Here is a 57,671-nt window from a genome sequence, read left to right as displayed (position 1 = left end):
CGGACAGTTCCATCCGGAACATCGACTCCGGCGGGGCGCCGAGCGCGATCCGTACCAGTGTCTTGATCGGCGTCACGTGGGTGACCACGAGCACGGTCCTGCCGGGATGCCGGGCGATCGTCTTGTCCCGGGCCACCTCGACCCGGCGGGCCACCTCGGTGAAGCTCTCGCCACCGGGCGGGGCCGCGTCCGCCGAGGTCAGCCACGCGTCGAGGGCGTCCGGGGTCTGCTCGCGCGCCTCGGCGAAGGTGAGTCCCTCCCACGCGCCGAAGTCGGTCTCCCGGAAGCCGGGTTCCTCGCGCACCTTCAGGCCCAGTCGTTGTGCGACCGCCTCCGCGGTCTGTCGGCAGCGACCCAGCGGCGAGGACACGATCGCCTCGATCGTGCCGCGCTCGGCGAACGCCTCGGCCGCCCGCGCGGCCTGCCAACGACCGCGCTCGGACAGGTCCGGATCGGCGCCGGTGCCGGAGAAGCGCTTCTGCGGGGTGAGCACCGTCTCGCCGTGTCGCAACAGCACCAGCGTGGTCGGGCGACCCAGGTCCGGGCCCCAACCGGGGGCGGTCGGGCGGACCTTGGTGGTGATCGGCTCCTCGACCTCCGGCTCCGGGGCCCGGGGCGTGGCGAACGCGGTGGACTCCTGCGGGGTCCAGGCCCGGCCCTTGGCCGCCGCGTCCATCGCCTCGTTGGCCAGCCGGTCGGCGTGCTTGTTCTGCTCCCGCGGGATCCACGTGTAGGTGACCTGCCCGGGCGGGTGGATGCCTCGGGCCTTGGTCGCCAGGTCGCGCATGTCGGCGTGCTTGATCTTCCAGCGGCCCGACATCTGCTCGACCACGAGCTTGGAGTCGGCCCGCACCTCGACGGTCGCCGTCGGGTCGATCGCGTGCGCCGCGCCCAGGCCGGCGATCAGACCGCGGTACTCGGCCACGTTGTTGGTCGCCACGCCGATCGCCTCGGCCACCTCGTGCAGTACCTCGCCGGTCTCGGCGTCGCGCACCAGCGCACCGTAGGCCGCCGGCCCCGGGTTGCCCCGGGAACCGCCGTCGGCCTCGACGACGAGCCTCACAGGCCCGACTCGGCCGTGCGGACGAGGATGCGCCGGCAGTTCTCGCAGCGCACGATCGCGTCCGGCGCGGCCGCCCGGATCGCGCCGAGGTCGGTGATCCCCAGTTCCAGCCGACACCCCTCGCAGCGGCGCTGGAACAGCGGGGCCACGGCCACGCCGTGCGACTGCTCGCGGATGCGCTCGTACAGCTTCATCAGGTCGGCCGGGATCGCCGCCGCGATCACCGCGCGCTGCTTGGTGGTGGCGCTCACCTCGGTGTCGATCTCCGCCTCGGCGGCGGCCCGCCGGGACTCGGCGGCGTCGCGCGCGGCCTGCGCCTCGTCCCGCTCGGCGACCAGCTTGGCCAGCCGGCCCTGGATGTCCTCGCGGCGTTCCATCACCTCCAGGACGACCTCTTCGAGGTCACCCTGGCGCTTGGCGAGCGAGGCCACCTCGCGCTGGAGGTTCTCCAGGTCCTTGGGCGAGGTGACGTGGCCCGAGTCCAGTCGCTGCTGGTCGCGTTCGGCGCGCTTGCGGACCTGGTCGACGTCCTGCTCGGCCTTGGTCTGGTCGCGGGCCGCGTCGCTCTCCTCGGTCTCGCCCGCGACCACGAGGTCGCGCAACCGGGCGAGCCGGGAGCCGAGGCGGTCGATCTCCTCGTTCTCCGGCAGCGTGCGCTTCTTGTGGGCGAGCAGGTCGATTCGCGAGTCGAGGGCCTGGAGGTCGAGCAGGCGGAGCTGGTCGGCGGGCGCGGCGTTCAGCGGGGGCTCCTTGGATGCGGCTCGGGTGGGCGGGAGGTTGCTTCCCACCCGCCCACCCGTTGCGTTTCGGTGGGTGGCTTCGGGTGTTGCGGACGACGGTCGGGCCGATCGGGCCACATGCGCGTCGTCACGGCGCTCAGCGGTGCGGTGTGTGGAACGTCCACGGGTCCGTGACTAGTTCCGACACGTGGGTTTCCACCGTAGTACCGGTCGCGGCGAGCGCACTGGTCAGTTCCTGGGCCGCGTACGCCAGCCACGGCCACTCGGTGGCCCAGTGTGGGGCGTCCAGCAGCGCGGGACCGCCGTGTTCCAGCGCCTCCGAGGCCGGGTGATGGCGCAGGTCGGCGGTGACGTAGACGTCGGCGCCGCTGCGGCGGACCGCGTCGAAGAGGCTGTCACCCGCGCCGCCGCACACCGCGACGGTGCGCACCAGGCGGTCCGGGTCGCCGGCCACGCGCAGGCCGGTCGCGGTGGCGGGCAGCGCCCGGGCGGCCCGGGCGGCGAAAGCGGCGAGCGTCTCGGCGGCGGCCAACTCGCCGATCCGGCCGATGCCCCGGCACTCGCTCGGGTCGGCCGGGGCCGGGTCGAGCGGGGCGGTGACGGTCAGTCCGAGCGCGGCGGCGAGCGCGTCCGAGACGCCGGGGGCCGCCGAGTCGGCGTTGGTGTGCGCGACGTGCAACGCGCAGCCGCCGGTGATCAGCGTATGCACGACGCGCCCCTTGAATCCGGTCGCGGCGACCGAGTGCACTCCGCGCAGGAACAGCGGGTGGTGGGTGACCAGGAGGTCGGCGCCGCGGGCGAGCGCCTCGTCGGCGACCGCCCGGGTCGGGTCCACGGCGAACATCACCGAGCGCACCTCGGCGTCCGGGTCGCCGCAGACCAGCCCCACCGCGTCCCAGGATTCGGCCCACTCGGGGTGGTAGATCCGTTCGAGGGCGCTGACGACGTCGGAGAGCTTGGGCACGAAGGGAGGTTACCGCTCCGAGGTCGCCGCCCCGGATTCGGGCATCCGGGGCGGACGGTGACGCAGTGCACCGGAGCGCCCCCGGATTGTGTGAAGTCGGCCCCATCCGAAGCGTTTGTGCGGTAGGCAGGCTCGCACTGTCGTACGACCGACGAGGGGGACGACGACGATGGTGCACTGTCTGCTGTGCGGTACGCCCTATCTGGAGACGGACGCGTACTGCCCGGGCGAACAATGCGGCACCGACCTGCACGGCCAGCGCATGGGCGATCCGGCCTGCGCGGTCCAGGCATGGTGCGAACCTCGTCGGATCACCGCGGCCGCCGGCGAGACGGTGATGGTGACGCTGACCCTGCGCAACGCGGGCAGCGCGCCGGACCGCTACGACCCCGAACTGCCCCGGGACGTCGGCCGGCGGATCGGCCTGGACCGCCCCGGCGCGCCCGATGTGTATCCGGGCGAGACCCGGATCTGGACGATCGTCTACACGGTGCCCCCGGACATCGAGGACCAGGTCGCGCCGAGCGGGATGTTCGGCCTGGGCGAGGTGGGCGCGGACAGCGGTGGCAGCGCCTTCGAACCGGTGTCCCGGGTGGTCGAGGAGAGCGAGATCCCGGTTCGGGTGGTGTCCGCCCGGGACATGCGGGTGTCCGCGTGCGCGCCGTTCTCGGTGCGGGTGGTGTCCACGGACCGCGACCCGGACGGTGGCCGGCGACCGGTCGGCGCACCGGTGGATCCGTACCACGACGATCGTGAGCGTCGGGGCGGCAAGCGGCGGACCAGAATCGCCGGCGCCGTGGCCGCGACGGTGGCCGCGATCGTCGCGGCGCTGCTGATCGGTATGGCGATGGCGGGCTCGGACGACAAGAAGCCGGCGGCCAAGGTCGTCCCGACGGGGTCGGCGGGCTCCTCGGCCGCGTCCTCCCCGGCCGCCGTGCCGACCACCGAGGCGCCGGTGACCAGCACACCCGAGGCGTCCGACTCGGCCTCGCCGAGCACCGGCGCGCCAGGGAAGCTGACCGTGCCGAACGTGGTCGGGATGACCGAGGCGCAGGGTGTCGCGCTGCTGCGGGAGAAGGGTTTTCGCGGCGTCGTCAAGGGCACCGGCGGCACGATCGCCTCCACCGACCCGGCGGCCGGGAAGAAGGTGGATCGGGACAAGGCGGAGATCGTGGTGACCATGTCCGGGGTTCGGACCACGCCGCCGGTCATCCGGCCGCCGATCACGATCAGGCCCACCGATCCCGCCCCGTCGTCGGCTCCGGTGACGACCACGGTCCCGCCGCTGTCCGGCCTGACCGTCGCCGACGCGACCGCGGCGCTGAAGAACGCCCGCCTGAACATCGCGCTGCCCTCCGGGGCCTCCCGGAGCGACGTGGTCACCGGCTCGACCCCGGGTTCGGGCGAGGCGGTGGCGATCGGTACGACCGTGACGGTGAGCGTGGCCCCGCGCGCGACCGCGACCGGCCCGGGCTGACGCACGGCGGCGATCGGGGCCGGGCGCACCGCGGGCGACCGGGACCGGCGCACCGCACGCGATCATGCAGGCCCGCCGCGCCCACCCGGAACTGACTCACCGTCAGATCCGCTGGCCGCCTCCCCTTTCCATGCAATAGCTTGCTTCAGTCAAGAACAGGCGAGGGGAGAACGCTCATGCTGGACCTCACAGGCGCGTCCGCGATCGTCACCGGCGGGGCCTCCGGGCTCGGCGAGGCGACCGCCCGCCGACTCGCGGCCGGCGGCACCTCGGTGGTGATCGTGGACAAGAACGAGGAGCGGGGCAAGGCGGTCGCCGCCGAAATCGGCGCCGGCGCCGTCTTCGTCGCGACCGACGTCACGCACGAGGAGCAGATGCAGGCCGCGGTGGACGCGGCGGTCGCCGTCGCGCCGCTGCGCGCGCTGGTCTCCTGCGCCGGCACCGGAATGGGCGCCCGCACGGTGGCCCGGGACGGCACGCCGCACCCGCTCGCCGCCTTCGAGTTCATCGTCCGGCTCAACCTGATCGGCACCTTCAACGCGGTCCGGCTCGCCGCCGCCGCGATGGCGAGCGCCTCGCCGCAGGCGGACGGCGAGCGCGGCGCGATCGTGTGCACCGCGTCGGTGGCCGCCTTCGACGGGCAGATCGGCCAGGCCGCGTACGGCGCGTCCAAGGCCGGCGTGGCCGGCATGACACTGCCCGTCGCGCGCGACCTGTCCGCGATCGGCGTACGGGTCAACACGATCGCACCCGGCACGATGGACACCGCGCTGTTCGCCGCCGCACCGCAGGCGGTCAAGGACACCCTCGGGCAGCAGGTGCTGTTCCCCAAGCGCATGGGCGTCCCGGACGAGTTCGCCTCGCTCGCGTACGAGTTGCTTACCAACAGTTACCTCAACGCCGAGGTGATCCGGCTCGACGGCGGCATTCGCTTTCAGCCGAAGTAGTGGGAATCGGCATCAATCAGGACGATCATCGCGCCGCTCGGCGCAGACGGTCGGCATGTCCGCCCCAATGATGTTGGGATGGGGGCGTGAGCGATCCGACCTCGGCGTGGCAGCGCCCCCTGCCCTTCCATCTCCCCGGCCTCGCGCCGCCCATCCGCCGCGACTGCGCGATCGGCGGCGTGGTCCTCGCGGGCGCCCTCGTCCTGCTCGTCACCAACTCCTACCTGATCTGGGGCGCGTGGGACCCGAACCGGTGGTTCCGACTGCTGCCGCTGCTGCCGTTGACCGTCGCCGAGTGCCATCGCAGCACGTCGCCGCGCTTCGCGGTGTTCCTGGGCTTGGCCTGCGAGAGCGTGGACATCGCGCTCGGGCCCTCCATCGGCGGCCTGATCATGTGGTCCGACGTGCTGTACGCGGCGTGCCTGTACGGCACGTCGCGACTGGCGTTCGGGCTGCTGTACGGCAACGTGGTGGCGCTGATCCTGGGCGCGGGCACGGTCTGGGCGGTGACCCGCGAGTTCCGGCTTTTCGTCCTGTCCATCTTCTACATCGGACTGGTCGGCATCTCCCCCGTGCTCACCGGCTTCTCGGTGCGCGAACACCGCGAGAAGGCCGAGGTGGAACGGTTGCGCGCGACCCAGACCGCGCGGCTGGCCGAACTCGACCACCAGGCCGCCGTGGTCGCCGAACGTGCCCGGATGGCGCGCGAATTGCACGACGTGATCGCCAACCACCTGAGCGCGGTGGCGGTCCAGTCCACCGCCGCGCTGTCGGTCAGGAGCATGGACGAGGCCCGGCTGCGCGAGACGCTGGAGGTGATCCGGGAGAGCAGCCTGCAAGGGCTCACCGAGATGCGCCGGATGATCGGCCTGCTGCGCTCGGAGAACACCCCCGAGGAACCGGTGTCCGTACCCCGTCTGGCGGAGACCGATCGGCTGGTCGAACACGTGCGCCGGGCCGGGCTGATCGTCGACATCGAGGTCACCGGCGTGGTGCGGGAGTTGCCCACGCCCGTCGACCTGGCCGCCTATCGGGTGGTCCAGGAGACCCTGACCAACGCGCTCAAGCACGCCACACCGCAGCGGTTGCGCATGGTGTTCGCCTATCGTGCCCAGGACGTGGTGATCATCGGGGACAACGGGATCGATCCCGAGCACGTGACCCGACTGCCCGGCGCCCGTGCGGGACTGGTGGGCATGTCCGAGCGCGTCTCGCTGCTCGGCGGCGTGTTCGAGGCGGGGCCGCGCGACGGCAGATGGTACGTACGGGCCGAACTCCCGTGCGGTGACGACGTGGTGCGCGGCGCCGGAGACAACGCCTCGCTGGGGCCGAAGGGTGGGACCGGGTGAGCGACATCGACACCTTGCGCGTGCTGGTCGCCGAGGATCAGGCGGCGGTCCGGGCCGGACTGGTGCTGATCCTGGACGCGGCAACGGGCATCGAGGTGGTGGGCCAGGCCGTCGACGGCGAGAACGCGGTGGAACTGGCCCGGTCGTTGCGCCCGGACGTGGTGCTGATGGACGTGCGGATGCCCCGCCTGGACGGGATCAGCGCCACCCGCGAGCTGACCGCGGAAGGGCTCGACGTCCTGGTACTGACCACGTTCGACCTGGACGAATACGTGTTCGGCGCGCTGCGCGCGGGCGCCGCGGGCTTCCTGCTCAAGACGGTGGACGCCGAACGCCTGGTCGAGGCGGTCCGGTTGGTCGCGCGCGGTGACGGCTTCGTGGCACCGGAGGTCACCCGCCGGTTGATCCACGCGTTCGCGAGCCCCTCCCGCCCGGGACCGGCGGACGGGCCCGAGGTGGGCGCCGAGGCGCTCGCGTCGCTCACGCCGCGCGAGGGCGACGTGCTCGCGTGCCTGGGCCGGGGCATGTCGAACCAGCGGATCGCCGAACACCTGGACATGGCCGAGGCCACGGCCAAGACGCACGTGAGCCGGATCCTCACCAAACTGGGCCTGCGCAGCCGGGTCCAGGCCGCGATCCTGGCCCAACAGCGCGGAATCGGCGAGTAACTCGATCAGCCCATTCCCAGCCGCATGGTTGCCCCCATGCCAGCCCGTTGACCTGCGCCGATGTCGACTGTTCGGAAATATGCAGATCAACTGACCAACCAACCCTCAATGCGGGTCACTTCACTCAAAGGGGTGAAGGCTGCCGCAACTCGTTGAGGTGGCCCGAACGCGCTGCGTACGGTCATGCCGTCCCGCCGGGGGGAGCGATCCGAGGCGGGGCGGCCATGTCGGCGACCGAGTCACAACGGTCGTCCGACAACCGTTTCCGGGCACCGGTCGACGAGCGCGACGCGCATCGCCGACCGGGGCGCGAGGGCACAGTCGAGGGGGAAGTCCAGGGATGGCGACGACGACTCGTGGGCACCGTGCGGAGCGCACCGGCGGCCACGGCGCGCCGGGTACGAACCTGGTCGACCGCGTCCGTGCGGCGCTCGACCGCTTTGCGGTCGGTGCCCGGGAACAGGATCACGACGGTCGGGCCGCCGGTCGGCCCGACCCCGCCGAGACCGGCGCCGGGTGGGACGTGCGCTCGGACGACTTCTGGTGCACCGTACGACCGCCGGGCCACGCGGCCCGCGCCCAGGGCTGGAAGATCCACGTCAGCGCGCGCACCGGCGACGCCCCGCACGTGCTCGGCCGAGTCTGCGACGTGCTCCTGCCGCGCCGGGTCGCGTTCAAGTTCGCCGGCGACACCGAGCGGCTGCGGATGCTCAACTCGCGGGAGGCGGACCGGGCTTCGGCGGGCAAGTTCATCACCGTCTATCCCGACGACGACGAGCAGTTCATGGAGTTGGTGGACGCGCTCGACGAGGTGACGCGCGAGCTGAGCGGGCCGGGCATCCTCTCCGATCGGCCGTGTCGACCGGGCAGCGTCGTGCACTACCGCTACGGCGGGTTCGGCCGACGTGCGGTGCTCGGCAACGACGGCGGCTACCGGGCGGTGCTCACCGACCCCGACGGGCTGGCCGTGGACGACGCCCGGGAGGCCTGGTTCACCCCGCCGCCGTGGGCGCCGGATCCGCTGCTGCGGCGGGCCCGTTCGGCGCCCGCCGCCGCGCCCGCGCCGGCCCGGCCCCCGGGGGTGCTGATCGCGGGCCGCTTCGCGGTCACCGCGGCGCTGCGGCACTCGGCCAAGGGCGGCGTCTTCGTCGGCCGGGACACCACCGACGACACCGACGTCGTGGTCAAGCAGGCCCGCGCGCACATCGAGGTGGACCGCTCCGGGCGGGACGCGTGCGCCGCGCTGCGGCACGAGGCGATGCTCATGCGGCGGCTCGCGCACACCGGCCTCACCCCTCGGCACGTCGCGCTCGTGGAGGAGGCCGAGACGATCTTCCTGGCCCAGGAGCGGGTTCCGGGCGAGCCGCTGCGCACCTGGGTCGGCCGACACGCGCAGGACCCGGACGTGCCCTGGGCGCGGGCCCGGGGCATCGTCGAGGAACTGATCCGACTGGTCCGGACGGTGCACGACGAGGGCCTGGTGATCCGCGACCTGTCGCCGACGAACGTCCTGGTCGGGCCGGACCACGCGGTGCGTCTGGTGGACCTGGAGTTGGCCGCCGAGATCGGCTCCTGGGCGGGTGCGGCGGGTACTCCCGGCTATCGGGCGCCGGAGCAGCGTCCCACCGCGGACGGTGGGCATCCCGTGCACCCCGCCGCCGATCTGTACAGCCTGGGCGGCCTGTTCTTCCTGTTGGCCACCGGCGCCGACCCGGCCCTGCCCGAGGATGTGGGGGCGAACCGCAGCACGGTGGAACGCCTGGGCGCGTGGCTGGAGTTGGCGGCACGGCAGGGCGACACGGCACGGCGGCTGGCGCCGGCGATCCGCGGTCTGTGGCACGAGGAGCCGACGGCGCGATGGACGGTGCAGCGGTTGGGCGCGTACGTCGCGGGGGTGGATGGCGGGGTCGGGGCGGGCTCCGGCTCGGGCCCGAGTTCGGGAGTGGGTGTCTCCGGTGACGACGGTGACGACGGTGCGGGCGAGGGTCGGGGCGGCGGGGAGCGCGTGGACGCCGGGGAGCGCGTCGCTGTCGGCCGGGACGGTGATGACGGCGCCGTGGCCGGGCTGGACGGCGGTGACGGCGCTGCCGCCGGGCCGAAAGGCGGGAGTGGCAGGGACGGCGGTCGGGGCTTCGCGGGCGCGAGTGCCGGTGCCGAGGTCGGTGTGGCCGGGCGCCAGGACGCGCCGGACGGACCTCGGCCGCATCCGGACACCGAGGGCGACAAGGTCCCGCCGCATCCGCAGCCGCCGGAGGACGATCCGCTGCTCCTGGACGGGCTCGCCCACCTGATCGCGACGATGACGCCGGGGCGGGTGGATCGGCTGTGGCCGATGACGGCCGGCGCTGCGGCGATGGATCCGTGCAGCGTGCAGTACGGCGCCGCCGGTGTGCTGGGTGTACTGGCCCGGGCCGCGCACACCACCACGCTCGAACCCCGACTGCGCTACGCGCTGCACCGCGCGGTCGAGGACGGCGCGGCGTGGCTGCGCGATCGGGCGGCGGCCGAACCGGTGGTCCTGCCCGGCCTGCACTTCGGGCGTTCCGGCACCGCGTGGGCCCTGCGGGACGCGGCGGCCCTGCTCGGCGACGAGAAGCTCGCCGCCGCGGCCGTCGACGAGGCCCTGCGGGTACCGATCACGTGGCCCAATCCGGATGTGTGCCACGGGGCCGCCGGGGCCGGTCTGCTCCAGGTCCGGATGTGGCGGGCGACCGGCGACGAGCGGTTCCGGCAGCGCGTCGTCGCGTGCGCCGACGCGCTGCTCGGCGCGGCCCGGCAGGCCGGCGACCTGACCCTGTGGCCGGTCCCGAAGGACTTCGACTCGCGCCTGGCCGGCGCGGCGCACCTCGGCTTCGCGCACGGCGTCGCCGGCGTCGGCACGTTTCTGCTGGAAGCCGCCCTGGCCACCGGCCGCGAGAGCTGCCTCGACGGCGCCCGGGCCGCGGCCCGCACCCTGACCCGGACCGTGCGCGCCGACGGCGACACCGCGTGGTGGCCGCAGGGCCCCGGCGATCCGGCGGGCGTACGCCTGGCGCACTGGTGCAGCGGTTCGGCCGGCGTCGGTACCTTCCTGGTCCGGCTGTGGCGCGCGGACGGCGATCCGCAGCACCGCGACCTGGCCGAGCGGGCGGGCGCGGCGGTCCATCGGGCCCGCTGGCACTCGGGCACCGCCGCGTGCCACGGCCTCGCGGGCAACGGCGAGTTCTTACTCGACTTGGCCGAACTGCTCGACGACGAGAGCCATCGCACGCGCGCCGCCGACCTGGCCGACCAGCTCCGGGCCCGGACCGCGCTGATCGAGGGCCTGCGGGTGCCCGCCGACGAGACGGCGATCGGCGTCTCCGCCTCGTACGGCACCGGCACCGCAGGCGTCCTCGGCTTCCTGCTGCGGCTCGGCCACGGCGGCGGTCGGCTCTGGTTGCACGGTGAGGACGCGTGAACACCATGGTGACGACGCGACCGCTGCGTCGGATCAGTTGGTCGTTCGCGGCCGACGGCGGGCACGCGGCGTGTCTGGCCACACCGGGCGACGGCACCTGGCGGGTCGAGTCCTGGTCGTTGCGGCCCGGCCGAGCCAGTGGCGCGCTGCCGGTGGGCACCGGGGCGCCCGAGCGGCTGCACAGCCAGTTGCTCGCGTTGCCGGACGGCCGGGTGCTGATCTGTCGACACCAGCCCGGCCGGCACGAGTTGGTCCTGCTGGAGGCCGACGAAGCGGGCAGCGAACGGCACTTGGGCACGGTTCGGCTGCCCGGTCTGCGGCTGCTGCCGTCGCCGGGTCCGGACGCGCTCGCGCTCGCGCTCGGGGCCGACACGACGCCGTCGACCACGGTGTGGCTGGTCCGCGAGGACGGCCGGTTGGACCCCGTGGCCGAGTTGTCCGGCCTGTACGGCGGTGGGGTCCGACTCGACCCGGACGGCCGGCGATTGGCTCTGGACCAGGTGCGGGACGGCCGGGTCAAGACCGTCGTCCTCGACTTCGAGACCGCCGCGGTGCGGCCCTTCCTGGAGCTGACCGAGGCCAGCAACGACCGGCTGTTGCTGGCCGATCCGGTCGGCGGCCTGCTGGTCATCGCCAGCGACGCGCCGGGGGGCGACCGGCTGGGCTGGATCCGGTTGCCGGCCGACCGCGCGCAGGCGCCGGGGCAGGTGCGCTTCCCGGAGCTGGTACACCTGCCCGACGCGGCGGTGCGGCCGATCGCGATCGCGCCGGACGGCCGCCGGGTGGCGCTCCAACTCGATCGGGGCGCGATCTCGCGGCTGGCGGTGTGGACCCCCGAGGACGGCACGCTGGTGGAGGTCGCCACGCCGGACGGTTGTCTGGGTGCGGTCGGCCGGTGGACCGAACAGGGGCTGCGGATCCCGTACTCCGCGCCGGATCGGCCCAGTTGCCTGGCCAGGCTGGACCCGGACCGACCCGACACGTGGCGCCAGGACGGCGAGCCGGGCCCGTTCATCGGGTTCGACGACGCGGCCCGGCCCGCCTGGCGACCGGCCCACCTGGAGTTGCTGGTCGGCGGCACGGGGCCGGTCGAGTCGATCGTGTACGGCGGTCCGGACTGGCGCGCGGCCGAACACGTGCTACTCGCCCTGCACGGCGGGCCGGCGGCGGCATGGCGGTTCGAGTTCGACCCGCTGTTGCAACGGCTCGCGGCGGCGGGCATCGCGGTGGTGGCGCCGAATCAGCGCGGCAGCACCGGGTACGGCGCGCGGTTCGCCGGCGAGTTGCACGGCGCGTGGGGCGGCCCGGACCTCGCCGACGTGACCGCGATCGGCCGCACGATCGGCGCCGAGCGGGCCGCCTTCGGACTCGCCCCGCCAGCCCTGTTCGGGGTCAGCTACGGGGCCTATCTCGCGCTGTTGGCCGCCTCGTTCGCGCCGAACGTGTGGTCGAGGTGCCTGGCGGTGGCACCGTTCCTGTCCGGACCGCGGTTGATCGCCGAGGCCTCGGTGCCGATCCGGGCGCTGATGACCCGACTCGGTGGCGACACCGAGTACGCCGACGAACAGGGTCCGCGCGACGTGGTCGCGGTGTGCGATCGCATCGCCGTACCGCTGCTGTTCGTGCACGGCGACCGGGACGACACCATCCCGGTCGGCCAGTCCCGGACCCTGCGCCACACCCTGCTCGGCCGCGGCCGGGTCGAGGGCACCGAATTTCGCTACCTGGAGCTTCCCGGTCTGGGCCACGACGTCCTGACCGGGGATGGGGCACCCGATCTCCACGCCCGCCTGACCGGTTTCCTGCAAACCGGCCGGGTGTGACGACAGGGGGGGAATCGCCCCGCACCACCCGTCGCGGGCGACCGCTCGCGACGGCGGCACCGTCCCGAAGGAGAATCACCATGGAGCACATCGAGACCGACCTCGCGGCCCTGCAGCAGCTCCCCGAGACCGAGTCGGTCGAGCTGGGCGGCCACGGCGGCAACGGGTGTCAGTTCACCTGCCTGCTCGTCACCTGCCTGATCTTCACGATCAGCTAATTCCGGGATCGCGTCGCCGGCCGGTTGGGCGGTGTGCGCGTCGACGGACCGGCATCCGTGCGGTGAACCGTGGTTCGCAGCGGTGAGCCGGGGTCGAACAGCCGGTGGTCGATCCGGTAAGTACGAACCCGGGACCGGGAGTTCCTGCCGGAATCAGGAGCTCCCGGTCTCGGGCCGATCCTCAGCATGGCAATCGCGGCCGGTTCCGGGCCTGCGGCACGCCGCTCGTGCCTCCTTCTTGGTCTTCGCTTCTTCGTCCTGGTCCTGCTTTTCGGCGTGGTCTTGCTTTTCGGCGTGGTCTTGCTGCTCCGTCCTGGTTGTGCTTCTCGTCTCCTCGTCTTCGACATCCTTCTTCGTCTCCCGGTCTTCGCCTCTCCGTCTTCGACTTCCTTCTCCGTTTTCGTCGTCCTTCTTCGTCGCGACGGTGCCGTTCGGGCGCCGCCCGTTCCACGGTCCGCGCACCCGAGGAGTCACGCTGTGGCCGATGTGCCGATAGCCACGCAGACCGCCCCGAAGCGGGTGGACCGCACCGGCACCGGGTTCCGTGCCGCGCTGCGCACCGCGCCCGGGGCGACCCTCACGCTCGCCTTCGCCGTCCCGGCCGGGTCGATCGCCGCGTTGTTGCTGCCCGCGGCCGTCGCCGGCTCCGTGGACGCGGTGGTGCGCGGCGACTCCGCGACGGGACCGACCGTGCGGCTGGTGGCCGTACTGGCGCTGGGGTTGCTCGCGGGAGTGCTGGCCGAGGTGGCCGGTCCCGGACTGGCCGCCGACCTGACCGCGCGGTTGCGCCGGCGACTGGCGGTACAGGTCACCGATCTGGGCACCGGCGCGCGGAATCCTTTTGCCGCCGGGGATGTCACCTCCCGGCTGGTCGGCGCGGCGCCCGACGCGGCCGGCCTGGTCCCCTCGCTGCTCGGCACGCTGGGCGCGCTGGTCACCTCGCTCGGCGGCATCGTCGCGCTGGCGCTGATCGATCCGTGGCTGGCGGTCGGCTTTCTCGGCGGGCTGCTGCCCGGGCTGCTCGTCGTACGGCTGTTCATGACCCGCGCGACCGGTCTGTTCACCGATTACCAGGTGGTGCAGAGCGGCCTGGCCGCCCGGCTGACCGACGCACTCGCGGGGGCCCGGACGATCCGGGCCTGCGGCACGCGGGATCGCGAGATCACCCGGATCCTCGCCCCGCTGCCCGAGTTGTCGGCGGCGGGCCACGGCTTGTGGCGGGCCCAACGCAACGCGGTCGCCCAGGTGTTGCTGCTCGCGCCGATGGTCGAGTTGACCGTGTTGTCGATCGCCGGGTGGCTGCTCGCGGAGGGGCGGATCCCGCCCAGCCAACTGGTCGCGGCGGCCGGGTACGCGGCGCTGGGACTGGGCTTCCTGGAGCAGGTCGAGGCACTCGTCGGGGTCGCCCACGCGCGGGCCGGGCGTACTCGGGCGGCGGAGTTGCTCGCGGTCGAACCCGCCGGCTACGGGACGGCACGCACACTGCCGCCGGGGCGGGGCGAGTTGACCTTCCGGCGGGTGAGCGTGCGGGTATCGGAACCGGGTCGGGACGCGGAGCGGGTGGTGCTGGACGGGATCGACTTGACGGTGCCGGCGGGCGCGTGTGTGGCCCTGGTCGGGGCGTCCGGTTCGGGAAAGTCCACGCTGGCCGCGCTGGCGGGGCGGTTGCGCGAGCCGGACGAGGGTGAGGTGCTCCTGGACGGAATGCCGGTAACCCGGTTGGCACGCGGCGAGTTGCGGCGCGCGATCGCGTACGCGTTTCCGCGGCCGGTCCTGGTGGGCGCGGATCTGGCGGGGGCGCTCGCGTACGGGCGGCCCGGGGCGGATGCGGAGACGGTGACGGAGGCGGCCCGGATGGCGTTCGCGGACGACTTCGTCCGTCGGTTGCCGGCCGGCTACGCGACCCGGACCCAGGGGCTCGCGCTGTCCGGCGGTGAGGTGCAGCGGCTGGGTCTGGCACGGGCATTGGTACAGGACGCGCGGGTGCTGGTGTTGGACGACGCGACCAGCGGCCTGGACACGGTCACCGAACACCACATCCACGAGGCGTTCCGCGCCGGGCTCGCGGGCCGCACCCGACTGGTCGTCGCCCACCGCGCGACCGCGGCGGCCGGCGCGGACTTCGTGGCCTGGCTGGCCGCGGGCCGCATCAAGGCGATCGGCACCCACGCCGAACTCTGGAGCGACCCCACCTACCGCGCGATCTTCACCACCCGCACCCCCGACCCGAACACGACCCGATGAGGCACGGGGTCACATGACCGACGACACCAACGAACCTCCGCCGAACCGCCACCACCCCACCCCACCCGAGCCCCGGAACGAGCAACACGGCCCCCCGCCGCAGGGAGCCGGCAACACGTGGGACCACCCGAACAAGCAAACGACGCACGAACCACCGGAGGCCGCCCACACACGGAACCGGCCGAACGAGCGGCCGGGACACGTGGAGGCCGAGGAGAGCCTCGGGCGGGGAGATCCCGACGGGCGGACGACGTGCGCGACGGCGGAGGGCGGCGGGGCGCCGATGGCGGGCGGCGGCGCTCTGCCGGACGGCCCGAGTGAACGGGCAGGGCACGCGGCGGTGGACGGCGACGGCCGGCAGGACGCCCCGGGTGAGCAAGCGCAGCGCGCGGCGATGGCGGGCCGGGCCGGCGAGTGGGCTTGGTGTTCGGCGGTGACCGTGCACGCGGCCCGCTCGGCGCTGCCGCGGAATGGGCAACGGGCGCCGATCACCGCCGAGGACAGCACGGAGCCCGGCGTTCCTGCCGGGGCCGAGGCCGAAGGGGGAAGCCGGATGACCGACGACGGGCCACACGACGACCGAACCACGGAGCCGAACCCCGCCCCGGCCCGACCCACCGGGCGACGCCGGCGCGTGGTGGTTCCGGTATGGGACCCGAGTCGACGTCGCGCCGAACCGCCGGCCCCGGAGGAGCCCGAGGAGGTATCCCGTGCTGCTCGCGGCTCGGTGGGGAAAGGCTCGCGTAGGAAACCGGGGTGGGACACGGACCCCTCCCGTGCCTCGGACACCACCGGCCCGGACCCCGGCGATGCCCCGGCGGCCGAGGCCCCCGGCCCACGTGTTCGGCGGTGGCGCTCCCGAACCGCACGGGGGCGGAGCGCTCGGCGACGGGCGTCGTGGGCAAGCGGATCCCCGGAATGGCAAGAACTCCCCGCACCTGCACCAGAGGAGCACCCGGACGCGGGCCGGCCCTCCGGCCGAAGTGAACGAGGGCGGCGGGTGTCCTGGGTAGGCGCCCACCCGGAAGGTCAAGAACTCCCCGCGCCCGCACCGGAAGAGCACGCGGACCCGGAAGCGCAAGAACTCCCGGCATCCACGACGCGGGACAACGCGAACGGGGCCCAGTCCTCCGGCCGAAGTGGACGGCGGCGGCGCATGTCCCGAGCAGGCGCCCACCTGGAATCGCAAGAACTCCCCGCGCCCGCACCGGAAGAGCACGCGGACGCGGCCGAGACCCCCGGCCGGAGTAGGCGACGACGTGTGCCCCGGGCAAGCGCGGACCCGGAATCGCACGAACTCCCGGCATTCACAATCCAGGACAACGGGGACGGGGTCGAAGTCCCCGGCCGGCGTGGGCAACGGCGCGTGCCCCGGGTAGGTGCGGACCCGGAGCCGGAGGGACTCCCCGCGCCGGCGCCGGAGGACGACGCGGACTCGGCTCAGGCCCCCGGCCGCAGTGGACGACAGCGGCGGGTGCCCCGGGCGGGCGTCCACCCGCAGTCGGAAGCACTTTCCACGCCGTCGCCGCAGGAGCGCGCAGACGTGGCCGGGGCCCTCGGCCGGAGTAGGCGACGACGGGTGCCGTGGGCTGGCACGGGCCCGGAATCGCAGGGGTTCTCCGCGACCGCGCCGGAGGGCGACTCGGACGCGGCTCAGGCCCTCAGCCGCAGTAGCCGACGACGTATCTCGTGGGCAGGTGCGGAAGCGGAAGGGCTCCCGGCCGGGCCAGCGGAGGACGCGGCCGAGACCGCCGGCCGGGGTGGGCAACGGCGGCGGCTGTTGTGGGCGGGCGGCGGCTCGGAGCCGGGAGGACTCTCCGCACCTGCACCGGAGGAGCACGCAGGCGCGGGCAAAACTCCTGGTCGGGGCGGGCGGCGGGTGTTGTGGGTGGGAGGCGGAGCGGAATTCGGGGATGACTCGGTGCGGGCGGACGCGGACGCGGCTGTGACGACCGAACCCGTCGCTCGCGGGCGCCGATGGCGGACTCGGAGGGCCGAACGGTCGAGTCACCGGGCCGCCGTGGACGCCCCGCCGACCGCCGGGCCCTCGGCCGAGATGTCTCGACGCGATGCGCCCTCGGCGGTAGGGAACCCAACGCAGGCTCCGCCCGGCGGCAACCCTGGCGCCGCCTTGGACACCCCGCCGACCGATGGGCCCGGGATCGAGTCGTCTCGATGCGATGTGCCTTCGGCCGTGCGGATCCCGGCGCGGGATCTGCCGAGTGACGAGCCGGGCGCTGCCCTACACACCCCGCCCGTGATCGAACCGTCCCGACGCGACATAGCCCCGGGCGCCGCGATCCCGACCCGTGTGGACACCCCACCCGGCGGCGGAGCCGCGATCGAGCGGACTCGATGCGATGTGCCTTCGGCCGCGGGGACCCCGGACCGTACTCCACCCAGCGACAGCCCAGGCGCTCCCGCGCACACCCCGCCCTCGATCGAGCCGCCCCGACACGACGTGCCCTCGCCGCCGGGTCCGGTTGACGGTCCGTCGGGCGACGGTCGTGTCGGCCGGGGTGGGCCCGCTCGGCATCGGCGGCGGGGCGATGGTGGGCGTCAGGGCGGAGCCGGCTCCGGCGTGCGTGCGGCCCGCTCGTGGTGGGGACGGGGACGAGCGGTGGGCGTCCGCGATGGTGATGGTGCTACGGACGACGCGGGAGGCTCCCCCGGCGACTCCTCGCCTGGGCTTGGCGACTCCCCTCGAGGATCCGACAGCTCTCCGCAACCGCCCGAGAACTCCGCACAGTCAAGCGACGTTTCCCTGCCCGGACTCGGCAGTTCCGGTCATGGACCCGGTAGTTCCACACCCGGATCGGATATCTCCCCGGACGGGCCGGACGACTGCGCGCCCGCATCCGGCACCTTCCCGGACGCGCCGGACACCTCCCCGCCCGAATCCGACACCTCCCCGCACCAGGCCCACAACTCCCGCCAGACCCCCCGCGCCCCCCGACCCCGTCGGCGGCACAGTGCCGGCCCCTACGGTGGTGGGTTGCGGGCTGGGCAGGCGTTGTTGGTGGGGTTGTTGCGGGCACGGCGGGCGGCTTTGGGGCGGGTGCTCGGGTGGTCGGTGGCGGAGGGGATTCCCGCGCTGTTGTCGGGGGCGTTGCTCGCCGCCGCGCTCGATCGCGGGTTCCTGGCCGGGCGGCTCGGTGTCGGGTTCGTGCTGCTCGGCGTGCTCGCGTTGGCGATGCTGATTCGGGCTGCCGCCACATACGCGATGTTCCCGCACCTGGCGGCCGTGGTGGAGCCGATCCGGGACACCCTGGTGCGCCGGGTGGTGTCCGACGCCGTGCTGGACGCGACGTCCGGGAGTCCCGGCGCGGGGATGCGCGCGGACGCGGCGGTGGCTCGGCTGACCGAGCAGGTAGAGAGCTGCCGCAACCTGACCGCGTCGCTCCTGCGTACGCTGCGCCAGCTCGGCGTCACGATCGTGGCCGCGCTGCTCGGCCTCGCCGTCCTCGCGCCGATCCTGCTTCCGCTCGTGTTGATCCCCCTCGGTCTGGCCGTGTGGTTGTTCGTACGCCTGCTGCCGCCGCTGGCCCGGCGCCGGCGCGCCCTCGTACTCGCCGACGAGGAGATCGCCGCCCACACCGGCCGCACCGTCGCCGGTCTGCGGGACGTGGTCGCGTGCGGCGCACAGGAGCGCGTCGTGGCCGAACTGGGCGCCGAAGCAGACGCCCGCGCACGCGCCGCCAAGCTGCTCGCCCGCGCCTCCTCGCTACGGCTGCTCGTGGTCGCCCTGGGCGGCCAACTCCCGCTGCTCGCCGTGCTGATCGCGGCACCCTGGCTGGTCCGCGACGGCACCCTGAGCACCGGCGAGGTGGCGGGTGCCGCGTTGTACCTGGCCCAGCACCTGGAGCCCGCCGTGCGAGCCGCGACGGCGACCGTGGGCGGCTGGTTCCTGGAACTGCTCGTGGTCGCCGGCCGCCTGGCCCAGACGACCGAGCCCGCGCCGATGCCCGCCGCCCGCCCCGCGCCCGCCCCATCCGGCTCCGGTGGTCTCGTCCTGGACCGGGTCACCTTCGGCTACGGCCCGTTCGCCGAACCGGTCGTCCGTGACCTGACGATGACCGTCTCCGCCGGTTCGCATCTCGCGGTGGTCGGACCGAGCGGCATCGGCAAGTCCACCCTCGCCGCCCTGCTGGCCGGCCTGCTGGCGCCGGATCAGGGCAGCGTCGCCCTGGCCGACACCCGGCTCCCGAACTGGCCGGAGCCCGCGCTGCGCGCCACGATCGCGGTGGTCCCGCAGGAGGCGTACGTCTTCGCCGGATCCGTGCACGAGAACCTGAGCTACCTCGACCCGGACGTCGTGCGCGCCGATCTGGACCGCGCGGTGCGCCTGGTCGGCGCGGCCGAACTGATCGCCCGGCTCGGCGGCTACGACGCGCGGATCGCCGACCCGGGCGCGTTGTCCGCCGGCGAGCGCCAACTGATCGCGCTGGCCCGGACGTACCTGTCCCCCGCCCGCTTCGTGATCCTCGACGAGGCCACGTGCCACCTGGACCCGCCCACCGAGGCGCTGGCCGAGGCGGCGTTCGCGACTCGCGCGGGCGCCCTGGTGGTGATCGCACACCGGATCGACTCGGCCCGCCGCGCGGACCGCATCCTGCTCATGGACGGCAACCGGCCGACGCTGGGCACCCATCACGAACTGCTCGCCGAATCGGCGCTGTACCGCGATCTGGTGGGCGCGTGGGAGCAACGGCCGACCGACCCGGTCGGCTGGTTCGAGCGCAAGCCCGTCCGCGCCGAGGAGAACGCGCGGGGCCGGGTCCGACGCTGACCCGACCCGATCCCGCGCGCCGCCGGGCGGTCCCAACCCGGGCTCCGTCCCACGCACCGTCTCGGGCGCCGTCCCACGCGCCCTCTCGGGCGCGTCCAGCCCGCCGACTCAGGCGCCGTCGAGGATCTCGGTGAAGCCGTACGGCTCGTGCGGGCCAAAGAACAACTGCTCGGCCACCCCGACACCCACCCGACCCGCGCCGGTCAGCTCGGTCACCCGGATCACCTGCTGCTGGTGCTGGCGGTCGAACTGCAGCGGGTCGACCTTGTCCAGCTCCCAGCTCTCGTAGCCGACCTTGAGCTCGCCCTGCCAGACCGCGTGGCCCCACTCGGAGTGCAGGTAGCCCAGGCCCGCGAGCAGCCCGCGGGTGCCAATCGGCTCGATCCGGTAGGCGAACGGCTCGCCCGCGCCGTCGGTCATGTGGAACTCGCCGCCCTGGATGCGCCGGGTGCCCGGGACCCAGGTGAGTGCGTGGTGATGCGGCGTCAGCTTCTCGAACACGGGCTGGTCCTCGGGGACCGGAACATCCGCCGGGTCGGGCAGCGTGCCCAGCGGTGTCGCGGCGACCCGCTTGCCGTCCACGTGGTACATGTGCCCGTCCGCGCGCTCGAAGGAGGCCCACAGGCTGACCTCGTCCGCCCAGTGGATCGGTGTCCACAACCACAGGATCGGATTGAACGGCTTGGGCGCGCCGCCCTCCCGCTCGCCCACCGGCCGCACTCCCCACGAGCGGTCCCGGGTGCCCAGTGTGGTCGCCGGGTCGATCTCCAGGATCCGGCCGCCGGGCAGCGTCACCGTCCCCGACCACACGCCGAGCTGGGTCAACCGGGTCGAGTCCATGATCACGTGGTGCCCGTTGCGGGTGGTGGTGCGCTCCTCCTCGATCGCGGCGGCGCGCGCGGTGAAGGTCAGGTCGCAGCCCAGCCCGTGCTCGTTCGGTTCGACGTACACCCGCAGCACCTTCAGCGGCGTGCGCACCTCGATCCCGACCGGGCCGACGGTGAGGTCGAACCGGTCCAGCGGCGCCCGGCGGGACGCGTGCAGGCTGTGCTGGACGCCGTCCACGCTGATCGTGAAGTGCGCGTCGGCGACGAACCGGTTCGGGTACAGGCCGTGCGAGAACGCGAAGTAGAACGCGCCGTCGCGGGCGTAGCCGTTGAACCAGTAGCGGTCGTACGCGTTGCGGTCCGAGGTGGCGGGCGTGGCCACCGGCTCGGGCGTCTGGTGGATCGGGAAGTCGTCGGCGGAGGTCAGCACGGGGAGCCCCTTCTTGGTGCGGTACGAGAGATACCCCTCGGACCGGCGGCCGGCCGGCCGCGGCCCGATCGCGGCGATCCGCGCGGAGCCCTGCGCGGCCGCGTCACGACACGTGTCAACGGTGCGGGCGAAAGCGGGGCCGGGGGCGATTCCGCCGCCCCCGGCCCCGCGGATCGGGAATCAGCGCGGGTCGCGCTTGAGGAAGAGCAGGTCGTCGGCGGTGTAGCCGGCGCCCAGCTTCTTGTCCGCGTAGTGCGCGGAGAGCACCTGGTCCAGCTCGTCCGGCGTGAAGGTGGCCTGCTTCGAGTCGAACTTGGCCTGGAGCGTGGGGCGTTCGATCACCGCGACGAAGCCGCCGTGCACCACGAAGGCCTGGCCGGTGATCTGCTCGGCGGCCGGGCTGGCCAGGTAGGCGACCAGCGGCGCGACGTGCTCGGGCGCCAGCGGGTCCATCTCGCCCTCGGCGATGTTGTTCGCGCTCTCGCCGAACACGTGCGTGGTCATGCTGGTGCGCGCCCGCGGGCAGATCACGTTGGCCCGCACGCCGTACTTGACCAGCGCGTTCGCGGTGGACATGGTCAGGCCCACGATCGCCGACTTGGCCGCGGCGTAGTTGGGCTGCCCGGCGGAGCCGGCCAGCCACGCCTCGGACGCGGTGTTGATCACCCGCGCGTACACCGCGCCGCCGCTCGCCTTGGACTTCTCCCGCCAGTACTTCGAGGCGTGGTGGGTGGTGTTGAAGTGGCCCTTGGCGTGCACCGCCAGGACCGAGTCCCACTCCTGCTCCGTCATCGAGAAGATCATCCGGTCGCGCAGGATGCCCGCGTTGTTGACCACGATGTCGATCGAGCCGAAGGTGTCGATCGCGAGCTGGATCAGCTTGCCCGCCGCGTCGAAGTCGGAGACGTCGCCGCGGTGGGCGGCGGCCTTGCCACCGGCCGCGACGATCTCGGCGACGACGTCGTCGGCCGGGTTGGGGCTGCCTTCGGGGGCGAAGTCGTTGATCACGACGGCCGCGCCCTGCTTCGCGAGTTCGAGGGCTTCGGCGCGGCCGAGGCCCCGGCCGGCGCCGGTGACTACGGCGACCTTGCCATCCAGCGACGTGGTCATGCGGTAACTCCCGTGGGGTCGGTGGCTTTGCTGCGGTCGCGTCTTGGTTGGCGTGGGCGTTGTCGTGCCCACCCGCCCACCCGTTGTCTCGGGTGGGCGGGCTGCGGATTACGGCGCCGCTTGCTGGGGCTCTGGTGCTGCTCGGTCAGAGGGTGACGATGGTGCGGATCGACTCGCCGCTCTTCATCAGGTCGAACGCGTCGTTGATGTTGGCGAGGGTGAGGCGGTGCGTGATCATCGCCTCCAGGTCGAGCCGTCCGGCCCGCCACAGCTTGGTGATCCGCTCGTACTCGGAGACGATGTCGCCACCGCCGTAGATGCTGCCGATGATGCGCTTCTGGTCGAAGAACAGCTCGAACATGTTGAACGAGACGTTGTCGTCCATCGCGCCCGCGCCGACGATGATCACGTCGCCGCCGCGGCGGGTGAGGTCGTACGCGCTGCGCGCGGTGAACGACTTGCCGACCACCTCGAAGACGTAGTCGAAGCCCTGATTGGCGGTCAGGTCGCGCTTGGCGTCCGCGGCCTGGTCCGGGGTGATCGCGTGCGTGGCGCCGAACTGCTTGGCCCACACGTGCTTGGACTCGGCCGGGTCGATGGCCACGATCTCGGCGGCACCGGCCGCGCGCAGACCCTGGATCACCGCGATGCCCACGCCGCCGGCGCCGATCACCGCGCAGGACGCGCCCGGCTCGATCCGCGCGCTGTTGAACACCGCGCCGACACCGGTGGTGACGCCGCAGCCGATCAGCGCCGCGATCTCGTACGGCACGTCGTCGGCGACCTTGACCGCGCACGGCGCGGCGACCACGACCTCCTCGGCGAAGGTGCCGGTGCCGGTGAAGCCGTACGACGGGGTGCCGCCGAAGGTGAAGTTCTGCGTGCCCGCGTTCATGAAGCCGGCCAGGCACAGGTTGGACTGGCCGCCGCGGCAGTAGTTGCACACGCCGCACGGCGGCGCCCAGCAGATGATCACCCGGTCACCGACCGCGACGGTGCTCACGCCGTCGCCGACCTCGACCACCTCGCCGGCGCCCTCGTGGCCGGGGACGAACGGCGCGGGCTGGGGCAGGACGCCGGTCATCGCCGACAGGTCCGAGTGACATACGCCGGTCGCGTGCAGCTTGACCCGCACGCGTCCCGGGCCCATGCCCACGGCCTCGACGTCATCGCGGACGTCGAGCTTGTCCTGGCCGGTCTCGTGCAGAACCGCTGCGCGCATGGGGGCTCCCTCGTCTTTCTGCGAACCAATACTTGGCCCGGTCAAGAACTATAACTTGTTCTCGTTTTGACTCAAGACCAATGACACGGTCAAGGTATCCGCCCCCACGAGAAGGCGAAAGGCATCGGACCCGGGACAAGGCAAGGTCACACACCCGACCGTCGACCACTCGCCGCCCGACGCTGCGCTCACGAGCACGAACGACGTGGGGCGGGAGCACCGTGGGCGCCGCGGGCGGCGGGCGGCGGGCGCCGCGGGCACGGCGGGTGCGCACGGCGACGGGGCGGGTGTGGCGGTTCGGGTGTGGGCGGGCGAGGCGCAGGCGTGGCGCCGAGCGTGGGCGGATGCGGGCGGACGCGCGGCGTCGTCAGTGCGGGCGGCAGCGCAGGCACGCTGGGCGCGGATGAGCGCAGGGCACGCGCGGCGGATGCGGGGCGGACGGGATGGCGGGGGCGGACGCGGTGCACCCGGGCGGGCGCAGTAGCGGACGGGGCGTGCGGGGTCGCGGGTGCGAAGGCGGGCAGGCGGGTGCGGGTGCGGGTGCGGGTGCAAGCAGCATGCCGATGCGGTCGCAGGTGCGGACGGCGCACGCACAGCGTGTGCAGGGCGGACGCGACGGTGGACGGGGCTCGAAGTGACCCGGTCGTCGACTGCGCGGGGGCGATGGCGCGTACAGCTAGGACAGGCGCGGAGGTGGGGACCTGGGAGGGCTCAGCGGCGCGCGCCCGCGCAGTCGAGGCGAACGGGGCGACAGGTGCGGGCGGTTTGCCGGCGTGGGCTGCGGTGTGTGGGGCGAGCGGGCATGCGACGGCGTGGAGGGGAACGGCGGTGGGACCGGGCGGGCGCAGTGGCGGGCGCAGGCGGCGCGGTCGGCGCGGCGGCGGGCAGCGGCCGCACAGGGGCGAAGGTGGCGGCGGGCCTGTCGCTCGGGCAGGCACGGCGGTGGGGCCGGGCGCGGCGAAGACGCTCGGGCCGGTGATGTGGGTCGGCCCCGGGGCGGGGCCGCGGGTTCGGGCGCGGGGTGGGGCGTATCGCGTGGCGGAGGGGTGTGGCGCGGGGCGCCGGGGTCGCGAGGTCGGGGCGACCTCGGGTTCCCCGGCGTACCGCGCCGCTTCGGCAAGGACGCGTCGTCAGGACGTGTACTCCACCACCGTGTCGGAGAGCACGATCGCATCGTCGCGCTCGACGGCGGAGGTGTTGATCAGCAGCTTGCCGTCCTCCTCCCAGACCCGGACGCGCATCGTCTCGCCCGGGAAGAAGATGCCGGCGAACTTGGTGCGGTAACGCTTGACCCGCGAGACGTCGCCGCCCAGCACGTTGTCCACGACCGCCTTCAGGGTCAGGCCGTACGAGCACAGCCCGTGCAGGATCGGGGTGTCGAAGCCGGCCGCCTTGGCGAAGTCCGGGTCGGCGTGCAGCGGGTTCCAGTCGCCGGACAGGCGGTACAGCAGCGCCTGGTCCGCGCCGGTGGGCACATCGATGGTGTGGTCGGCCGCGCGCTCGGGCACGTCGATCTTGGTCACCGGCCCGCGCTCACCGCCGAAGCCGCCCTCGCCGCGCACGAAGATCTCGGCGCGCGAGTCGTACAGCTTGGTGCCGTCCTCGAGTTCGGCCGACGACTCCAGCACGATCACGGCGGCCTTGCCCTTGTCGTACACGTCCGCGACCCGACTGGTCGCCTTCACGCCCTTGGCCTTGGCCGGCAGCGGGTTGTGCACGACGATCTCCTGGCCGCCGTGCAGCACCGCGCGCAGGTTGATGTCGATGCCGGGCAGCGCGGAGAGGCTGCCGCCGACCTTGGTGCCCGCCACCGTCGCGAAGGTCGGCAGCACGTGCAGGTTCTTCTCGTACGTGTAGCGCAACTCGTCCGCGCCCGTGGCGGGCGTGCCCGCGCCCAGACCCAGGTGGTAGAGGATCACGTCCTTGTTCGACCAGGCGATCTCACCCGTGCGGGGCTCGGCTCCGGTGGCCTTCGCGGCATCGATCGGCATGACGTCTCCTCTACTGTGACTGCGATTCCGTACGACGACGGCGCCGCCTGCGACGGCAGCCCGTCAAAACTAGAACTCGTTCTCTTTACATGCAATGATCGGCCATTCGCCCGGCCGAAGCCAGGCCACTCCGACCCAGGAGCCGTCATGACCGCCGCCGCCCGCGAACCCACGGACACCCGCGAGCCCGACGAGGCCCTCGCCCCACCGCCGATACCGGACGACGTACTGCGCGAGTTGCGCCTGACCTGGACGCCGCGCCCGGACCCGGACAGCGCCGGACGCGCGGCGCGACACCGGCTGGCCGAGGCGACCCGCCGCCTGATCGAGGCGGTGAAGTCGGTCGACCCGGAGGGTGCCGAGAGCACGCTGGAAAGCGTAGCTGACGATGTATCAGATTTGGCCGATCGCATCGCCACACTGGCCCGTGTGGGCGAGCGCACACCGACCTCGCGCGATCTCGCGCTGCACGAACGCGGCCCGCTCGTGGGCGCCGCGAACCCACTCGCGCCGCCGCTGCACATCACCGGCGACGGGCAACTGGTGCGGGCGCATGTGACCTTCGGCGCAGCGTACGAGGGGCCGTACGGGCGCGTGCACGGCGGCTATGTCGCGGCGGCCTTCGACGAGGTGATGGGCTGCGCGCAGTCCGGCGCGGGGGCACTCGGGATGACCGGGTGGCTGACCGTGCGGATGCGCCGCGCGACGCCGCTGTACACGCGCATCGACTACGAGGCCGGCGTCACCCGCGTGGACGGGCGCAAGGCCTGGGTCACCGCCCGGTCGTACGCCGACGGCGAACTGGTCGCGGACGCCGAGGCGTTGTTCATCCGGGCCGCGCCGCGCGGCTGATCCGAGCGGCCCGCAGCCGCTTGGGGCCGGGTGCAGCCGGCCCGGGTTCACCTGAGACGACGTCAGGGACGTACCGTGGGTACGTCCCTGACGTGGCGTCACTTCACTGCGTCGGCCCGGTCGGCGTCGGGTGCGACTACTTGAGCGCGATCCGGTCGAAGAGGATCAGGCCGTCCTCGAACAGCGCCAGGCCCTCGATCTTGGTGTTCTTGCCCTGGACCGCCGCCGCGAAGGACTTCTCGTAGGAGAAGAACGGGACCTCCTTGACGATCTCCGCCTGCACGCTCTGGTAGGCGGCCTTGCGCACCGCCGCGTCGTCGCTGTTGCGGGCGTCGTCGAGCGCCTTGTCCACGACGGGGTCGTTCCACTTGGTGCGGTTCTCAGAGCCCTTGGAGTGGGTGAAGTTGTACAGCACCGGCTCCGGCTCGTCGAAGGTGATCACGAACTCCGAGGCCTGGAAGTCGTTGTTGATCAACACCTTCTGGATGTAGGCCGCGCCCTCGAGGAACTCGGTCTTCATCGTGATGTTCTTCATGTTGCCGATCTGGGTGAGCCAGTACTCGGCCGTCAGCCGCGCGCTCGCGCTGCTGTTGGTGGTGTACGTGAAGTTCAGCGGCTTGCCCTCGGCGGCCAGTTCGTCGAGCAGCTTCTGCGCCTCGACCCGGTTGTTGGTGGCGTACACCGCGTCCGGGTTGGCGAACGGCGACGCGGGCTGGAACAGGGTCTTGAGCGTCTGGCCCGGCGAACCCTGGATCGTCTGGTTACGGTCGTCCGGGTTCATGATCAACGCGAACGCGCGGCGGGCGCGCGCGTCGTTGAACGGCGGCTTGGACGTGTCGAACATGGTCATGAAGCCACCGCTCTTGGGATCGAGGGTGACCGTCATGCCGTCCTTGCGCGCCTGCTCGGTGGACGGGAAGTGCGCCGTCGTCATGAGCTGGGCCTGGCCCGAGGACAGCGCGGCCAGGCGCTGCTTCTGGTCCATCACCGGCTTGAAGATCAACTCCTTGAGCGCGGGCTTGCCCTGGCTCCAGTACGAGTCGTTGCGCTCCAGCGTGAGCTGCGAGTCGCGCATCCACGTCTTGAGCTTGAACGGGCCCGCGCCGACCGGCTTTTGCGCGAACAGCTTGGGGTCCGCCTTGATCGCCGTCGGCGAACCGATGAACGCCAGGTTGTGCGCGACGACCAGGTCGAAGTGGGCGTTCGGGGCGGGCAGCGTGACCTTGACGGTCTGCGCGTCGACCGCGTCGAACTTCATCCCCTTGACGGCGGTGAACTGCACCGACCGGTTCGCCGGGTCGGCGTGCCGTTCCCAGTTGAACTTGACCGCCTCGGCGTCGAGCGCGGTGCCGTCGGAGAACTTCACGTTGGGCTTGAGCTTGATCGTCCAGACCGAGTTGCCCTCGCCGGCGGTCGCGCTCTCGGCGATCTGCGGCTCGGCCTTGCCGGTCTTGGGGTTGATCCAGAAGAGCATGTCGAACACGGCCGCGGCCTGATTGCCGCCGGTCAGCGACGACACGGTGGTCATGATCGGGTCGATGCCCTTGGCCTCCTGCGTGATGAGCACCGTCATCGAGCCGGAGGCTCCGCTGCCGGCGTCGTCGCCGCCACCGCACGCGGTGGCACCGAGCGTCAGGCCGGCGAGGCCCGCGAGTACGCCCGCGCGGCGCACCAGGCGGGTTTTGAGGGGTGTCGAGTTCACGGTTCGCACGGGACGCTCCTGCGTTCGGGAAGCACAAGGCACGCCGTCCCGGGAGCGGGGTGGCGTCGTTTCCTTGATCCAGACGTGGATATACGGCCACGGTAAGGAGAAATCTGACGGTCCGTCAAATAACAATTCCGCACCGTCCGTGACGGTACCGCAGCCCCAATCCCCAAATTCCACCGACCGAAGTGACTCTCCGTCAGTTTTCCCTGACCCGCCGACCGATGCCCCGATATCCCCCACCTCGGACCCCTCCCCCAAGCCACATCACGCACCCCGGAGCCAATTCACGCACCATCCGATTCACGCACCCCAGTCCTGATCACGCACCCCCCCGAAGCCCGCGGAACACGAGATGGACCACACCGGGAGGCGGAGCGGGCCGGCCGGGGCGGGCGGCGCGGGGCCGGGCCGAAGCCAGGGGCGGGCGGCACTGGGCCGGGCCGAAGCGGGAGCTGCGGATTCGAGGCCCAAGGCGCACGCACATCGCAGCGCGCGGCGGAGGCGGCACAGGGGTGGAGACGGGCGGAGGGGAGACGGGGACGGGCGGAGCGGGAGCCGTCGATCCGAGGCGACGAGGCCCACGCTCAACGCGGCGCGCACAGGAGCGGGCGCGGCACGGGCTGATCGGGGCGGGAAACGGGCCGGGATGGGGTGGGGCCGAGGTGAGGCCGGAGCTGCCGATCCGGGCCCCGAAGCCCACGCGCGGCGCGAGGGGGCGCGGGGAACGGGCCGGGGTGGGGTGGGCCGGAGCTGCCGATCCGGGCCCGAAGCCCACGCGCGGCGCGGGGCGGGGCGGTCGAGGGGGCGGCCCGGGAACAGGGCCGGGCGTGAACGGGGACGGGGTGGAGCGGGCTGGGGCCGAGGCATGCCGGCGTCGCTGATCCGACCACGGGACACGTTCGACGCGTCGCGGGCATGGGGAGCACGGGAACGCGAGCGCGCGCGGGGCGCAAGGAGCACCGCGCGCTTGAGCTACACGTCGGTGGCGTCACCCGGCTTATCGCCGGGTACCGCTGCGGCGGCCCCCTGGGCGGCGCAGCGCAGCGCTCGACGCCTCCGACGGGACGAATGTTTGTCGCCGGTTCGGGGCCGGTGACCGGTCCGCGTTCGGTGCTTCACCGCGTCGCCAATTGCCTGATCCGCGAGTTCGGTTGCGGCCGGGCCCACTACCTGCGCGTGATCGCGGAAGGAAGACTCCCACCGGGCCCGCGGGCCCTCAAGCGGCGCTCTCGAACGTCATCCGTCGAATCGTGAAACGAGATCGACGCGACCGGCACACTGCGGCCGCCTGACCCACAAAGGCGCCGATCAGCGACCGGCACGCTCTATGAGGTGAGCCCACGCGGCCGAGTTGACGGCGATCACCGGCGAGTCGGCGACCTTGTTGTCTCTCACTCCGACGAACGCTCCCAGAACCGCGACCTCGACACAGTTTTCTCCTCCGCTGTGGCTGCTGGTCGTCCATCGCCCGCGAGCATCCATGCCGTCTCCAATTCCGCGAGCCTCTGTGCAACGAGATGCATCGACTCGTCGGCCGTGAGTGCTGCTGCCTGAAGTCGATCGTAGGCGAACGCGTACGCCGCGAGACATGCCGGCCGTGAAGTCCACGAAGCCCCGGTGAGGGCCTCGGTGTACACGACTCGCCTGTCTCCGAGGTCGAACAGCACGAACGGACCTGCCATGCCGGGATGACCACCGGCGGAGAGCGGCATCACCCGAAGTTCCACATGGGGCAGCGCAGACACCGTGACAAGCAAATGAGCAAGCTGATCACGCAGGATCGCCTCGCTGCCGACGGAACGATGCAGGACGGGCTCGTCGATGATGTACAGCAGTGCACGAGACCCGTCGGAGCGCGCCGTCAGGTCGGCCAGCCGTTCGGTGCGCCTACGTGCTCGCCGAATGACTTGATCCTCGGGCAGCGCGGGCACGAATGCGCGAATCGCCGCGACTGCGTACTCATACACCTGAAGAGGCCCAGGGATCAGACTGGACTCGTACGTGCGCGTGACCACCGCGCGTTGTTCCACCTGCACCAAGCGGTCGACGCGAGCGGCTGACCCTTCGTTCGGGTCGGTGCGCCACCACCCCGACTGCTCGCCCTCGTGCAGTCCTTCGACGATGTCGACGACCTGGGCGCTCGCGATCTCCTCCTCGAACCGGCGCGAGCCGACCGGTGGCGAGAAGCCAAGCATGGTCAGTGGCAGCCCGAACAGTGCCTCCAGGACCGTTTGGTAGTCGCTCGACGGCCACGGCGGCTCGGCACTCTCCCAGCGCCGGACCTGACGCACGCTGACACCGATGCGAAACCCGCATTCGACCGCCTTCTGCTCGAAGGCGTCCGCGAGCCGCTGCTGGGAGTGCCACCCACGCTGGTGCCGCGCGGCGACGAACGCCGGGTTGCCCGGCTCGATCAAACGTTTCACGACGCCCCCAAGATGATCACCAAACACACGGTAACCACCTTGATCCGCCCATTTCGCCGTTTCATGCTTCTGCACAGGTGGCGGATGGTGGCGACCCGCAGCCCGGCGCGGTTGACCGGCCGTCCCGATCGCCGATCCGGGGTCGCGGTCCAAGCGACCGCACCTTCTCGCCCCGGGCATCGATGTGGCCCAACACGTCGCCGAGCGAGTCGGGCGGGAGCCGGGTACACAGGCTGGATCAGGTTGACCGGCAGTCGATCCGTGAATGCCGGCTCGTGCCGCACCCGGCCCCGGCGGCGCGGCAAGGCTCACCGCCGCGCCCCTCGCACGGCGCGGACTCCCACCGCGCCTGCGACGGTCGAGCCGACTCCCCGACGACAAGCAACCGCAAGGCGCGCAACCAACACTCGCCGCCCGCCCCGCGCGGAGACGCTCGTCCGGTATGCGGCTGCTCCGACCGACACCCGCCTGCTCGGCCCGCGAACCCGTCGGAGCGCGCTGCCGATTGCGGGTGGGGAGCATCGGTCGTCGGTCGGGGGCGGGGCTCGGCTCTCAGGGGCGGAGGGCCTTGAGGGTCAAGTCGACCAAGGCGTCGGCGTATTGCTCGGTGAGGGGGCCGGAGCGGAGGAGCCAGCGTTGGTAGAGGGGGGCGTAGAGGAGTTCGAGGGCCAGGTCGAGGTCTATGTCGGGGGCGATCTGGCCGGCCCGCTGGGCGCTGCGCAGGCGTTCCTTCTTGGCCTCGTCGACGGGGGCGGCCATCTTCTCGTGGTAGAGCCTGGCGAGCTTGGAGTCGTTGATGATCTCGGCGTTGAGTGCGCGGATCGGGCCCTCGAACGCGGGATCGGCGAACTCGGCGACGGTCTCGCGCATCAGGTACTTCAGGTCCGTCGCGATATCACCCGTATCGGGCAGCACGATGCCCTCCCCCGGGTCGCTCAGCGCCAGGAACGCCTCGAAGACGACCTCGCCCTTGGAGCCCCACCACCGGTAGATGGTCTGCTTGCCGACGCCCGCGCGTGCCGCGATGGCCTCGATCGTGAGCTTCGCGAAACCGAGCTCGGAGACCAGTTCCCGGGCTGCGGCGAGGATCGCGCGGCGGGACTGTTCGCTGCGCCGGGACGGGTTCGGCTTCGCGGCGGTGCCGCTACTCGTGTTGTCGATGCTCATGGGCACAGCATAGCCGATCCACGAGACGAACCGTCTCGTCTTGACATGCAGAGCCGAAGCATGCATGCTCGAATCTCGAAGCGAGACGAACCGTCTCGTCTCACATGACATACGTCCCGCATGCCTCTCGCCATCGCGTTTTCGAGGAGTTGTCACTCATGTTCCGCACCCCGACCGCCGCCGCGCCGATCACCGTCCCCGCGACCGACGCGAGCGACGCGTTCTCCGTCGTCGATGTACGAACCACGACCACGACCGGTATGCGGATCTCCGCCGCGGCCGCAGCCGTCCCTCGTGTGGTGTCCCCCGCCGAGCCGCCCCGACCGCGCCACCGGCGCGAGGCGCGGATCACCGCCCCTCGTCCCGCGCCGGCCGGCCGCCGCGCGGCGACCTCGTCCGGCTACCGACCGAGGTGAGCCCGATCCCGACCACCGCCCGAACCATCCCGCCGACAGCCTCCGACACCACCCCCACGAAGGAGCCCACGCTCATGACCACCGCCACTGTTGCCGACACCACCCCCACCACCGCCACCGAACCGACCGCTGTCACCGGCCCCACCGACCGCGAGCCCCGCGTCTGGTTCATCACCGGCGCGTCGCGAGGTCTGGGTCGGGCCTTCACCGAGGCCGCGCTCGCGGCGGGCGATCGAGTCGTCGGCGTCGCGCGGGACGTCGCGCCGCTCGGCGATCTCGCCGCCGAGTACGAGGGTCGCTTTGTGGCTCTTCCGCTCGATGTCACCGACCGCGGAGCGGTGTTTCGCACCGTGGCCCGTGCCATCGCGACCTTCGGTCGGCTGGACGTCGTCGTCAACAACGCCGGCGTCAGTCTGATCGGCATGGTCGAGGAGGTGACCGAGGAGCAGGTCCGGGCGCACTTCGACGTCAACTTCTTCGGCGCACTGTGGGTGAGCCAGGCCGCGGCGCCCTACCTGCGCGAGCAGGGCTCGGGGCACATCCTCCAGATCGGTTCGATGGGCTCCGCCGTCGGCTTCGCGTCCACCGGTCTGTACGGCGCGGGCAAGGCCGCGCTCGAGAACGTCACCGGCGCCCTGGCGATGGAGATGGCCGCCTTCGGGGTGCACGTGACCCTCGTACAGCCCGGCGGCTACGAGACGACGCTGTTCACCCACGGCCTGACCATGACCACCGAGAACGAGGCGTACGCGCCACTGCGCGCCGAACTGGCCGAGATGTGGGCCGAGTCGAAGGACGCCGACCCGGCCAAGGCGGCCACGGTGCTGCTGCGACTCGTCGATCTGCCCGAGCCGCCCCGCCGGATCATCCTGGGCGGCGCGGCCTACGACATGATCGCCGAGCTGGACCGGGCCCGCCGTGAGGAAAACGACCGCTGGGAGGCGATGAGCCGTGACGGCGACTGAGACCCCGGCGGCGCCCGGCCGCGCGAGGGGCGGATCCACTCATTCCGGATTGGCCCCTGACGGCAGGCCAATTCGCCAGTACCGTCTGCGGCATGGGTTCAGAACGACGCGGATTGCTCCTGGGCACGGCGGCCTACGTCATGTGGGGTCTCTTCCCGCTCTACTGGCCCCACGTCAAACCGGCCGGCGCCGTGGAGATCCTCGCGCACCGGATGACCTGGTCACTGCTGTGCATGCTCGTCCTGCTCGCCGCGCTCCGGCAGTGGTCCTGGATCCGCGAGATCATGCGCGCCCCGGCCAAGTTGGCCACGGTCACGCTGGCCGCCGTGATGATCTCGATCAACTGGGGCGCCTACATCTACGGCGTCAACCACGACCAGGTCGTGGAGACCTCGTTGGGCTACTTCATCACCCCGTTGGTGCTGATCGGCATCGGTGTCGTGGTGCTCGGCGAGCGGCTGCGGGCGATCCAGTGGACCGCCGTGGGGATGGGCGTCGCGGCGGTGGTGGTGCTGATCGTCGCCTACGGCCGAGTCCCGTGGATCGCGCTGAGTCTGGCCGCGTCGTTCGCGACCTACGGCTATGTCAAGAAGCGGATGAACCTCCCCGCCACCCACTCGATGACGGCCGAGACGGCGGTGATGTTCCTGCCCGCGCTCGGCTACCTGACCTGGTTGGCCTGGACCGGTGAGGGCACGTTCGGGCACGAGGGGACGCCGCAGGCGTTGATGCTGATGACGGCGGGGCTGATCACCGTGATCCCCATGCTGTGCTTCGCGGTCGCCGCGAACACGGTGCCGCTGAGCACGATCGGCATGCTGCAATACCTGGCCCCGATCATCCAGTTCGGGATCGGTGTCTCGGTCTACCACGAGCCGATGCCCGCGGCCCGGTGGGCGGGCTTCGCCCTGGTGTGGACGGCGCTCGCGGTGCTCACCTACGACGCGATCCGCCAGTCCCGCCGCAATCGGGTCGCCGTCCTCGTATCCGAGCGGGAGCCCGAGGCCACTGTCACCACCGCGCCCCGGGAGACTGCGGTCACCGTCGTGCCCGAACGAGAGGCGACCTCGTGAGCGTCGAACAGTTGCGCCTGGCGGTCTATCGGGGCTTCGCCGACACCGGGCGAGCACCGTCCGATCAGGAGCTGGCCGCGATCCTGGGCGTCTCGGAGCTCACCGTACGCGCGGGCTTGTGGACGCTGCACGAGCAGCGGCACATCGTGCTGCACGACGGGGCGATCGTGATGGCGCATCCGTTCAGCGCGGTCCCGTTGGGCTTCTCGGTGATGGGCTCGCGCACGTTGTGGTGGGGCGGCTGCGCGTGGGATTCCTTCGCGGTGCCGCACCTGGTGGACGAAGAGGTCCTGGTCGCGACCCGCTGCCCGGGCTGCGCAGGGGCACTCGCCTGGAACGTGGGCACCGAACAGCCGCCCAAGGGCGACGAGGTGGCGCACTTCCTGGTCCCGATCACCATGCTGTGGGACGACGTGGTGCACGCGTGCGGCAACCAGCGGCTGTTCTGCGACGAGGGCTGCGTGGATCGCTGGCTCGCCCGCACCGGCCAGACCCGCGGCTACGTGCTCGACCTGACCACGCTGTGGCGCCTGGCCGAGCACTGGTACGAGGGCCGCCTGCACCGAGGCTACGAACGCCGCGACCCGGCCATGGCGGCGGCCTACTTCGCCTCGATCGGACTCGAAGGCCGCTTCTGGGGCCTGTGAGACGCGCCGTTGTGGCCCCAACGGTGCCACCCGTCAACGCCGGCACGGCCCACCGGCGCCGGAACGCGCCCGACACCACGCCCGCTCCGAGCCCTCGCCGCACACACGCCGGGGGCGAAGTTCACCGCCCGATCCCGCGCCCGCCCAACCGCCGCCTCGACCCCGGCCCCGGACTCCGGTTCTGGCACCGGTCCCGGCCCCGCCCCAACCCGGGCCCGGCATCGGCCGTCCGCCCCGGCCGTACGCGACCTCGCCCGAATCGCCCGCCAGGACTCGATCATGACGACGTGTCAGCACGTCGCGCGACCGATCTTCGCCCACCGCTTGGGCCCTCGGCCGAGGCCGGCAGCATGACCGTATGGACGTGTTGACGCACCTCGCCTCATTCGCCCTGGTCGCCGGGCTGCTGACGATCATCCCGGGCCCGGACACCGCGATCGTGCTGCGCGCTGCCCTCACCCGGGGGTCTCGGCACGGATTCGCCACCGCGCTCGGCATAGGGTCCGGCACGCTGGTCTGGGGCGCCGCCGCGGCGGCCGGCGTCTCGGCGGTGCTGACCACATCCCGGGTCGCCTATACGAGCCTGCGAATCGTCGGTGCCTGTTACCTGTTGTGGCTGGCGTACGGGCTGCTGCGGGCCGCGTGGGCGAACCGGTACACCGATGTCGAGGTCGGCGCGGAGTCCGGCGCCAAGGCCGCTCCGGGACTGTGGTCGGCGTGGGGGCGCGGCGTGCTGACGTCGTTGACCAATCCCAAGGTCGGCGTCTTCTACATGGCGATGATCCCGCAGTTCATCCCGTCCGGGACGCCGCACCTCGCCTTCGGGATACTGCTCGCGCTGGTCCACGACATCGAGGGCATGGTGTGGTTCGCGGTGATCATCCTCGGCGCGAACAGCCTGCGCGCCAAGCTCCGCCGCCCCCGCTTCCGCCGCACCCTCGACGCCTCGACCGGCACCGTCATCGGCGCCTTCGGCATCGGCCTCGCCGCCTCCGACGGCTGAAGCCGCACGGCCTCCCCGCCCCACCGGCGACCGGCCGCGACGGGAAGCGGGCGTCGCGCCGGCCACCGAGTCAGTGCCGAGCCGAGCGCGACGATACGTCGGATGATGCGCCCGCGCCCGCACGTCACCTCGGGATGACACAGCCCAACCCGACCTCGACCGCCCCGACCCGACGCCCGCCCCGCGCGCACTCCCGCCCCCCTACCCCTCCCGTTCCATCAGCGCCAAAACATGCGCCCGCCCCCGGTCGGCGAATGCCGTTTCCAGCGTCTTGCGATCAGCCTCGGTGAAGGGTCGGTACGGGCCGTCCTTCGCGTCGCGCCACCACAACTCGTCCGCGCCGGTGTACCAGGCCTGCCGGACCAGGACGCGGGTCAGGATCTTGTTCGTGCTGGTCTGCGGGAGCGCCGCGGCAATCCGGACGTAGCGCGGATGCCAGGCCCGGGACAGGTCCGACTGCTCCGCCAACCACGCGGCGAACTCCGCCGGTTCGAAGCTCGCGCCCTCGCGCAGCACCAGGGCCGCCATCGCCTGGTCGCCCGCCGCCTCGTCGGCCACGCCGTACACCGTCGCCACCGCGACGTCCGGGTGCCGGGACAGGATCCGGGTGACCGGTGTGGCGCCGAAGTTCTCCCCGCCCACGCGCAGCCATTCACCGCTGCGGCCCGCGAAGAAGATCAGGCCGTCCTCGGTCCGGTAGGCCAGGTCGCCGCTCCAGTACCAGCCCTTACGCATGCGCTGCGCGGTCGCCACCGGATTGTTGTAGTAGCCCTCGAAGGAACCCGCGCCGCCGATGTTGACCAGTTCGCCGACCGCCTCCTCGACGTTGGTCATCCGGCCCTCGGCGTCGAAGACCGCCGGCGGGCACTCCTCGCGGGTGTCCTGGTTCAGGATCCGGATCTCGCCGTTGGGTCGGCCCAGCGCACCCGGCGGCATGCCCGGGACCGGAACGAAGGACAGGCCGCCCTCGGTCGAGCCGAATCCGTCCCGCACCGTGCAGCCGAACCGCCGGGCGAACCGCTCGACGTCCTGCGGCCCGCCCTCGTTGCCGAAGACGCGCGTGAGCGGGTTGTCCGCGTCGTCCGGCAGTTCCGGTGTGGCCAGGATGTATGACAGCGGCTTGCCCACGTAGTTCGCGTAGGTGACCTTGAACCGCCGCACGTCGGGCAGGAAGCCGGACGCGGAGAATCGCCGGCGCAACACCAGTTCGGCCCCGGCCGCGACCGCCGGCGCCCAGCACGTGATGACCGCGTTGGAGTGGAACAGCGGCATGGCGCAGTACGCGACGTCCGCGCCGGTGAGCCGTTCCATCGCCACGACGCTCGCCCCCTGCGAAGCGATCTTGCCCTGCGAGCAGATCACCGCCTTGGGATGCCCCGTGGTCCCCGAGGTGAGGATCAGCATGAAGGTGTCCTCGACCGCCGGTCGCTCCGCCGGCGGCTCGGCGTCCGCGTACGGCTCCAGCGCCGCCGCCCAGGACGCGTCGTCCACGCACAGCAGCCGGTCCGCCGGGAAGTCCGGAGCGGCGGTGCGCAGCTGCGCCAGGTGCGTGGCGTCGGTGATCACCAGCGAGCAGTCGGTGTGGTCGATGTCGCGCGCGAGCTCGGAACCGACCCGGGTCGGGTTGAGCCCGACGATCACCGCGCCGGACAGCGCCGCGGCACCCAGCAACAGCGGAAACTCGGGGACGTTCTCCAGCATCACCCCGATGTGCCACGGCCGGCCCTCGACCCGCATCCCACGCAGCAGCGCCGCCCGGCGCGCGGACTCGGCGACCACTTCGGCCCAGGACCACACCCGGTCCTCGGATCGGAGTGCGGCCGAGGAATCCGCGGCCCGCCGGCGTAGCAGTTCGTCCAGGGTGGTGGTCCAACGTCCCGACACGGCACGACTCCTGACGGACAGACACACGTACGTGGCACGATCAAGCTTTCGCTTGGCAACCTAACCCGGGTGCGCGCGGATCGGAAGACGGCCAAGATCGGAACCGGACCGTAAGTGGCCTCGCTTGCCCGCACGTGACGCGTCGGACAGATTGAAGCCGTACGCATCGGGGGAGGCAGGCATGGACATGAGTATGGATTCGGGCATACCAGGCAGAATTCGCAGCGCGCTTTTTCTTGACTTTGACAATATTTACAGCGGGCTGCGCGAGACGGATCGGGCTTCGGCGGAGATTTTCGCCCGCAAGCCCTCCCAGTGGTTGGAGTGGTTGGAGAACGAGGCGACCGAGCGTGGCCTGCGCCGATCGTTGCTCGTGCGCAACTGTTACCTCAACCCGGTCATGCACGACCGTTACCGGGCCTTCTTCACGCGGTCGGCCTTTCGCGTGATCGACTGCCCGCCGCTGACGGGACGGGGCAAGAACAGCGCGGACATCCACATGGTGATGGACGTCCTCGACACGCTCCAACACTCGACCCGGTTCGACGAGGTCATCATCATGAGCGCGGACGCGGATTTCACGCCCGTGCTGCTGCGGCTGCGCAGCCACGACCGGCGCACCATGGTGATCGCGAGCGGTCCGGCCGCCCAGGCGTACGTCGCGGCGGGGGACGTGGTGATCAGCGACCAGGAGTTCATCGAACGGGCCCTGCGCGACGAGATCGACGTCGCGCCGGCCGACGAGGGCGTGCGCGAACAGGTGATGGCACACGTGCGCGAGCAACTCGGCGGGTCCGAGGAGCCGATCGTGCTCGCGACGCTGGCCCACTCGGTGCTCCAGCAGGTCGGCCGGGAGCAGGTCACCCGCACCCGCTGGGGCGGCGCGGCCACCTTCTCGTCCCTGCTCGAACTGATGCTGGAGCAGGGCTCCGACGAGAAGCTGCTGATCAGCCGGGTCCCCCCTGGATACATCTACGACCGGACCCGACATCAGCCGCCCTCGGCACGTCCCAACGGCCAGGGTCGGATGGACCACGTACGCGAGCCGGTCCGCGACCTGATCGACCGGGTGGCCACGGTCACGGGTGCGCCCCGGCTGTCCCCGGAGGAGTACCACGTGCTCTTCGAGGAACTGCACGCCGAGGTCAGCGAGAACGGCTTCCAGGGCAACCAGACCTCGGGCGCGGTCCGCGACCGGTGCGCCGAGCGCATGCAGACCATCGCCCGCAAGGCGATCGCGTTCGTCACCACGGGGCTGGTCTACTCCGGCTACTGGTCCTCCACCGCGCACCCGGTCGCCTCCGCCGACGACCTGGCGGTCGCGTTCCTGCGCAACGTCGAGACGTTGTGCGCCAACGCCCGGCTGTACCTGAACGACACCGAGCGCGCCATGCTGTCCGAGTGGCTGCACGGCAAGACCACGACCGCGGACCGGATGGCGCCCGACCTCACCATCGTCCCGGGCACCAACGGCGGCTGACCGCACCCGACGACGGGTGCGGCCCCACGCCGCACCCGTCACGATGTCGAGCCGCCCCACGGACGCCGACCCGGCGCAGCCATAACGCGACAATCACGACACCCCGGACAGCCGGAAGCCACGGACGACGACCGGCAACCAACCACCGGCAGGCACCGGCAGGCACCGGCGGCGCCGGCAACGGCAACGGCAACGGCAACGGCAACGGCAACGGCAACGACTAGAACTGACCCCGGCGGTACAGCCCCACGACGGCCGCGCCACCCAGACCGATGTTGTGCGTCAGGCCGACCTTGGCGTCGGCGACCTGGCGCGCGTCCGCCAGCCCGCGCAACTGCCAACTGATCTCGGCGGCCTGGGCCAGGCCGGTGGCGCCCAGCGGGTGGCCCTTGGAGATCAGGCCGCCGGACGGGTTGACCACCCAGCGCCCGCCGTACGTGGTGGCCCCCTCGGCGACCAGCTTGCCGCCCTCCCCCTCGCCGCACATGCCCAGCGCCTCGTAGGTGAGGATCTCGTTGATCGAGAAGCAGTCGTGCAGCTCGATCACGTCGACGTCCTCGATGCCCAGACCGGACTGCTCGAAGACCTGCCGACCGGCCGCGGCCGACATCGGCTTGCCGACCACGTCGATGCACGTGTTCGAGGCGAAGCTCTCCTCGGTGTCGGTGGTCATCGACTGGGCCACGATCTCGATCGCCTGGTCCTGAAGGCCGTGTTCGCGCACGAAGCGCTCACTGACCACGAGCGCCGCGGCGGCGCCGTCCGAGGTGGGCGAGCACTGGAGCCGGGTGAGCGGCGAGTGGATCTCCTTGGCGCCGAGCACCTCTTCGAGCGAGTACTCGACCTGGAACTGCGCGTACGGGTTGTTCACCGAGTGCCGGTGGTTCTTGACGCCCACGTGCGCGATCTGCTCGGCGGTGGTGCCGTAGCGGGCCATGTGCTCACGCGCCGCGTTGCCGAAGATCTGCGCGGTCGGCGGCGCGGTCATCGAGAACCCGTGCGCGTCGCCCATGATCTTGTAGTGCCGCGCGACCGGCGACGTGGAGAAATCGCCCTCGCCGCCCCCGCCCAGCGATCCGCGCTTCATCTTCTCGAAGCCGATCGCGAGCACACAGTCGTTCAGCCCACCCGCGACGAACTGACGGGCCATCATCAGCGCGGACGAGCCGGTCGCGCAGTTGTTGTTGACGTTGTAGACCGGCACGCCGGTCAGACCCAGCTCGTACACCGCGCGCTGGCCCGCGGTGGACGCCTGGAAGCAGTAGCCGACCGGCGCCTGCTCGACCAGGTCGTAGCCGACGCCCGCGTCCGCCAGGGCCTTGTCGCCGGCCTCCTTGACCATGTCCCAGTACTGCCAGTCGCGGCTCTCCGGCTTCTCGAACTTGGTCATGCCGACGCCGACGATGAACGCCTTTTGTGCCATGTCGCGAACTCCCACTGAAAGAGAACCACTGAACGGAAAATCGAACCCGCGGAACCAACGGAACGAACCGAACGAACCGAACGAACCGAACGAACCGAACGAACTACTTCTCGGCCGGCTGCGGGTCCCTGGGCAGTCCGAGGATGCGCTCGCCGACCACGTTGAGCTGGACCTGCGTGGTGCCTCCCGCGATGGTCAGGCAGCGGCTCATCAGGAAGCCGAACGCCGCCTGCTGCCCCGCGCCCTCGTCCACCGCGCCCAGCGGGCCGAGCAGTTCGAGCGAGAGCTCGGACTCGCGCTGCTGGTGCGGCGTGCCGACCAGCTTGCGCACCGACGCGCCCGCGCCCGGCTCCAGGCCGGACAACCGGGCCAGCGTGGTGCGCAGTTCGATCAGCGCGAGCGAGGACGCCTCGGCCACCAGCGCGCCGAGCCGCTCGCGGAAGCCCCCGTCCACGAACTCGCCCGCCGGACCGTTCACCGCCGCGACCAGGTTCGCGATGCCCGCGCCGAACGAGCTGCCCGCGCCCATGTGCACCCGCTCGTTGCCCAGCGTGTTGCGGGCCACCTGCCAGCCCTCGTCGACCTTGCCGACGACCATGTCGTCCGGCACGAAGAGGTCTTCGAGAAAGATCTCGTTGAACATCGCCAGGCCGCTGATCTCCTTGAGCGGCCGGATGTCCAGGCCCGCAGCGGCCATGTCCACGATGAAGTAGGTCAGGCCTTCGTGCTTGGGCTTGTCCGGCGAGGTGCGCGCGAGCAGGATGCCCCACTGCGACTCCCGGGCCCGCGAGGTCCACACCTTCTGCCCGTTGATCAGCCAGCCGCCCTCGGTCCGCGTCGCGCGCGTGCTGATCGCGGCCAGGTCCGAACCCGCGCCGGGCTCGGAGAACAGTTGGCACCACTGGATCTCGCCGCGCAGCGTGGGCGGCGCGAAGCGCTCCTGCTGGGCCGGCGTGCCGTACGCGATCAGCGACGGGATCACCCAGTTGCCCATGGTGATGTCCGGCAGCCGCACGCCCAGCGCCTTCATCTCCTGCTGGATCACCAACTGCTCGACCGGACCGGCGCCGATGCCGTACGGCTTGGGCAGGTACGGCGCCGCGTAACCGAGCGGGGCCAGCCTGGCGCGCTGCTCGGCGCCGGACTCGCCGGCCACCTCGGTCAAAATCGCACGCGCGGTGTCGCGCAGGCCCTCCGCCTCCTCGGGCAGGTCCAGGACCAGTTCGCGGCGCGCGCCGGCGCTCGCCAGCTCGCACACGCGCAACCGCCAGTAGGCGGCGGGCCCGGCGTACTGACGCAGCGTCAGACCGCGACGCAGGTAGATGTGTGCGTCGTGCTCCCAGGTGAAGCCGATACCGCCGAGGATCTGCACGCAGTCCTTGGTGGTGGTGAACGCCGCCTCGATCGCGTACGTGGCGGCGATCGCCGCGGTCAAGGACCGGGTCGGCGCGTCCGCGCCCGCGTCGATCGCGCGCGCCGCGTCCCAGGTGACCGCGCGCGACTGCTCGACGCGCACCAGCATGTCCGCGCACAGGTGCTTGATCGCCTGGAACTGGCCGATCGGCCGACCGAACTGCTCGCGCACCTTGGCGTATTCGGTCGCCGTGGTCAGCGCCCAGGCGGCCACCCCGCACGCCTCGGCGGACAGCAGTACGGCCGCCAGGTCGCGGGCCAGGTCCTCGTCCACGCCGCCGAGCACGCGCCCGGCCGGGACCACGGTGTCCACCGTGACCTCGGCGCTGCGCCGGGTGGGGTCCACGCTCTTGAGCGCGCGCACGCTCACGTCCGCTGCGTCCACGACCACGTACGCGGGCGTGCCGTCGGCCCGGCGCGCGGCCAGTACCAGCACGTCGGCGAGCGCGCCGCCCAGGATCGGCGTGGCCACGCCGGTCACCCGCAGGCCGCCCGCCTCCTCGCTCGCCGCCACGGTGCCGGGGCCGACCGCGACCGCGCCGATCAACGTGCCGTCCACCAGGCCCGGCAGCAGTTCCTTGGCCGCGTCGCCGCCGTCCGCCTGGATCAGCGCCGAGGCCAGGACGGTGGGCAGGAACGGGCCGGGCAGCATGCCCTGACCGGCCTGCTCCAGCGCCACGACGGTCTCCACCAGGCCGTATCCCGCGCCGCCGAACTCCTCCGCGACATGCATGCCGAGCAGGCCCTGTTCGGCCAGGCCGGCCCAGTGGCCGGGCCGTTCCTCGGCCGCCGCCTCCAGCACCCGGCGCACCTCTCCGATGGGTGCAACACGTTGCACCCACCCGTGTACCGATTCCGCCAGGGAGCGGTGCTCCTCCGTGATGCCGATGGCCATATCGCGCCTTCCGTGACTCGGTCCAGTACTTGCGATAGTAGAACCCGTTTCAATTAATCGGGAGACCGAAGTGCCGTCGAGGGGCCCGAATGTGGCCCCCGACACGGTGCCGCGGGAGCGGCTGCGGCAGCATGGCGGCCCCGGGGTCGCACCGACCCGGTGCGCCGCGCGCGGCTCGATCAAGGAGAACCCCAGGATGAGCACCATCGACCCCGCCGTGCGGGCCGCGTTCGAGGCCGCCACCGGATTCATGCCGGCGAACGAGGGCGACGCGCTGTACGCGGCGGCGACCGAGGCCGCCAAGGTCGGCCCGCTGGTCGAACTCGGCACCTACTGCGGTCGCTCGACGATCCTGCTCGCCGCCGTCGCCCGCGACGCCGGCACCGTGGTGGTCACCCTCGACCACCACCGGGGCTCCGAGGAGCAGCAGCCCGGCTGGGAGTACCACGACCCGACCCTGGTCGACCCCGAGGTCGGCGTGATGGACACGCTGCCGCGCTTTCGGCGCACGCTGTACCGCAGCGGCCTGGAGCCGTACGTGGTGGCCCTGGTCGGGCACAGCCGGGTGATCGCGCCGCTGTGGAACACCCCGGTGGGCCTGGTGTTCATCGACGGCGGGCACACCGACGAGCACGCGCAGGGCGACTACGAGGGCTGGGCGCCGCATGTCGCGGTCGGCGGGCTGCTGCTGATCCACGACGTGTTCCCGGATCCGGCCGACGGCGGCCAGGCGCCGTACCGGGTCTACCTGCGCGCGCTGGCGTCGGGCGCGTTCGAGGAACTGCCCGGCGACGGGTCGCTGCGGGTGCTGCGGCGGATCGCCCCGGGCATCTGAGCGGGCCCGGGGACGGAAGCGGCGCGGGGACAGAGCGGGCCCGGGCCCAGGGCGTCTCGGACCCAGGGCGTCTCGGACCCAGGTGGACCCACCCGAGGCGACCCGGATCCGACGAGGCATCCACACCCGAGGCGACTCGGCCCCGAGGCGCCTCATATCCGGGCGACTCGACCTCACCCGACCAGACCCGCGGCACCCGGGATCCGCCACCGACCCGCCCCGAACCCGCCGGGCCGGCGGTCTGCCTCGCCACCGCCGCGCGCGCCCCGTTGACCCGGTCAAGAGTGAATCGAGCCTGATTCGATTTCCGAAAGCAATCGGATCCGGTCCCGCGCGGGTCCCGTTTGCTGGGACAATGCCGTTCCGGGAAGGACGCGGGGGGATCTTGATGTCCGATCAACAACAGCACGACGACCGGCCCGGCGAACCCGAGGCGGACGGCGAGCGGTTCGAGACCGTCTGGGACCGTTCGGCCAACGGCGGTGTGGGCGGTTGGGTCCGCCGCCGACCGGCCGCACCGCCGACCGTGGTGAACCCGGACCCGCCGCCGCGACCACACCACCAGCCGACGGCACACCTGCCGGCCGCGCCTCCGGGGCCGGCCGCACCGCCCACTCCACCACCCGCACCATCCGCGCCCCCCGCACCACTCGGGCCGCCCCCTCCACCCGGTGCGCCTCGCTCGCTCGAGGATCAGGACACGGTGGACAACCCCGCCGCGCGTGGTCTGCCGGCCGGGCCTCCGCCGCCCGCGTGGCCGGTTCCCGCCCCGCCCCCGACGCCCCGCCCGTCCGCGCCGCCGGGCGAACCGGCCCCGCCCGCCGACTGGTTCCAGCACGAGCGCGGCCCCTCGCCGATGCCCCCGGGCGGCACCTTCGCCGACGCGGCGCACACTCCCGTGCACGGCTTCGGCGTGCCGCCGGCGCGGGACGTACCGGCCGCGCCGGACTGGTATCGCGCGGCCGGCCCGCCGCCGGGACCGCTGTCCCCGACCCCGCCCGGCCCGTCCTTCGAGCGCACGCTGCTGTTCATCGTGGTCGCCGTCGTCTTCGTCGCCGCGCTGGGCACGCTGTTCGCGCTGCGGCCGTGGGAGGAGGACAAGAAGGAACCGGCCGCGCGAGGCTCGGAGAGTGCCGGACCGTCCACGGCGGCCTCCCCGACCCCCTCGGGCGACCGCTCGGGCCTGCCCCCCGCCCCGCCCCCGACGCAGAGCGCGGTGGTGACCACCCAGCCGCCGACCACCGCACCGCCGGACGGCCGCACTCAGGCCGCGGCGCTGGACTCGCTGCTCTCGCGCAGCGGTTCGTCCCGGCAGGCGGTGATCGACGCGGTGAACAACGTCGGCTCGTGCTCGGCGCTGGCCGCGTCCCGCTCCGCGCTGCTCGACGCCGCCGCGCAACGCGATCAACTGGTCACCCAACTGGACGCGATGCGCTTCGACGGCGTTCCGGAACTCCAGTCCGCCGCACCGACGTTGCGCACCGCGTGGACCGCGTCGGCGCGCGCCGACCGGGCCTTCGCCGCGTGGGCGCAGTCGGCCGCCGACTCGGGTTGTCCGGGCACCCGTTCGCTCTACGACGACGGCGCCACGATCAGCGCCGAGGCGTCCACCGCGAAGAAGTCGTTCGTCGAGACCTGGAACTCGCTCGCGTCGCGGTACGGCCTCACGTCCAGGAGTGAACTTGACCTCTGACCGCCGCGACGACCGCGGCCGTCCCGACGACCCCGGCTTTCCGTACCGCCGAGAAGCCGGCTTCTTCGGCCACTCCGCGTCGCACGAGGCCCGAGTCGAGGCCGCGCGCGACCGGTTGCGCCGGCGTCGCCGGATCACCCTGACCGTGCTCGCGCTCGCGCTCGCCGCAACCGGCACCACGATCGCGGTGGCCTGGCCGGACGGGCACGACAAGGCCCGCGCCGACGTCGGGCGGCCGATCCCGACCGTCGTCACCCCCGGCGCGCCGGCCGACTCCTCCGACCCGGCGACCGCGGGCGGCGCGCCGGCCCCGACGGCGACCTCCTCGCCGGGCGGGCAACAGGCGTCCGGCGCACCGCCGATCGGCGCACCGGCGACCTCGGCCGGCGCGCCGCCGCACGCCGGGACCACCGGACTGCCGCTGTCCGGCCGGGTGGTGATGATCGACCCGGGCCACAATCCGGGCAATGGCGGCCATTCCCGCGAGATCAACAAGCAGGTGTACGCGGGCGGGTTGTCCAAGGAGTGCGACACCACCGGCACCGAGACCGACAAGGGCTACACCGAGGCCGAGTTCACCCTGGACGTGGCACATCGCACCAAGCGGCTCCTGGAGGCCCAGGGCGCGACCGTGCTCTACACGTGGGAGACCGAGGTCTGGGGTCCGTGCGTGGACGAGCGGGCGGCGCGCGGCAACGCGTCCCGGGCGGACGCGATCGTGTCCATCCACGCCGACGGCGGACCGGCGAGCGGGCGGGGTTTCCATGTCATCCTGCCCGCCCCGGTCAAGGACAAGAACGTCGACACCACCGCGATCCTGGCTCCCTCGCGCGCCTTGGGCAGCACCCTGGCCGCCGCCTTCCGGGCCGCGACCGCCACGAGCCCGGCGACCTACCTCGGCACCGACGACGGGCTGGTCACCCGCACCGATCTCGGCGGGTTGAACCTGTCCACCCGACCCAAGGTGTTCATCGAATGCGGCAACATGCGCAACGCCTCGGACGCCGCGCAGTTCACCGACCCGAACTGGCGCGAACGCGCCGCGTCCGGGATCGCGACCGGGATCACGGCCTATCTCCTGAAGGGGACGTGAGGCACGAGTCACTCGTCCCCTAGGGTCTTCCCGACCGTTCTCGCCGCGCACGCAGCGGTGACGGTCCCCGCTTCGCGGCGTCCACGCGCGCCGTGCACCACCGGACGGTTCCGGGTCGGGTCAACCGACCGCCGCGAGCCGCACGCTCGGGCCCGGCACGAGCCGTCCACGCACCGCACGTCCTACGGCGCGCCCGCGCCGTCGGCGTCACGTCCCCCTCCGTACCTCTAAGGAGAAACGTTGAACCGGAAAGGGATCACGAGGGGCGATGCGATCGTCATTCTCGCGATCGTCCTGATCTTCATCTTCTCGTTCTTCAAATACTACGAAATCAGCGCGTCCTTCGGCGGCAGCAGCAGCGATGACGACGACCCGCTGGGCAGCGGCCGTAGTCAGAGCAAGGGCTGGAACGCCTGGACGGTCAACTTCTATCCGTTGATGCCGGCCGTGGTGCTGGTGCCGCTGCTGGCGGTACTGCTCATGGTGATCGGCCGCTTCGCGGCCCAACCGGACAAGCCGGCGCTCGGACTGGCCCCGCGCCAGTGGGCGATCGCGTTCGGCGTCACCGGCGCGATCAGCGGCTTTTTCGCCCCCTTCGGGGCGGGCGGCATGCTCGGCGACATGTACGAGGGCTCCGGTTCCTCCCGCTACTCGATCGACACCGGACCCACCGTCTTCGCGTGGTTGATGATGGTGGCCGGGCTCGTCGCGGCGCTTTTCCTGATCATCGGGGATCGCATCCCCAGCCTGGCCGCACCGCTGTTCAGCCCGGTGCCGCAGCAACCGTGGGGCTACCCCCCGCCGAACGGAACCGGCGGCTACCCGGCTCCGGTCGACCCGAACACCGGCTACCCGCTGCCGAACGCCACCGGCGGCTTCCCGCCGCCCGCCTACCCGGCACCGGGCGCCACGGGCACCGGCGCGCCGATGGCCGGCGTACCGGCCCACATGCCGCCGCCGGACGCCGGCACCGGCACCGGCACCGCGGTCGCCGGCGGAACCGGTGCCACGCCGGCCGTCACCGGGCAGCCCGCCCCGGCCGCGGCCGGCCAGGACACGCGCGAGTTCGCACAGTTCTGGTTCGCCGTACCGGAGGCCCGCCCGCTGGCACCCACCGAGGGTCTGTCCAAGACGCCGGTGGCCACCCTCCAGACCGGCCAGTGGTACCTCGCGGTCGCCCCGCACCCGGGCGGCGTCCTGGTCGAGGTCGACGGCGTCCGAGGGGTCCTCGGCGACGTCTCCGGGATCCAGCGCGGAGAATGACGGTACGTCAGGCTCCGGTGCCGGTGCGGTCACCCGCACCGGCACCGGATCGGCGCAGCAGACGCACGGCAATTCCGAGCAGTACGAAAAGCCCCGTCAGGGAGGAGCACGATGCCACGCAAAGGCGTCACCCGAGGTGATCTGATCGTCGCGGTGGCGGCGATCGGAGTTCTGGTCTTCTCGTTTCTCCCCTGGTACACGGTGACCGCCAAGGGCAAACGCATCACCGAGGGAACCACCGACTATTCGGCGTGGATCGGCGACTTCTGGCCGCTCGCGCCCGCCGTCGTACTGCTGTCCTCGATCTCGCTGGTGCTGCTGCTGATCGGCCGGTACACGATCCGGCCGGGCTCGCCGCAGCCGACCGAGATCCAGTTCGGCGGTCTGGCGTTTCGCCAGTGGGGCATCGCGTTGGGCGTCGCGTCGGCGTGGAGCGCGGTGTGGGCCGTGTTCGGCGCGGACGGCGGCTACGAGAAGTTGGCGCACGCCGCCGAGCAGATCGCCCGCTCCAACGGCGACGCGCAGGCGACCGTGGACGCCGGCCACGGCTGGGGCGCGTGGGGGCTGGCGGGCTTCGCCGTGCTCCAGGCTCTGCTGCTGCTGACCATCGACCGGATCGGCGGGCTCAACGTCCCACTGGTGCGTCCGCGCGAGAACAACTGGCAGGGCTACCCCGGCGGCGGCTTCCCCGGCGCTCCCGGCGGGTATCCCCCCGGCCCGCCCGGCACCGGCGGCTTCCCGGTCCCGCCGCCCGTCGCGCCGCCGGTCTACGGGCCGTCCGGCAACACTCCCCCGCCGCTGACGCCGCCGATGCAACCGCCCGCCGTGCAACCGCCGGTACTGCTGTACAAGTCGGACGAACCGGAACCCGCCCCGGCCGCGGACCCGGTCCGCGCCCCGGAGCCGGAATCGGGCGATCCGGGCACGTTCGAGCAGTACTGGCTGGCCGTGCCCGAACAGAGGCCGCTCCAGCCGCTCGACCACCCCGGTGACGCGGTGGCCACGCTGCATCCCGGCGTGTGGTATCTCGCGGTGGGCGTGCAGGACGGCGGCATCGTCATCGATATCGACGGCCTGCAGGGCATGTTGACCGATCTGACGGGCATTCAGCGGGGCGAATAGACATCTTTGAAAAAATGCCCCCATACGGCGCGTCGCGTGGGGTCGGGGCACAGATCGTTCGCCCGTCTGGCACAGTGTCCCCGGACCAATGCACCGGGGACGCGCGGGGGCGACGTCGGTGGCACGACTTGGGTCGCCCCCGTACGCTGTCGGCGCCCATCCCCCTCGGGAGGAGTATTAGTGGACGTCAGAAAGCTTTCGCGTGGCGACGCGGTCATCGGGGTCGCCGCCGTGCTCATCTTCATCTTCTCGTTCCTGGATTACATCGGTGCCAAGGACGGCCTCGGCCGCTCGTCCGACTTCACCTGGAACGCCTGGTCCGGGTTCCTGGCCCCGACCATCTCGGCGGTCGTCCTGACCCCGATCATCGCCGGCGTGCTGTTCATCCTCGGCGGGCTGCTCCCGCAACTGCGCGACCGTCAGATCCTCGGTCTGACCGCGCGTCAGTGGGCGCTGCCGCTCGCGGCGATCTCGCCGATCAACGCGCTGTGGTCGATCGGCGGTGCCGACGACGGCCTGGAGATGAAGTTCGGCGGCATCATCATCATTCTGCTGGTCCTCGTGCTCAGCGGAACCCTGATCGCCACCACGCTGGTGCCCGCCCTCCAGGCGCCGCTGCTCGGCGCCGCGGGCCCCGCGGCGGGTCCGCAGGGTCAGTTCGGCGGCCCGCAGGGGCAGCAGCAGTACGGCGGCGCGCCCTACGGCGGCCAGCCGGGCCCCCAGGGTCCGCAGTCGTACGGCGGCGCCCCGCAGCCCGGCGGCTTCGGCGGCCCGGCGCCGCAGGGTCCCCAGGGTCCGCAGGGTGGCTTCGGTGCTCCCGGGCCGCAGGGTCCCGGCGCGCAGCAGCCCAACCCGGCCGCGGCACCCGGCGGCGCGCCGTTCCAGCCCTTCTGGTTCTCGGTGCCGGACTCGCGGCCGATGCTGGACGAGCACACCAACCAGGAGAAGGGCGTCCTGAACACGGGCGTCTGGTACCTGGCGGTGGCCGAGCACCCCAACGGCCTGCTCGTCGAGGTCGACAACGTGCGCGGTGTGCTCCAGAACACGATCGGCATCCAGCGCTCGTGACTCCGGTGCTCCCGAGGAACCGGTAGTACCGAGACACGAACCGCGACTCGGCAACAAGGCAAGGGCGTCGTCCACACCGGACGGCGCCCTTTCGCCTGTCCCGGGTACGGAAGTCCGCGCCTGCCCGGGACGCGAGTCCGCGCGCCCGTCCGGCAGCGGCCGGAAGTCCGCGCCAGGGGAGTCGGTCTCCCCACGAACTAAAACGTGTTCTAGTCTGCGGGGGCGATTCGCCGTGCAACTCCGTGGAGGTAACGCCATGAGGCTGGGTCTGACGTTCGGGTACTGGGGCCGAGGCCCGTCCGCCGACTTCGTCGAACTGGCGCGGGAGGCCGAACGACTCGGGTTCGACGCGGTGTGGACCGCCGAGTCGTGGGGCTCGGACGCGTTCACACCGCTGACCTGGATCGCCGCGCACACGTCGCGGATCAAGCTGGGCACCGCGGTGACCCAGATGACCGCGCGTACGCCCACCGCGACCGCGATGCACGCGCTGACCCTGGACCACCTCTCCGGCGGGCGGGTGATCCTCGGCCTCGGCCTCTCCGGGCCGCAGGTGGTCGAAGGCTGGTACGGGCGGCCGTTCCCGAAGAGCCCGCTGACCTTCACCCGCGAATACGTCGACGTGATCCGCCAGGTGCTGCGCCGCGAGGGGCCGGTGGTCGCCGAAGGACGCTACGCCCGGCACCCGTACACCGGCGAGGACGGCAGCGGGCTCGGCAAGCCGCTCAAGTCGATCACCCATCCGTTGCGCGCGGATCTGCCGATCTTCCTCGGCGCCGAAGGGCCCAAGAACGTACACCTGACCACGCGGATCGCGGACGGATGGCTGCCGTTGCACTGGGCGCCGACCCGGCCCGAGGTGTACGCGGACGCGCTGCGCGACAAGCCGGACGGCTTCCGGATCGCGCCGATGGTGCAGGTCGCGCTCGGCGACGACGTCGAACAGGCGATGTTCCCGATCAAGGCGGCGATGGGCTTCTACGTCGGCGGGATGGGCGCGAAGAACAAGAACTTCCACGCCGACCTGATGCGCCGGTTCGGCTACGCCGAGGAGGCGGACCGAATCCAGGAGCTGTTCATGGCCGGCAAGCGGGACGAGGCGATCGCCGCCGTCCCGAGCGGCTTCGTCGACGAGATCGCCCTGGTCGGCCCGGCCGACCGCATCCGCGAGCGCTACGCCGCGTGGGCGGCCGACCCGCACGTCACCGACATGATCGTCACCACCCGCAACCCCGAGGCCCTGAAGCTCCTCGCCGAACTCGCGAGCTGACCGCCGCCCGGCCGTCGCCGCCCCGTGGCCCGCGGGCACGGGAGCGGCGGTCGGGACGACCCGGGCCTGCCATCAGGGCAGCGGGGCCATGCACAGTTCCTGGACTCGGGACGGCAACGGATAGTAGACCGGCGAGCGGCCCGGGCAACTGGTGGCGTTCGACGCGGTCATCGGGTGCACCTCGTCGATCCGCAGGCGCGCCGGGCGATCCTGCGGAAGCGGCCCCTGGCACGGCACCAGCGAGGCCAGGAAGGCCCATTGCCGACCGTCGCGCGTCTCGGCCGGCACGCACTCGCCCGGGCGGAAGATCCGCTCCAGGCACAGCGCGGGCACGCCGGGCGTCGCCGGCCAGCGGCTGCGCCCGTCGGTACTCATGCAGTCGCTCGCGCCGCCGGCCGCCGAGGTACGCGCCAGCACCCGCTGCCGGGCCGCCGGGTCCTCACAGGGCAGCGAGCGGGGCGCGGCCGGTCGCCATCCGGGCGTGCCGTCGCTCGCGAAGTCCACACAGCCGCCCACCGGTACGCTCGCCACGAAGGCCGCGACCGGGTCGCCGGGCGGAATCGAGGGGCGGGCATCGGCCGCACCCGCCTTGCCCCGATCACGATCCCCGCGCCCGCGCTCGTAGGCGACACCCGCGAGCAGGCCGCCCACGAGCGCGATCACCACGAGCGCGGCGACCAGGAGCCACCCGGCCCCGCCGCCCTCGTGCGGCTCGGGCGGAACGGGCAGGTCGTAGGGGTCCTGACGGTCGTCGCTGTCGTCGATCCGCGGCACCATCGCGTCGACGATCCGGGCGAGTTGCATCGTCTCGGCGACGGCCTCCTCCGGCTCGGGCGCACCTTCCCCGGGCTTGGCCGCATCGGCCTTCGTGGCCCCGCTCGGCACGGCCTCGCTCTTCGCCGGATCCTTCTTCGCCGCGCCGGCCGGAGCCGACACGGCCACACCCTCCCGGGCCGGCTCGGCGTCCTCGGCCGGAGCGCCCACCTCGGCGGGCTCGGCGGCCTTGACGGCCTTTCTCGGGCCGACCTTGTCCCCGACCGAACCGCCGTGTGCGGAACCGCCCTTCGACGCGCCGCCGAATCGATCGCCGAGCGGCACGGTCGGCGGGTCGCCGACCAGACGCCCACGCCGGTGGTACGCGTCGATCAGCTCCACCGCGGGTCCCGGCAACCACGACGCGGCACCGTACGCCCCCTGACGATCCGCCAGTTCCGCGGCCGACTCCTCCAACAGCGCGCGCGGCGTGGGCCGATCCTCCGGATCCCGGGCCAGACAGGACCGGATCAGCTCGGCCAACTCAACCGGCACATCCGCAAGTTCCGGCTCGCCGCCGGCCACACTGCGCCGGATCGCCGCCTCGCCCTCGCCGGTGTGCGGCGGCCGTCCGGTCGCCGCGAAGCACAACAACGCGCCCAGCGCGTAGACGTCGGACGCCGGCCCCGGCTCCTCGCCTCGGGCCTGCTCCGGCGCGAGGTACCCGGGCGCGGTCAGCGGACTGCCCGCGCCCTCGATCCCGAATCCGGTCACCCTCGGTCCGTCCGAGGCCACCACTATCTGCGCGGGTCGCAGATCGCCGTGCGTGAGCGAGGCCTGATGGATCGTCACCAGACCCTCGGCGATCCCGGCCGCCAGCCACCGCACCGCGTCCGGCGGCAGCGGGCCGCACGAGATCACCAGGTCCCCCAGCGACGGCGCCGGCACGTACACCGACGCCACCCACGGATTGCGGGTCGCGCCACCGCTGCCGATCACCTCGATCACACCGGGCCCGCGCACCTTCTGGGCCCGCTTGATGCCACGCTGCTCGCCGTACAACATCCGCACGGCCATCGGCCGCCCTGCACCGGTCCGCGCGAGATACACCCACCCGGGGCTGCCGGCGCCCAGCAATCCCACCACCGTATAAGGACCTATCCGGTCCCCCGGCCCCAACCCAGCCGCCATGCCCACCCTCGTCACGCGAGTCGCCCAGCCCCCCACGCGAACCCTATTGCCGCCCCGACCAACCCCGACAACCGAGTACACCCACGCCGACTACCGACCCATACAGCCCGTCCGGCGCCCAAGCCCAAGCCCGCCACACCCACGCCCGAGCCAACCGCCCCCTTCAGCCCGTCCGACGCCCAAGCCCGCCACACCCACGCCCAAGCCAACCGCCCCCTTCAGCCCGTCCGGCGCTTGAGGACAACCCATCCAGCCCGTCCGGCGATTGAGGACCCCGGCCTCAAACCCCATCCACGCACAGCTCCGAGCCACACCGCACCTGCTCGGGCGCAAGCCCAACCGGCAACCCGTCGCCCGCGAACGCCGAGCCCCCACCACCGAACACCGCGGTGGTCGCCGGCTCACCCCCCAGCACGGCCGTGGCCAGGATCATCGCCCCCGCCGTCCACGCCGTGCGCTCCACGGGCCAGATCGCGTCGTCCTCGAACACGTACCCGGTCCAGTACAACCCGTCCTCGTGCCGCAACCGCTGGATCCACGACACGATCTCCACCGCACGGTCGCTCTCGCCCAACGCCCAAAGCGCGATGGCCAGTTCGCAACTCTCCGCACCGGTCACCCAGGGCCGGTCGGAGACGCACCGCACGCCCAGGTCCGGCACCACGAAGGTGTCCCAGCCGTCCTTGATCCGCTCGTCCGCCGCAGCCCCCCGCAGCGCCGTGCCCAGGATCGGGTAGTACCAGTCCATCGAGTAGCGGTTCTTGTCCAGGAACCGCTCGGGGTGCGACAACACCGCGTGGCCCAGCCGACCCGCGGCCAACTCCCAGTCCGGCTGCGGCTCGCCGAGGTGCTCGGCGATCGCCAGCGCGCAGCGCAGCGCCTGGTACATGCTCGCCGAGCCGGTGAGCAGCGCGTCCGGCACCGGCACGCCGTGTTCGTCGCGCTTCCAGCGGATCTCGCCGCCGGGCGCCTGGAGGTCCAGGATGAAGCCCATCGCCGCACGCAGCTTCGGCCACATCCGGACCAGGAACTCCTCGCCCCCGGTGAGCAGATGGTGGTGCCACAGGCCGACCGCGAGGTAGGCCGTGAAGTTGGCCTCCTTGTTGCGATCGGTGACCACGCCGTCCACGTAGGCCGCGTACCACGAGCCGTCCGGCTCCTGCCGGCTCGCCAGCCAGCGGTACGCCCGCTCGGCCTCGTCGTGCCGGCCGGCCACGTCGAGCGCCATCGCGGCCTCGGTGTGGTCCCACGGGTCCAGGTGCCCGCCGACGAACCACGGGATCGACCCGTCCGGCCGTTGCACGGCGGCGATCCCGTCGATCGTCTCGGCCACCTGCCGAACGGTCAACACGCCTTCCAGCGCCAGCAGTTCGAGCGCCGACTCGGGGCCGCGACGGCGACCCGCGAGGCTCATGCGCGGGCTCCGGCGAGGTCGCCGTCGGCGCCTGCCGCGGTGTCGCCGTGCGGCCGGGGCTTGGTCGCGTAGACCACCAGGCTCTTGCCGATCAGCGGATCCAGCGCCTTCTCCGCGAGGCGGGTGGCCAGCGGGCGCTTCATGATGTCCCAGACCAGGAGCTTGTGCCAGGCCCGGACCGGGAGCGCCTTGTCGTTGTCCACGCCCACCGCGCACTTGATCCACCAGTACGGCGAGTGCAGCGCGTGCGTGTGGTGGGTCCCGTACGGCCGTAGCCCGGACTCGCGGATCCGGGCCTGGAACTCGTCGCCCTTGTAGATCCGGATGTGCCCGCCCTCGACCTCGTGGTACGCGTCCGACAGCGCCCAGCAGATCTTCTCCGGCCCGTAGCGCGGCACGGTCATCGCGGCCAGGCCGCCGGGCTTGAGCACCCGGAACAGCTCGGCCAGGACACCCTTGTCGTCCGGGATGTGTTCGAGCACCTCGGAGATGATCACCCGGTCGAAGCTGTCGTCCGGAAACGGCAGCGCCAGCGCGTCCCCGACGAGCGCCTCGGCACGCGCGCCCTCGGGAACCTCACCGGCGGCCAGCATCGAGGCGAACATCGCGTCCACCTCGGCGATGTCCTTCGCGTTCCGGTCGAGCGCGACCACGTCGGCGCCACGCCGGTATGCCTCGAAGGCGTGCCGGCCGCCACCACAACCCATGTCCAGGACCCGATCCCCCGGGGCCAGGGGAAAGCGGGAGAAATCCACGGTGAGCAAGTCGGCGACTCCGTCTCGTATTGCGCGAACCGGTTGCGGGGGCGGCCGGCGAGGGTGGGGTGTGGTCAGCGGTTTCCGGGTCCGGCGCCGTGCGACGCGGGCGGGGGCAGCCGGCGGCCGAACGGCGAGCGGCCGAGCAGGACGTCGCTCGCGCGCTCGGTGAGCCCACGTCTACCGGCGCCGGCCGTGGTCGGCGCGGTGGGACCGGCCTCGACTGCGGCCCGGTAGCGCTCCGCGGTCCGGACCGCGGTGTTGCGCCAGGTGAACCGCTCGAGCACCCGGGCACGGCCCGCCTCGGCCAGTCGGGCCCGCAGTTCGGGGTCTTCCAGCAGTCGGGTGAGCGCGGCGCGCAGGGCTTCCGGGTCGCCCGGCGGCACCGCCAGGCAGGTCTCCCCGTCCGGCCCGGCGACCTCGGGGATCGCGCCGCCCGTGGTGGCCACGAGCGCGGTCCCGCAGGCCATCGCCTCGGCGGCGGGCAGCGAGAAGCCCTCGTAGAGCGAGGGTACGCAGGCGATCTCGGCGCTGCGGATCAGGTCGACCAGTTCGTCGTCGCTGAGTCCGGACACGAAGCGGATCGCCGAGGTCAGTCCCAGCCGGTCGATCGCGCGCAGCACCGGCCCGTCGCCCTTGGGGCGGCCCACGACCACGAGTTCGACGTGGTCGTTGTCGGCGCGCAGTTTGGCGAGCGCCTCGACCAGGTGGATCAGGCCCTTGAGCGGCACGTCCGCGCTCGCGGTGGTGACGATCCGGCCGGGCACCTTCGGGACCGAGGCGTCCGGCGCGAAGCGGTCGGTGTCGGCGCCCACCGGCACCACGGTGACCCGGCTCGGCGAGACGCCGAGGTGGTCGATGATCTCGGCCTTGGACGAGCCGGACACGGTGAGCACTTCGCTCAGCCGGGCGGAGACCCGCTTCTGCATGGTGGTGAACCCGTACCAGCGGTGCAGCGTGGCCTTGCGGCGCAGTGTGGTGGCCTCGCCGATCTCCAGCGCGCGGTCGACCGTGATCGGGTGGTGGATCGTGGTCACCAGCGGGAAGCCGAGTCGGGGCAGCGCGAGTTGGCCGTAGCCCAGCGTCTGGTTGTCGTGCACGACATCGAACTCGCCGCGCCGGGCCGCCAGGTGCCGCCATGCGCGCAGCGAGAAGGTCAGCGGCTCGGGAAAGCCCGCGGTCAGCATGCCGCCGACCTCGAGCACGTCGATCCAGTCCCGGTACTCGCCGAGCCGGGGCAACCGGAACGGGTCCGGGTCGCGGTACAGGTCCAGGCTGGGCAGGGTGGTGAGCTTCACGCCCTCGTCCACGACCGCGTACGGGGGACCGGAGATCACCTCGACGTGGTGACCGAGCCGGGTGAGTTCGCGGGACAGGTGGCGGACGTAGACTCCCTGTCCGCCGCAGTACGGATCGCCTCGGTACGCCAACAGGGCGATTCGCAAGGGTCGCTCCGGGGAGGTCCGCGCCGGGTCCACCTGGGTATCCACAGCGGTTGCGGTCTCCCGTATCACGAATGGCCCCCTATCGCTGCCCTCGTCGGAGCATAGTAGTCGCGTAATCTAGAACAAGTTTCAGTATCTGCTCGTCGGAGAGCAGCCAAGATACCGCCGGGTACCCACTGCGACGAGCACGGCGTGACCCGTAACACACCAGCCGGCGAACCGCCGCGCACCGAGGGGCTGACATGACCACGTACACGAAGGCCGACCGGGCGCCGCTGACCGAGCGGCAGGAGGCGCGCCGCCGCCGGATCCTGCGTGCGACCACCCAGTTGGCCGCTCGGGGCGGCTACGAGTCCGTCCAGATGCGCGAGGTCGCCGAGCTGTCCGAGGTGGCGCTCGGCACGCTGTACCGCTACTTCCCGTCCAAGGTGCACCTGCTCGTGGCCACCATGTACGACCAGCTCGATCAGCTCCACGCCCAGCTCCGCCGGCGCCCGCCCCGGAGCGCCGGCTCGCGCGAGCGGGTGGTGGACACGCTGCTGCGCGCGTTCAAGGGCATGCAGCGCGAGCCGCATCTGACCGAGGCGATGATGCGCGCGCTCCAGTTCGCGGACCGTTCGGTCGGCGCCGAGGTGGACACGGTCAGCCGGGAGACCACCACGATGATCCTGGAGGCGATCAGCGGCGACGAGCCGGCCGGGGAGCCGACCGCCGAGGACCTCGCGGTGATCCGGGTGATCACCCACACGTGGCACTCGTCGCTGATCGCGTGGCTGAACGGCCGCGCCTCCATCGCCCAGGTCCGCACCGACATCGAGACCGTCTGCCGGCTGATCCCCGAGGACTGAGCGCGCCCGTCGCCGTCGTGACGCCGCACGGCCCCGGTCGGCGACCAGGGCCCGCGGCTTCCGTGCCGGCTCGTCCGCGGCGACGTCGAACCGACGCGGTGCCGCGGCGCGCCGACGTCGCCGCGGGCCGTGCCCCAGGCCCTGGCCCTGGCCTCCGGACAGGACCTCTAGTCCCAACGCCGTTCAGTTAGGTGCGGGCGCGGGTTTGTCAAGGCCGGCAAACAGAGCAGCGGAGCTGCCGTAGAAGAGGTCTGTCACTCCAAGACAT

The 57,671-nt window shown here is 72.3% G+C and carries 42 protein-coding genes (1 of these 42 running past the window's edge); 24 read left to right on the top strand and 18 right to left on the bottom strand.

Going from position 1 to position 57,671, the window contains the following annotated elements:
• The 3 genes from ACZ4FV_RS28310 to ACZ4FV_RS28300 all read right to left on the bottom strand — a co-directional run.
• Positions 1 to 1,063, bottom strand: the 5' portion of a protein-coding gene (locus tag ACZ4FV_RS28310; RefSeq protein ID WP_465323572.1) for a bifunctional RNase H/acid phosphatase. Its footprint begins 89 nt before the window's first position; 1,063 of the gene's 1,152 nt are visible here — the first part of the coding sequence; it begins with the start codon at positions 1,061 to 1,063; its stop codon lies beyond the left edge, outside the window.
• Entirely contained in the window at positions 1,060 to 1,803 is a 744-nt protein-coding gene (locus ACZ4FV_RS28305; protein WP_402229627.1) for a zinc ribbon domain-containing protein, read from the bottom strand. Before ACZ4FV_RS28305 ends, ACZ4FV_RS28310 begins: the two co-directional genes overlap by 4 nt.
• A 136-nt stretch (positions 1,804 to 1,939) precedes the next feature.
• A complete protein-coding gene (locus tag ACZ4FV_RS28300; RefSeq protein WP_465323571.1) occupies positions 1,940 to 2,767 on the bottom strand; it encodes a Nif3-like dinuclear metal center hexameric protein in 828 nt (275 codons plus the stop codon).
• Positions 2,768 to 2,936: 169 nt separating this feature from the next.
• Here ACZ4FV_RS28300 and ACZ4FV_RS28295 point away from each other — a divergent pair, with 169 nt between their 5' ends.
• The 9 genes from ACZ4FV_RS28295 to ACZ4FV_RS28255 all read left to right on the top strand — a co-directional run bounded on the left by ACZ4FV_RS28295 (position 2,937) and on the right by ACZ4FV_RS28255 (position 19,721).
• Positions 2,937 to 4,244 (top strand): PASTA domain-containing protein, encoded by a 1,308-nt coding sequence (locus ACZ4FV_RS28295; RefSeq protein WP_465323570.1) that lies wholly within the window; start codon positions 2,937 to 2,939, stop codon positions 4,242 to 4,244.
• Between the two features lie 176 nt (positions 4,245 to 4,420).
• Entirely contained in the window at positions 4,421 to 5,191 is a 771-nt protein-coding gene (locus ACZ4FV_RS28290; RefSeq protein ID WP_465323569.1) for an SDR family NAD(P)-dependent oxidoreductase, read from the top strand.
• An 86-nt stretch (positions 5,192 to 5,277) separates the two neighbouring features.
• Positions 5,278 to 6,540, top strand: a complete 1,263-nt coding sequence (locus ACZ4FV_RS28285) for a sensor histidine kinase (RefSeq protein WP_395869441.1) — start codon at positions 5,278 to 5,280, stop codon at positions 6,538 to 6,540.
• Positions 6,537 to 7,208, top strand: coding sequence for a response regulator (locus ACZ4FV_RS28280; RefSeq protein ID WP_395869443.1), 672 nt, complete (start codon positions 6,537 to 6,539; stop codon positions 7,206 to 7,208). The genes ACZ4FV_RS28285 and ACZ4FV_RS28280 overlap by 4 nt, the downstream gene beginning before the upstream one ends.
• A gap of 340 nt (positions 7,209 to 7,548) precedes the next feature.
• Positions 7,549 to 10,647, top strand: a complete 3,099-nt coding sequence (locus ACZ4FV_RS28275) for a class III lanthionine synthetase LanKC N-terminal domain-containing protein (protein ID WP_465323568.1) — start codon at positions 7,549 to 7,551, stop codon at positions 10,645 to 10,647.
• A 5-nt stretch (positions 10,648 to 10,652) separates the two neighbouring features.
• A complete protein-coding gene (locus ACZ4FV_RS28270) occupies positions 10,653 to 12,470 on the top strand; it encodes an alpha/beta hydrolase family protein (RefSeq protein ID WP_395869610.1) in 1,818 nt (605 codons plus the stop codon).
• An 80-nt stretch (positions 12,471 to 12,550) separates the two neighbouring features.
• Positions 12,551 to 12,688, top strand: a complete 138-nt coding sequence (locus ACZ4FV_RS28265; RefSeq protein ID WP_020549100.1) for a VenA family class IV lanthipeptide — start codon at positions 12,551 to 12,553, stop codon at positions 12,686 to 12,688.
• A 477-nt stretch (positions 12,689 to 13,165) separates the two neighbouring features.
• The gene (locus tag ACZ4FV_RS28260) at positions 13,166 to 14,932 is read left to right on the top strand and encodes an ABC transporter ATP-binding protein (RefSeq protein ID WP_465323567.1); all 1,767 of its coding nucleotides are present in this window, start codon (positions 13,166 to 13,168) and stop codon (positions 14,930 to 14,932) included.
• 2,995 nt (positions 14,933 to 17,927) lie between these two features.
• Positions 17,928 to 19,721: an ATP-binding cassette domain-containing protein gene (locus ACZ4FV_RS28255; protein WP_465323566.1), complete on the top strand. Its 1,794-nt coding sequence runs from the start codon at positions 17,928 to 17,930 to the stop codon at positions 19,719 to 19,721.
• Positions 19,722 to 19,829: 108 nt separating this feature from the next.
• On the opposite strand, the gene ACZ4FV_RS28250 is transcribed toward ACZ4FV_RS28255, so the two are convergent.
• The 4 genes from ACZ4FV_RS28250 to ACZ4FV_RS28235 all read right to left on the bottom strand — a co-directional run bounded on the left by ACZ4FV_RS28250 (position 19,830) and on the right by ACZ4FV_RS28235 (position 25,301).
• Positions 19,830 to 20,978 carry an Rv3169 family protein gene (locus ACZ4FV_RS28250; protein WP_465323565.1) on the bottom strand — a complete coding sequence of 383 codons (1,149 nt, stop codon included), beginning with the start codon at positions 20,976 to 20,978 and terminating at the stop codon, positions 19,830 to 19,832.
• Between the two features lie 180 nt (positions 20,979 to 21,158).
• Positions 21,159 to 22,088 (bottom strand): 3-oxoacyl-ACP reductase, encoded by a 930-nt coding sequence (locus ACZ4FV_RS28245; RefSeq protein ID WP_449763831.1) that lies wholly within the window; start codon positions 22,086 to 22,088, stop codon positions 21,159 to 21,161.
• Positions 22,089 to 22,233: 145 nt separating this feature from the next.
• On the bottom strand, positions 22,234 to 23,310 hold the full coding sequence (locus ACZ4FV_RS28240) for a Zn-dependent alcohol dehydrogenase (protein WP_395869455.1): 1,077 nt from the start codon (positions 23,308 to 23,310) through the stop codon (positions 22,234 to 22,236).
• Between the two features lie 1,130 nt (positions 23,311 to 24,440).
• Positions 24,441 to 25,301 carry a MaoC/PaaZ C-terminal domain-containing protein gene (locus ACZ4FV_RS28235; RefSeq protein WP_395869457.1) on the bottom strand — a complete coding sequence of 287 codons (861 nt, stop codon included), beginning with the start codon at positions 25,299 to 25,301 and terminating at the stop codon, positions 24,441 to 24,443.
• Between the two features lie 147 nt (positions 25,302 to 25,448).
• Between ACZ4FV_RS28235 and ACZ4FV_RS28230 the strand changes: the two genes are divergently transcribed.
• Complete coding sequence (locus ACZ4FV_RS28230; RefSeq protein WP_395869459.1) at positions 25,449 to 26,153, top strand: PaaI family thioesterase; 705 nt, start codon at positions 25,449 to 25,451, stop codon at positions 26,151 to 26,153.
• A gap of 136 nt (positions 26,154 to 26,289) precedes the next feature.
• On the opposite strand, the gene ACZ4FV_RS28225 is transcribed toward ACZ4FV_RS28230, so the two are convergent.
• The 4 genes from ACZ4FV_RS28225 to ACZ4FV_RS28210 all read right to left on the bottom strand — a co-directional run bounded on the left by ACZ4FV_RS28225 (position 26,290) and on the right by ACZ4FV_RS28210 (position 31,454).
• Positions 26,290 to 27,864, bottom strand: coding sequence for an ABC transporter substrate-binding protein (locus ACZ4FV_RS28225; RefSeq protein WP_465323564.1), 1,575 nt, complete (start codon positions 27,862 to 27,864; stop codon positions 26,290 to 26,292).
• Positions 27,865 to 29,169: 1,305 nt separating this feature from the next.
• Positions 29,170 to 29,274: a DUF397 domain-containing protein gene (locus ACZ4FV_RS28220; RefSeq protein WP_402229633.1), complete on the bottom strand. Its 105-nt coding sequence runs from the start codon at positions 29,272 to 29,274 to the stop codon at positions 29,170 to 29,172.
• The gene (locus tag ACZ4FV_RS28215; RefSeq protein ID WP_402229506.1) at positions 29,253 to 30,362 is read right to left on the bottom strand and encodes a helix-turn-helix domain-containing protein; all 1,110 of its coding nucleotides are present in this window, start codon (positions 30,360 to 30,362) and stop codon (positions 29,253 to 29,255) included. The genes ACZ4FV_RS28220 and ACZ4FV_RS28215 overlap by 22 nt, the downstream gene beginning before the upstream one ends.
• A gap of 477 nt (positions 30,363 to 30,839) precedes the next feature.
• The gene (locus ACZ4FV_RS28210) at positions 30,840 to 31,454 is read right to left on the bottom strand and encodes a TetR/AcrR family transcriptional regulator (protein ID WP_465323563.1); all 615 of its coding nucleotides are present in this window, start codon (positions 31,452 to 31,454) and stop codon (positions 30,840 to 30,842) included.
• Between the two features lie 158 nt (positions 31,455 to 31,612).
• Between ACZ4FV_RS28210 and ACZ4FV_RS28205 the strand changes: the two genes are divergently transcribed.
• The 5 genes from ACZ4FV_RS28205 (at position 31,613) to ACZ4FV_RS28185 (ending at position 35,558) form a co-directional block, all read left to right on the top strand.
• Complete coding sequence (locus tag ACZ4FV_RS28205) at positions 31,613 to 31,870, top strand: hypothetical protein (RefSeq protein WP_465323562.1); 258 nt, start codon at positions 31,613 to 31,615, stop codon at positions 31,868 to 31,870.
• Positions 31,871 to 31,944: 74 nt separating this feature from the next.
• Entirely contained in the window at positions 31,945 to 32,835 is an 891-nt protein-coding gene (locus ACZ4FV_RS28200; protein ID WP_465323561.1) for an SDR family NAD(P)-dependent oxidoreductase, read from the top strand.
• Positions 32,836 to 32,927: 92 nt separating this feature from the next.
• Positions 32,928 to 33,908 (top strand): EamA family transporter RarD, encoded by a 981-nt coding sequence (gene rarD / locus ACZ4FV_RS28195; protein ID WP_402229513.1) that lies wholly within the window; start codon positions 32,928 to 32,930, stop codon positions 33,906 to 33,908.
• Positions 33,905 to 34,555, top strand: coding sequence for an organomercurial lyase (merB, locus tag ACZ4FV_RS28190; RefSeq protein WP_395869474.1), 651 nt, complete (start codon positions 33,905 to 33,907; stop codon positions 34,553 to 34,555). Before rarD ends, merB begins: the two co-directional genes overlap by 4 nt.
• Before the next feature lie 358 nt (positions 34,556 to 34,913).
• A complete protein-coding gene (locus tag ACZ4FV_RS28185) occupies positions 34,914 to 35,558 on the top strand; it encodes a LysE family translocator (RefSeq protein ID WP_395869476.1) in 645 nt (214 codons plus the stop codon).
• 201 nt (positions 35,559 to 35,759) lie between these two features.
• On the opposite strand, the gene ACZ4FV_RS28180 is transcribed toward ACZ4FV_RS28185, so the two are convergent.
• Positions 35,760 to 37,442, bottom strand: a complete 1,683-nt coding sequence (locus ACZ4FV_RS28180; protein WP_465323560.1) for a long-chain-fatty-acid--CoA ligase — start codon at positions 37,440 to 37,442, stop codon at positions 35,760 to 35,762.
• Positions 37,443 to 37,623: 181 nt separating this feature from the next.
• Between ACZ4FV_RS28180 and ACZ4FV_RS28175 the strand changes: the two genes are divergently transcribed.
• Positions 37,624 to 38,922 (top strand): NYN domain-containing protein, encoded by a 1,299-nt coding sequence (locus ACZ4FV_RS28175; protein WP_395869479.1) that lies wholly within the window; start codon positions 37,624 to 37,626, stop codon positions 38,920 to 38,922.
• A 220-nt stretch (positions 38,923 to 39,142) separates the two neighbouring features.
• On the opposite strand, the gene ACZ4FV_RS28170 is transcribed toward ACZ4FV_RS28175, so the two are convergent.
• Both ACZ4FV_RS28170 and ACZ4FV_RS28165 read right to left on the bottom strand, forming a co-directional pair.
• The gene (locus ACZ4FV_RS28170; RefSeq protein WP_395869481.1) at positions 39,143 to 40,345 is read right to left on the bottom strand and encodes a lipid-transfer protein; all 1,203 of its coding nucleotides are present in this window, start codon (positions 40,343 to 40,345) and stop codon (positions 39,143 to 39,145) included.
• A gap of 103 nt (positions 40,346 to 40,448) precedes the next feature.
• Positions 40,449 to 42,653 carry an acyl-CoA dehydrogenase gene (locus tag ACZ4FV_RS28165; RefSeq protein WP_395869483.1) on the bottom strand — a complete coding sequence of 735 codons (2,205 nt, stop codon included), beginning with the start codon at positions 42,651 to 42,653 and terminating at the stop codon, positions 40,449 to 40,451.
• 196 nt (positions 42,654 to 42,849) lie between these two features.
• On the opposite strand from ACZ4FV_RS28165, the gene ACZ4FV_RS28160 reads away from it, so the two are divergent.
• From ACZ4FV_RS28160 to ACZ4FV_RS28130, 7 genes are all read left to right on the top strand, one after another.
• Positions 42,850 to 43,488, top strand: a complete 639-nt coding sequence (locus ACZ4FV_RS28160) for a class I SAM-dependent methyltransferase (RefSeq protein ID WP_395869485.1) — start codon at positions 42,850 to 42,852, stop codon at positions 43,486 to 43,488.
• 388 nt (positions 43,489 to 43,876) lie between these two features.
• A complete protein-coding gene (locus ACZ4FV_RS28155) occupies positions 43,877 to 45,181 on the top strand; it encodes a hypothetical protein (protein WP_465323559.1) in 1,305 nt (434 codons plus the stop codon).
• On the top strand, positions 45,171 to 46,274 hold the full coding sequence (locus tag ACZ4FV_RS28150; RefSeq protein WP_395869489.1) for an N-acetylmuramoyl-L-alanine amidase: 1,104 nt from the start codon (positions 45,171 to 45,173) through the stop codon (positions 46,272 to 46,274). Before ACZ4FV_RS28155 ends, ACZ4FV_RS28150 begins: the two co-directional genes overlap by 11 nt.
• Positions 46,275 to 46,514: 240 nt before the next feature.
• Positions 46,515 to 47,537, top strand: a complete 1,023-nt coding sequence (locus tag ACZ4FV_RS28145) for a hypothetical protein (RefSeq protein ID WP_395869491.1) — start codon at positions 46,515 to 46,517, stop codon at positions 47,535 to 47,537.
• 111 nt (positions 47,538 to 47,648) lie between these two features.
• Complete coding sequence (locus tag ACZ4FV_RS28140; protein ID WP_395869492.1) at positions 47,649 to 48,659, top strand: hypothetical protein; 1,011 nt, start codon at positions 47,649 to 47,651, stop codon at positions 48,657 to 48,659.
• Positions 48,660 to 48,839: 180 nt separating this feature from the next.
• The gene (locus ACZ4FV_RS28135) at positions 48,840 to 49,727 is read left to right on the top strand and encodes a hypothetical protein (protein ID WP_395869494.1); all 888 of its coding nucleotides are present in this window, start codon (positions 48,840 to 48,842) and stop codon (positions 49,725 to 49,727) included.
• A 256-nt stretch (positions 49,728 to 49,983) separates the two neighbouring features.
• Positions 49,984 to 50,997, top strand: a complete 1,014-nt coding sequence (locus ACZ4FV_RS28130) for an LLM class F420-dependent oxidoreductase (RefSeq protein ID WP_395869496.1) — start codon at positions 49,984 to 49,986, stop codon at positions 50,995 to 50,997.
• Positions 50,998 to 51,069: 72 nt separating this feature from the next.
• Here the strand turns inward: ACZ4FV_RS28130 and ACZ4FV_RS28125 are convergent, their stop codons facing one another.
• The 4 genes from ACZ4FV_RS28125 to ACZ4FV_RS28110 form a co-directional block, all read right to left on the bottom strand.
• A complete protein-coding gene (locus ACZ4FV_RS28125) occupies positions 51,070 to 52,896 on the bottom strand; it encodes a serine/threonine-protein kinase (protein WP_465323558.1) in 1,827 nt (608 codons plus the stop codon).
• Between the two features lie 325 nt (positions 52,897 to 53,221).
• Complete coding sequence (locus tag ACZ4FV_RS28120) at positions 53,222 to 54,355, bottom strand: glucosidase family protein (protein ID WP_402229530.1); 1,134 nt, start codon at positions 54,353 to 54,355, stop codon at positions 53,222 to 53,224.
• Positions 54,352 to 55,119, bottom strand: a complete 768-nt coding sequence (locus tag ACZ4FV_RS28115) for a class I SAM-dependent methyltransferase (RefSeq protein WP_395869502.1) — start codon at positions 55,117 to 55,119, stop codon at positions 54,352 to 54,354. The genes ACZ4FV_RS28120 and ACZ4FV_RS28115 overlap by 4 nt, the downstream gene beginning before the upstream one ends.
• Positions 55,120 to 55,184: 65 nt before the next feature.
• Positions 55,185 to 56,600 (bottom strand): glycosyltransferase family 4 protein, encoded by a 1,416-nt coding sequence (locus ACZ4FV_RS28110; protein ID WP_402229533.1) that lies wholly within the window; start codon positions 56,598 to 56,600, stop codon positions 55,185 to 55,187.
• A gap of 197 nt (positions 56,601 to 56,797) precedes the next feature.
• Here ACZ4FV_RS28110 and ACZ4FV_RS28105 point away from each other — a divergent pair, with 197 nt between their 5' ends.
• The gene (locus ACZ4FV_RS28105) at positions 56,798 to 57,403 is read left to right on the top strand and encodes a TetR family transcriptional regulator (protein ID WP_020554687.1); all 606 of its coding nucleotides are present in this window, start codon (positions 56,798 to 56,800) and stop codon (positions 57,401 to 57,403) included.
• The last annotated feature ends 268 nt before the right edge of the window (positions 57,404 to 57,671 follow it).

The organism is Embleya sp. NPDC025285 (assembly GCF_055558835.1).
Note: the sequence above shows the minus strand (reverse complement) of the source record. Positions and strands in the feature narration are given on the sequence as shown.

What these genes read in the sequence shown, in the direction of transcription:
- ACZ4FV_RS28295 (WP_465323570.1), top strand. Translation starts at nt 2,937, where the DNA reads ATGGTGCACTGTCTGCTGTGCGGTACGCCCTATCTGGAGACGGACGCG.
- ACZ4FV_RS28265 (WP_020549100.1), top strand. Translation starts at nt 12,551, where the DNA reads ATGGAGCACATCGAGACCGACCTCGCGGCCCTGCAGCAGCTCCCCGAG.
- ACZ4FV_RS28240 (WP_395869455.1), bottom strand. Translation starts at nt 23,310, where the DNA reads ATGCGCGCAGCGGTTCTGCACGAGACCGGCCAGGACAAGCTCGACGTC.
- ACZ4FV_RS28175 (WP_395869479.1), top strand. Translation starts at nt 37,624, where the DNA reads ATGGACATGAGTATGGATTCGGGCATACCAGGCAGAATTCGCAGCGCG.
- ACZ4FV_RS28165 (WP_395869483.1), bottom strand. Translation starts at nt 42,653, where the DNA reads ATGGCCATCGGCATCACGGAGGAGCACCGCTCCCTGGCGGAATCGGTA.
- ACZ4FV_RS28155 (WP_465323559.1), top strand. Translation starts at nt 43,877, where the DNA reads ATGTCCGATCAACAACAGCACGACGACCGGCCCGGCGAACCCGAGGCG.
- ACZ4FV_RS28210 (WP_465323563.1), bottom strand. Translation starts at nt 31,454, where the DNA reads ATGAGCATCGACAACACGAGTAGCGGCACCGCCGCGAAGCCGAACCCG.
- ACZ4FV_RS28160 (WP_395869485.1), top strand. Translation starts at nt 42,850, where the DNA reads ATGAGCACCATCGACCCCGCCGTGCGGGCCGCGTTCGAGGCCGCCACC.
- ACZ4FV_RS28120 (WP_402229530.1), bottom strand. Translation starts at nt 54,355, where the DNA reads ATGAGCCTCGCGGGTCGCCGTCGCGGCCCCGAGTCGGCGCTCGAACTG.
- ACZ4FV_RS28235 (WP_395869457.1), bottom strand. Translation starts at nt 25,301, where the DNA reads ATGCCGATCGATGCCGCGAAGGCCACCGGAGCCGAGCCCCGCACGGGT.
- rarD (WP_402229513.1), top strand. Translation starts at nt 32,928, where the DNA reads ATGGGTTCAGAACGACGCGGATTGCTCCTGGGCACGGCGGCCTACGTC.
- ACZ4FV_RS28205 (WP_465323562.1), top strand. Translation starts at nt 31,613, where the DNA reads ATGTTCCGCACCCCGACCGCCGCCGCGCCGATCACCGTCCCCGCGACC.
- ACZ4FV_RS28170 (WP_395869481.1), bottom strand. Translation starts at nt 40,345, where the DNA reads ATGGCACAAAAGGCGTTCATCGTCGGCGTCGGCATGACCAAGTTCGAG.
- ACZ4FV_RS28200 (WP_465323561.1), top strand. Translation starts at nt 31,945, where the DNA reads ATGACCACCGCCACTGTTGCCGACACCACCCCCACCACCGCCACCGAA.
- ACZ4FV_RS28140 (WP_395869492.1), top strand. Translation starts at nt 47,649, where the DNA reads ATGCCACGCAAAGGCGTCACCCGAGGTGATCTGATCGTCGCGGTGGCG.
- ACZ4FV_RS28270 (WP_395869610.1), top strand. Translation starts at nt 10,653, where the DNA reads ATGGTGACGACGCGACCGCTGCGTCGGATCAGTTGGTCGTTCGCGGCC.
- ACZ4FV_RS28230 (WP_395869459.1), top strand. Translation starts at nt 25,449, where the DNA reads ATGACCGCCGCCGCCCGCGAACCCACGGACACCCGCGAGCCCGACGAG.
- ACZ4FV_RS28130 (WP_395869496.1), top strand. Translation starts at nt 49,984, where the DNA reads ATGAGGCTGGGTCTGACGTTCGGGTACTGGGGCCGAGGCCCGTCCGCC.
- ACZ4FV_RS28185 (WP_395869476.1), top strand. Translation starts at nt 34,914, where the DNA reads ATGGACGTGTTGACGCACCTCGCCTCATTCGCCCTGGTCGCCGGGCTG.
- ACZ4FV_RS28290 (WP_465323569.1), top strand. Translation starts at nt 4,421, where the DNA reads ATGCTGGACCTCACAGGCGCGTCCGCGATCGTCACCGGCGGGGCCTCC.
- ACZ4FV_RS28275 (WP_465323568.1), top strand. Translation starts at nt 7,549, where the DNA reads ATGGCGACGACGACTCGTGGGCACCGTGCGGAGCGCACCGGCGGCCAC.
- ACZ4FV_RS28245 (WP_449763831.1), bottom strand. Translation starts at nt 22,088, where the DNA reads ATGACCACGTCGCTGGATGGCAAGGTCGCCGTAGTCACCGGCGCCGGC.
- ACZ4FV_RS28105 (WP_020554687.1), top strand. Translation starts at nt 56,798, where the DNA reads ATGACCACGTACACGAAGGCCGACCGGGCGCCGCTGACCGAGCGGCAG.